Annotated in this window: 39 protein-coding genes, 1 tRNA gene, 2 rRNA genes and 2 pseudogenes (1 of these 44 only partly in view); 21 read left to right on the top strand and 23 right to left on the bottom strand. The window is 56.9% G+C overall.

Annotated features, from left to right (window positions below; genetic code table 11):
* The 5 genes from AD665_RS09665 to AD665_RS09645 all read left to right on the top strand — a co-directional run.
* Positions 1-2,097 (top strand): 23S ribosomal RNA (locus AD665_RS09665); the annotation flags it as partial.
* A 170-nt stretch (positions 2,098-2,267) separates the two neighbouring features.
* A 5S ribosomal RNA gene (gene rrf, locus AD665_RS09660) occupies positions 2,268-2,383 on the top strand.
* 148 nt (positions 2,384-2,531) lie between these two features.
* Positions 2,532-3,191 carry a paraquat-inducible protein A gene (locus AD665_RS09655; protein WP_024778198.1) on the top strand — a complete coding sequence of 220 codons (660 nt, stop codon included), beginning with the start codon at positions 2,532-2,534 and terminating at the stop codon, positions 3,189-3,191.
* Complete coding sequence (locus tag AD665_RS09650; protein ID WP_024778197.1) at positions 3,178-3,801, top strand: paraquat-inducible protein A; 624 nt, start codon at positions 3,178-3,180, stop codon at positions 3,799-3,801. Before AD665_RS09655 ends, AD665_RS09650 begins: the two co-directional genes overlap by 14 nt.
* Positions 3,794-6,097, top strand: a complete 2,304-nt coding sequence (locus tag AD665_RS09645; RefSeq protein ID WP_053191882.1) for a PqiB family protein — start codon at positions 3,794-3,796, stop codon at positions 6,095-6,097. Before AD665_RS09650 ends, AD665_RS09645 begins: the two co-directional genes overlap by 8 nt.
* A gap of 217 nt (positions 6,098-6,314) precedes the next feature.
* Here AD665_RS09645 and mksF read toward each other — a convergent pair whose 3' ends face one another.
* From mksF to mksB, 3 genes are read right to left on the bottom strand one after another with little or no spacing between them, the layout of a single operon-like run.
* Positions 6,315-9,155 carry an Mks condensin complex protein MksF gene (gene mksF / locus AD665_RS09640; RefSeq protein WP_024778195.1) on the bottom strand — a complete coding sequence of 947 codons (2,841 nt, stop codon included), beginning with the start codon at positions 9,153-9,155 and terminating at the stop codon, positions 6,315-6,317.
* Complete coding sequence (gene mksE / locus AD665_RS09635) at positions 9,152-9,853, bottom strand: Mks condensin complex protein MksE (protein ID WP_024778194.1); 702 nt, start codon at positions 9,851-9,853, stop codon at positions 9,152-9,154. The genes mksF and mksE overlap by 4 nt, the downstream gene beginning before the upstream one ends.
* Positions 9,843-11,120, bottom strand: a complete 1,278-nt coding sequence (gene mksB, locus AD665_RS09630; RefSeq protein ID WP_024778193.1) for an Mks condensin complex protein MksB — start codon at positions 11,118-11,120, stop codon at positions 9,843-9,845. Before mksB ends, mksE begins: the two co-directional genes overlap by 11 nt.
* 180 nt (positions 11,121-11,300) lie before the next feature.
* On the opposite strand from mksB, the gene AD665_RS09625 reads away from it, so the two are divergent.
* The gene (locus AD665_RS09625; RefSeq protein ID WP_080686212.1) at positions 11,301-12,086 is read left to right on the top strand and encodes an energy transducer TonB; all 786 of its coding nucleotides are present in this window, start codon (positions 11,301-11,303) and stop codon (positions 12,084-12,086) included.
* Positions 12,079-12,531, top strand: coding sequence for a ribosomal protein S18-alanine N-acetyltransferase (gene rimI, locus AD665_RS09620; protein ID WP_003205585.1), 453 nt, complete (start codon positions 12,079-12,081; stop codon positions 12,529-12,531). Before AD665_RS09625 ends, rimI begins: the two co-directional genes overlap by 8 nt.
* Positions 12,532-12,674: 143 nt before the next feature.
* Here rimI and AD665_RS09615 read toward each other — a convergent pair whose 3' ends face one another.
* The gene (locus AD665_RS09615; RefSeq protein ID WP_024778191.1) at positions 12,675-13,079 is read right to left on the bottom strand and encodes a hypothetical protein; all 405 of its coding nucleotides are present in this window, start codon (positions 13,077-13,079) and stop codon (positions 12,675-12,677) included.
* 131 nt (positions 13,080-13,210) lie between these two features.
* Here AD665_RS09615 and can point away from each other — a divergent pair, with 131 nt between their 5' ends.
* Positions 13,211-13,855 (top strand): carbonate dehydratase, encoded by a 645-nt coding sequence (gene can / locus AD665_RS09610; RefSeq protein WP_024778190.1) that lies wholly within the window; start codon positions 13,211-13,213, stop codon positions 13,853-13,855.
* A gap of 11 nt (positions 13,856-13,866) precedes the next feature.
* On the opposite strand, the gene AD665_RS09605 is transcribed toward can, so the two are convergent.
* From AD665_RS09605 to AD665_RS09595, 3 genes are all read right to left on the bottom strand, one after another.
* Positions 13,867-14,394, bottom strand: a complete 528-nt coding sequence (locus AD665_RS09605; protein WP_053191880.1) for an SET domain-containing protein — start codon at positions 14,392-14,394, stop codon at positions 13,867-13,869.
* 207 nt (positions 14,395-14,601) lie between these two features.
* The gene (locus AD665_RS09600; RefSeq protein ID WP_053191878.1) at positions 14,602-15,762 is read right to left on the bottom strand and encodes a hypothetical protein; all 1,161 of its coding nucleotides are present in this window, start codon (positions 15,760-15,762) and stop codon (positions 14,602-14,604) included.
* A gap of 111 nt (positions 15,763-15,873) precedes the next feature.
* On the bottom strand, positions 15,874-17,292 hold the full coding sequence (locus tag AD665_RS09595; RefSeq protein WP_024778187.1) for a short-chain fatty acid transporter: 1,419 nt from the start codon (positions 17,290-17,292) through the stop codon (positions 15,874-15,876).
* Positions 17,293-17,507: 215 nt separating this feature from the next.
* On the opposite strand from AD665_RS09595, the pseudogene AD665_RS28140 reads away from it, so the two are divergent.
* The 4 genes and pseudogenes from AD665_RS28140 to AD665_RS09580 form a co-directional block, all read left to right on the top strand.
* Positions 17,508-18,290, top strand: a pseudogene (locus AD665_RS28140) (PAS domain-containing protein); the annotation flags it as partial.
* A gap of 108 nt (positions 18,291-18,398) precedes the next feature.
* Positions 18,399-18,830, top strand: a complete 432-nt coding sequence (locus tag AD665_RS28135) for a methyl-accepting chemotaxis protein (protein ID WP_392397200.1) — start codon at positions 18,399-18,401, stop codon at positions 18,828-18,830.
* A 92-nt stretch (positions 18,831-18,922) separates the two neighbouring features.
* Entirely contained in the window at positions 18,923-19,477 is a 555-nt protein-coding gene (locus AD665_RS09585) for a DUF2975 domain-containing protein (RefSeq protein ID WP_024778185.1), read from the top strand.
* Between the two features lie 7 nt (positions 19,478-19,484).
* Positions 19,485-19,703, top strand: a complete 219-nt coding sequence (locus AD665_RS09580) for a helix-turn-helix domain-containing protein (RefSeq protein WP_024778184.1) — start codon at positions 19,485-19,487, stop codon at positions 19,701-19,703.
* A 17-nt stretch (positions 19,704-19,720) separates the two neighbouring features.
* Here the strand turns inward: AD665_RS09580 and ggt are convergent, their stop codons facing one another.
* Positions 19,721-21,574: a gamma-glutamyltransferase gene (gene ggt, locus AD665_RS09575; protein WP_050593840.1), complete on the bottom strand. Its 1,854-nt coding sequence runs from the start codon at positions 21,572-21,574 to the stop codon at positions 19,721-19,723.
* A gap of 125 nt (positions 21,575-21,699) precedes the next feature.
* On the opposite strand from ggt, the gene AD665_RS09570 reads away from it, so the two are divergent.
* On the top strand, positions 21,700-22,311 hold the full coding sequence (locus AD665_RS09570; RefSeq protein ID WP_053191876.1) for a glutathione S-transferase: 612 nt from the start codon (positions 21,700-21,702) through the stop codon (positions 22,309-22,311).
* A gap of 117 nt (positions 22,312-22,428) precedes the next feature.
* On the opposite strand, the gene AD665_RS09565 is transcribed toward AD665_RS09570, so the two are convergent.
* The 3 genes from AD665_RS09565 to AD665_RS09555 form a co-directional block, all read right to left on the bottom strand.
* Positions 22,429-23,430, bottom strand: coding sequence for an NADP-dependent oxidoreductase (locus tag AD665_RS09565; protein WP_053191894.1), 1,002 nt, complete (start codon positions 23,428-23,430; stop codon positions 22,429-22,431).
* A gap of 107 nt (positions 23,431-23,537) precedes the next feature.
* Positions 23,538-24,326, bottom strand: coding sequence for an SDR family NAD(P)-dependent oxidoreductase (locus tag AD665_RS09560; RefSeq protein WP_024778180.1), 789 nt, complete (start codon positions 24,324-24,326; stop codon positions 23,538-23,540).
* Between the two features lie 48 nt (positions 24,327-24,374).
* Positions 24,375-25,457 (bottom strand): alkene reductase, encoded by a 1,083-nt coding sequence (locus tag AD665_RS09555; RefSeq protein WP_024778179.1) that lies wholly within the window; start codon positions 25,455-25,457, stop codon positions 24,375-24,377.
* A gap of 124 nt (positions 25,458-25,581) precedes the next feature.
* On the opposite strand from AD665_RS09555, the gene AD665_RS09550 reads away from it, so the two are divergent.
* Positions 25,582-26,184 carry a TetR/AcrR family transcriptional regulator gene (locus AD665_RS09550; protein WP_053191874.1) on the top strand — a complete coding sequence of 201 codons (603 nt, stop codon included), beginning with the start codon at positions 25,582-25,584 and terminating at the stop codon, positions 26,182-26,184.
* A gap of 350 nt (positions 26,185-26,534) precedes the next feature.
* Here the strand turns inward: AD665_RS09550 and AD665_RS09545 are convergent, their stop codons facing one another.
* The gene (locus tag AD665_RS09545; protein WP_042956428.1) at positions 26,535-26,756 is read right to left on the bottom strand and encodes a hypothetical protein; all 222 of its coding nucleotides are present in this window, start codon (positions 26,754-26,756) and stop codon (positions 26,535-26,537) included.
* A gap of 1,004 nt (positions 26,757-27,760) precedes the next feature.
* Here AD665_RS09545 and AD665_RS09540 point away from each other — a divergent pair.
* From AD665_RS09540 to AD665_RS09525, 4 genes are all read left to right on the top strand, one after another.
* A complete protein-coding gene (locus AD665_RS09540) occupies positions 27,761-28,792 on the top strand; it encodes a S1 family peptidase (RefSeq protein WP_053191872.1) in 1,032 nt (343 codons plus the stop codon).
* Between the two features lie 526 nt (positions 28,793-29,318).
* Positions 29,319-30,977, top strand: coding sequence for an ApeA N-terminal domain 1-containing protein (locus AD665_RS27360; protein ID WP_147460399.1), 1,659 nt, complete (start codon positions 29,319-29,321; stop codon positions 30,975-30,977).
* Between the two features lie 202 nt (positions 30,978-31,179).
* Positions 31,180-32,835 carry an AAA family ATPase gene (locus AD665_RS26790; protein WP_080996579.1) on the top strand — a complete coding sequence of 552 codons (1,656 nt, stop codon included), beginning with the start codon at positions 31,180-31,182 and terminating at the stop codon, positions 32,833-32,835.
* Positions 32,836-32,837: 2 nt separating this feature from the next.
* The gene (locus AD665_RS09525) at positions 32,838-33,644 is read left to right on the top strand and encodes an HNH endonuclease (protein WP_053191866.1); all 807 of its coding nucleotides are present in this window, start codon (positions 32,838-32,840) and stop codon (positions 33,642-33,644) included.
* Between the two features lie 305 nt (positions 33,645-33,949).
* Here the strand turns inward: AD665_RS09525 and AD665_RS09520 are convergent, their stop codons facing one another.
* From AD665_RS09520 to AD665_RS09475, 11 genes are all read right to left on the bottom strand, one after another.
* Positions 33,950-34,138, bottom strand: a complete 189-nt coding sequence (locus tag AD665_RS09520; RefSeq protein ID WP_053191864.1) for a hypothetical protein — start codon at positions 34,136-34,138, stop codon at positions 33,950-33,952.
* A 66-nt stretch (positions 34,139-34,204) separates the two neighbouring features.
* Positions 34,205-35,047 (bottom strand): coiled-coil domain-containing protein, encoded by an 843-nt coding sequence (locus AD665_RS09515; protein ID WP_053191862.1) that lies wholly within the window; start codon positions 35,045-35,047, stop codon positions 34,205-34,207.
* 91 nt (positions 35,048-35,138) lie between these two features.
* A complete protein-coding gene (locus tag AD665_RS09510; protein WP_053191859.1) occupies positions 35,139-38,033 on the bottom strand; it encodes a DUF927 domain-containing protein in 2,895 nt (964 codons plus the stop codon).
* Positions 38,030-38,299 carry a DUF3077 domain-containing protein gene (locus tag AD665_RS09505; RefSeq protein ID WP_053191857.1) on the bottom strand — a complete coding sequence of 90 codons (270 nt, stop codon included), beginning with the start codon at positions 38,297-38,299 and terminating at the stop codon, positions 38,030-38,032. Before AD665_RS09505 ends, AD665_RS09510 begins: the two co-directional genes overlap by 4 nt.
* Complete coding sequence (locus AD665_RS09500; protein ID WP_010457912.1) at positions 38,296-38,586, bottom strand: hypothetical protein; 291 nt, start codon at positions 38,584-38,586, stop codon at positions 38,296-38,298. The genes AD665_RS09505 and AD665_RS09500 overlap by 4 nt, the downstream gene beginning before the upstream one ends.
* A 534-nt stretch (positions 38,587-39,120) precedes the next feature.
* The gene (locus tag AD665_RS09495; protein WP_053191855.1) at positions 39,121-39,426 is read right to left on the bottom strand and encodes a hypothetical protein; all 306 of its coding nucleotides are present in this window, start codon (positions 39,424-39,426) and stop codon (positions 39,121-39,123) included.
* Entirely contained in the window at positions 39,423-39,677 is a 255-nt protein-coding gene (locus AD665_RS26785; RefSeq protein ID WP_080996578.1) for a helix-turn-helix transcriptional regulator, read from the bottom strand. Before AD665_RS26785 ends, AD665_RS09495 begins: the two co-directional genes overlap by 4 nt.
* Positions 39,678-39,762: 85 nt before the next feature.
* On the bottom strand, positions 39,763-40,701 hold the full coding sequence (locus AD665_RS09490) for a hypothetical protein (protein WP_053191892.1): 939 nt from the start codon (positions 40,699-40,701) through the stop codon (positions 39,763-39,765).
* A gap of 246 nt (positions 40,702-40,947) precedes the next feature.
* Complete coding sequence (locus AD665_RS09485; protein WP_053191853.1) at positions 40,948-42,189, bottom strand: tyrosine-type recombinase/integrase; 1,242 nt, start codon at positions 42,187-42,189, stop codon at positions 40,948-40,950.
* A 166-nt stretch (positions 42,190-42,355) separates the two neighbouring features.
* A tRNA-Met gene (locus AD665_RS09480) sits at positions 42,356-42,432 on the bottom strand.
* Between the two features lie 103 nt (positions 42,433-42,535).
* Positions 42,536-44,593 carry a methyl-accepting chemotaxis protein gene (locus AD665_RS09475; RefSeq protein ID WP_024778177.1) on the bottom strand — a complete coding sequence of 686 codons (2,058 nt, stop codon included), beginning with the start codon at positions 44,591-44,593 and terminating at the stop codon, positions 42,536-42,538.
* A gap of 781 nt (positions 44,594-45,374) precedes the next feature.
* On the opposite strand from AD665_RS09475, the pseudogene AD665_RS28130 reads away from it, so the two are divergent.
* The 3 genes and pseudogenes from AD665_RS28130 to AD665_RS09465 all read left to right on the top strand — a co-directional run.
* Positions 45,375-46,637, top strand: a pseudogene (locus AD665_RS28130) (PDC sensor domain-containing protein); the annotation flags it as partial.
* Positions 46,632-47,537: a methyl-accepting chemotaxis protein gene (locus tag AD665_RS28125; RefSeq protein WP_392397198.1), complete on the top strand. Its 906-nt coding sequence runs from the start codon at positions 46,632-46,634 to the stop codon at positions 47,535-47,537. The pseudogene AD665_RS28130 and the gene AD665_RS28125, both read left to right, overlap by 6 nt.
* A 252-nt stretch (positions 47,538-47,789) precedes the next feature.
* Positions 47,790-48,870, top strand: the 5' portion of a protein-coding gene (locus tag AD665_RS09465) for a TerC family protein (RefSeq protein WP_053191851.1). 491 nt of this gene lie beyond the right edge of the window; the window shows 1,081 of its 1,572 coding nt (coding positions 1-1,081); the start codon lies at positions 47,790-47,792; its stop codon lies beyond the right edge, outside the window.

Raw genomic sequence — 48,870 nt, 5'->3', positions numbered from 1 at the left:
GCTGGTTCTCCTCGAAAGCTATTTAGGTAGCGCCTCATGTATCACTGTAGGGGGTAGAGCACTGTTTCGGCTAGGGGGTCATCCCGACTTACCAAACCGATGCAAACTCCGAATACCTACAAGTGCCGAGCATGGGAGACACACGGCGGGTGCTAACGTCCGTCGTGAAAAGGGAAACAACCCAGACCGTCAGCTAAGGTCCCAAAGTTATGGTTAAGTGGGAAACGATGTGGGAAGGCTTAGACAGCTAGGAGGTTGGCTTAGAAGCAGCCACCCTTTAAAGAAAGCGTAATAGCTCACTAGTCGAGTCGGCCTGCGCGGAAGATGTAACGGGGCTCAAACCATACACCGAAGCTACGGGTATCACGTAAGTGATGCGGTAGAGGAGCGTTCTGTAAGCCTGTGAAGGTGAGTTGAGAAGCTTGCTGGAGGTATCAGAAGTGCGAATGCTGACATGAGTAACGACAATGGGTGTGAAAAACACCCACGCCGAAAGACCAAGGTTTCCTGCGCAACGTTAATCGACGCAGGGTTAGTCGGTCCCTAAGGCGAGGCTGAAAAGCGTAGTCGATGGAAAACAGGTTAATATTCCTGTACTTCTGGTTATTGCGATGGAGGGACGGAGAAGGCTAGGCCAGCTTGGCGTTGGTTGTCCAAGTTTAAGGTGGTAGGCTGAGATCTTAGGTAAATCCGGGATCTTAAGGCCGAGAGCTGATGACGAGTTACCCTTTGGGTGACGAAGTGGTTGATGCCATGCTTCCAAGAAAAGCTTCTAAGCTTCAGGTAACCAGGAACCGTACCCCAAACCGACACAGGTGGTTGGGTAGAGAATACCAAGGCGCTTGAGAGAACTCGGGTGAAGGAACTAGGCAAAATGGCACCGTAACTTCGGGAGAAGGTGCGCCGGTGAGGGTGAAGCACTTGCTGCGTAAGCCCACGCCGGTCGAAGATACCAGGCCGCTGCGACTGTTTATTAAAAACACAGCACTCTGCAAACACGAAAGTGGACGTATAGGGTGTGACGCCTGCCCGGTGCCGGAAGGTTAATTGATGGGGTTAGCTAACGCGAAGCTCTTGATCGAAGCCCCGGTAAACGGCGGCCGTAACTATAACGGTCCTAAGGTAGCGAAATTCCTTGTCGGGTAAGTTCCGACCTGCACGAATGGCGTAACGATGGCGGCGCTGTCTCCACCCGAGACTCAGTGAAATTGAAATCGCTGTGAAGATGCAGTGTATCCGCGGCTAGACGGAAAGACCCCGTGAACCTTTACTATAGCTTTGCACTGGACTTTGAATTTGCTTGTGTAGGATAGGTGGGAGGCTTTGAAGCGTGGACGCCAGTCTGCGTGGAGCCATCCTTGAAATACCACCCTGGCAACTTTGAGGTTCTAACTCAGGTCCGTTATCCGGATCGAGGACAGTGTATGGTGGGTAGTTTGACTGGGGCGGTCTCCTCCTAAAGAGTAACGGAGGAGTACGAAGGTGCGCTCAGACCGGTCGGAAATCGGTCGTAGAGTATAAAGGCAAAAGCGCGCTTGACTGCGAGACAGACACGTCGAGCAGGTACGAAAGTAGGTCTTAGTGATCCGGTGGTTCTGTATGGAAGGGCCATCGCTCAACGGATAAAAGGTACTCCGGGGATAACAGGCTGATACCGCCCAAGAGTTCATATCGACGGCGGTGTTTGGCACCTCGATGTCGGCTCATCACATCCTGGGGCTGAAGCCGGTCCCAAGGGTATGGCTGTTCGCCATTTAAAGTGGTACGCGAGCTGGGTTTAGAACGTCGTGAGACAGTTCGGTCCCTATCTGCCGTGGACGTTTGAGATTTGAGAGGGGCTGCTCCTAGTACGAGAGGACCGGAGTGGACGAACCTCTGGTGTTCCGGTTGTCACGCCAGTGGCATTGCCGGGTAGCTATGTTCGGAAAAGATAACCGCTGAAAGCATCTAAGCGGGAAACTTGCCTCAAGATGAGATCTCACTGGAGCCTTGAGCTCCCTGAAGGGCCGTCGAAGACTACGACGTTGATAGGCAGGGTGTGTAAGCGCTGTGAGGCGTTGAGCTAACCTGTACTAATTGCCCGTGAGGCTTGACCATATAACACCCAAGCAATTTGCTTGCTCCGAGCTGAAAAGCACAGGGCACCAGATTGCGGTGTGTGAAGACGAAACGAACCGAAAGTTCGAACTGACTCAGCAGCAACACACAAACTATCGCATACCCATTCGCTGGAACGTTGCCCATGCAACGCGCTGGCTACCGAATTTCTTGACGACCATAGAGCGTTGGAACCACCTGATCCCATCCCGAACTCAGAAGTGAAACGATGCATCGCCGATGGTAGTGTGGGGTTTCCCCATGTGAGAGTAGGTCATCGTCAAGATTAAATTCCGAAACCCCTATCTGCTGACGCAGGTAGGGGTTTTGTTTTTGCCCGAAGGAAAGCCCGCGAAAGCTCGCAATAAATTTGCACAGTTATTTTTGAGCTGGAGCACTAGAATACCCCCACCTCAGTTGAGCCAGAGTTGTTTATGCCCGACCCGCTGGACACCCATCGGTTGTCAGAACTGCCTTTAGACAAACTGGTAGCATGCCATGAGTGCGACCTGTTGATGCGCAAGCCTCGATTGTCCCATGGCGAAAAAGCCGAATGCCCCCGTTGTGGATATGAGCTCTACGCCCACCGGCCCAATGTTGTCGAGCGCAGTCTCGCCTTGGTCATCGCAGCTCTGCTGCTGTACGTGCCCGCAAACTTTCTACCCATCATGCAGCTCAATCTGCTCGGTCAATCCTCCCAGGACACCGTATGGAGTGGCGTAGTCGGTCTGTTCGATAGCGGTATGCAAGGCATTGCGGTGGTGGTGTTTCTGTGCAGCATGGGTGTACCGCTGCTCAAGCTGCTTTGTCAGCTGGCTGTATTGTTGACCATTCGCTGGAAGGTCGGCCGTAGCTACGGCCTGCTGTTGTATCGCGTTTATCACCACCTGCGAGATTGGGGGATGCTTGAGGTCTATCTCATGGGCGTGTTGGTAGCTATCGTCAAGTTGGCGGACATGGCCGCCATCACCGTGGGCCTTGGGTTGGTGTGTTTCATCAGTTTGCTGCTGGTTCAGGTCTGGTTGGAGGTGGTGATGTCACCACATCAGATCTGGCAAGCGTTATCAGGAGAGGATGCCCATGCGGGCGATTGATGCAGGCATTCTGATCTGTACCGAATGCCATGAATTGAATCGGCTGGATGCCGACGCCGACGAACAAGCCTGTACCCGATGCGGAGCGCGGATTCATCCCCGTCGCCCCAACAGCTTGATGCGTACCTGGGCATTGCTGATCACCGCCGCCATTCTCTACATCCCGGCCAATATCCTACCGATCATGACGATCAACTCGCTGGGCCATGGTGCCCCCAGTACCATCATGGCCGGTGTCATCGAGCTTGTGCAGCACGGCATGATCCCGATTGCGGCCGTGGTGTTCATCGCCAGTATCCTGGTACCTACCTTCAAACTGGTGGGTATTGCCTTGCTGTTGTTTTCCGTTCAGCGGCACCAGCCCATGTCTGCAAGGCAGCGCATCCTTATGTATCGTTTCATCGAGTTCATTGGCCGCTGGTCGATGCTGGATATTTTCGTTATCGCGATTCTGGTGGCGGTAGTGAATTTCGGACGACTCGCCAGTGTCGAAGCCGGTCTCGGCGCGATTGCTTTTGCCAGCGTAGTGATTTTGACAATGATTGCCGCAGTAACCTTCGATCCCCGACTGATTTGGGATAACACGGAGTCGGATAACGACCATGACTGATTTGCCTACCGCTAAAACCCGACCGGCCTCGAACTGGTCGGCCATCTGGGTCTTGCCGCTGATTGCTTTGGTCATCGGGGGCTGGCTCGGCTGGCGGGCTTATAACGAGACCGGGATCGAGATCAGCGTACGCTTCGAGAGCGGCGAGGGTATTCAGGCCAACAAAACCGAGGTGGTCTATAAAGGCATGCCGGTCGGCAAAGTGAAGGCCCTCACCCTGGACGATGAAGGCAGTTCGAAAGGGGTGGTCGCGACCGTTGAGATGAACAAGGATGTGGAACAATACCTGAAGACCGGAACGCGTTTCTGGCTGGTCAAGCCGAGCGTGAGCCTGGCCGGGATCACTGGCCTGGAAACCCTGGTATCGGGTAACTACGTAGCTATCAGCCCGGGTGAAGGAGAGTCCAGCCGCAAGTTCAAGGCCTTGGCCCAAGAGCCGCCGCTGTCGGATGCCAAGCCAGGCTTGCACCTGACCATCAAGGCTGACCGGTTGGGTTCGCTGGATCGGGGCAGCCCGGTGTTCTACAAGCAGATCCAGGTTGGGCAGGTGAAGAGCTACCAGCTATCCGAAGATCAGAACACGGTGGAGATCAAGGTTTTCATCGAACCAACCTATGCCAGCCTGGTGCGTAAACACACGCGCTTCTGGAACGCCAGCGGCATCAGCATCGATGCCAATCTCTCGGGCGTCAAAGTCCGCAGCGAGTCCCTGGCGAGTATCGTTGCCGGTGGTATTGCGTTCGCCACGCCGGAGAGCCGTAAGGACAGTCCGCCCACGGATCCCAGCCTGCCGTTTCGTCTTTACGAGGACTTTGACGCCGCTGCTGCCGGTATTCGAGTGAAGGTCAAGCTCAGCGACTTTGAAGGTCTGCAGGCCGGCCGTACCCCGGTGATGTACAAAGGCATCCAGGTCGGCAGCCTGAAGAACCTCAAGATTGACTCTGACCTGTCCAGCGCTACGGCTGAACTGACCATGGACCCACTGGCCGAAGATTATCTGGTAACCGGCACTCAGTTCTGGGTCGTCAAGCCGTCGATTTCCCTGGCGGGGATCACCGGCCTGGAAGCGCTGGTCAAGGGCAACTACATTGCCGTGCGACCCGGCGACAAGGGCGCGGCCCCCCAGCGTGAGTTCGAAGCCAGGGCGAAGGCGCCGCCGCTGGACTTGCGTTCGCCCGGCCTGCATCTGGTGCTGTTGACTGAAAACCTCGGATCGCTGGAGGTCGGCAGCCCGATCCTCTACAAGCAGGTCAAGGTCGGCTCGGTACAGAGCTACCAATTCTCCCGCAAGAAAAAGCAGTTGATCGTAGGTGTGCACATCGAGAAGGAATACGAAGGGCTGGTCAACGGTTCGACGCGGTTCTGGAACGCCAGTGGCATTACCCTCACGGGAGGTCTGACGGGGGGAATCCAGGTCAAGAGTGAATCGCTGCAAAGCCTGATGGCTGGCGGTATCGCCTTCGAAACGCCGGTGCCCAATGTACCGTTGAAGAGACGTGTCCCCCGCTTCCGCCTGTTCGAGAACCGCGAAGCAGCGCAACAGAACGGCACCGTGGTGACAATCAAGGTCGATCGTGCCGACGGTTTGCGCAGCGGGACGCCGATTCGCTACAAAGGGTTGGATGTGGGCAAGGTCGAGGACGTTGATCTCAGCGCCGATCTACAGTCGGTGCTGCTCACTGCTCGCATCACTGAAGTACCGGAGCGTATCGCCCGGGTTGGCAGCCAGTTCTGGGTCGTCAAACCCGAACTGGGGCTGATCAAGACCTCGAACCTGGAAACACTGGTGACCGGCCAGTACCTCGAAGTGCAGCCCTCGGTGAAGAACCTCGGGCCACAGAAGAACTTCGTCGCCCTTGCCAGCCCACCGGAAAGTGCCGTGCCCGAAGCCGGTTTGAGCCTGGTGTTGAGTGCTGCCCGCCGCGGTTCGTTGAAGACGGGCGTGCCAGTGACCTATCGCGAGATCACCGTGGGCAAGGTCACCGGTTATGAACTGGGCCAGACGGCGGATCGGGTGCTGATCCACATCCTGATCGAACCCAAATACGCGCCGCTGGTACGCAGTGGTACGCGATTCTGGAACACCAGCGGTTTCGACATGGACTTTGGCCTGTTCAAGGGCGCCACGGTGCGGACCGAGTCGTTGGAGACGTTGATCCAGGGGGGCGTCGCTTTTGCGACACCGGATGGCGAGAGCATGGGCAGCCCGGCGCGGCCGGAGCAGACCTTCCCGTTGTTCGATAAATACGAGGCTGAGTGGCTGACCTGGGCACCCAAGATCAAGCTCGGTAAATAGCGGGTCAAGTGGTGGCCTGTTCCGACGTCATCGCGAGCAGGCTCGCTCCCACAGGGATTTTCTGCAGGCGTTGAATAGGTGATCAAACCCGACCCCTCTGTGGGAGCGAGCCTGCTCGCGATGACAGCGCTATGGTCGCCACAAGAGTTTCAGACATCCCAATGAAAAAGGCCGCGATCCAATGGATCGCGGCCTTTTTCATTCTTCGAGACTTACCTCACACCGGATCCAGTTCCGGCTCATCGGCCTCGACATTCACCGTGGCCTTCACTACATCGTGACGGCGGATGTACTTCCAGTCCGCTTCGTCGATGTAGATACCGTTCGGGCCGCTGCCGCCTTCCAGGTCGATGGCGACGCTGGCACAGACTTGCGGTTTTACGCTGGCCAGGATCGGTACGAAGCCCAGTTGCAGACTGGTTTCCAGCAGCGCTGCCTGGTTCTTTTCATCGATGTCCGCCGCTTCATCCAAGTAGTACGGCAGGCGCACGCGACCGGCCTGCTCGCGGTCCATCAAGTGCAGCAACAAGTACATGTTGGTCAGCGCCTTGATGGTCATGGTGGTGCCGTTTGACGCGGCGCCGTCGATGTCGGTGTGGATCACTGGCTGGCCGTTGACCTTGGTGATCTCGAAAGCCAGTTCGAACAGATCCTTGAGGCCGAGCTGGTTGTGGTTCGCCGCCACCAGGCGTGCCAGATATTCCTTGGCTTCTTCGTTCTTGTTGTCCTGCTCGGCGCTCTGGCTGAGGTCGAACACCGAGAGAGTCTCGCCTTCCTCATATTGACCGGCGCTGTGGATGATCTGGTCAATGTGCTTGAGCGCTTCTTTGTTCGGTGCGAGGACGATGCGGAAGCTCTGCAGGTTGGACACCTGGCGCTTGTTGATCTCACGGTTGAACAACGCCAGTTGATGTTCGAGGCTGTCGTAGTCGCTACGGATGTTGCGCAGGGTCCGGGCGATGTCGGTCACCGCCGCACGACGGGCCTTGCCCAGCGTCAGGGCTTCGTCGGTACGGTGGGCATAGGCGTTGATCAGCAGCTGTAGGCGGCGCTCCATGTCATCTTCGCTGTCGAACTTGGCAACGCCCTTGAGGCGCACCTGTGCATACAGCGCCTCAATCTGGCCGTCGACCCGCAGCAAGCCTTGCCAGCTGTCCTGATAGTCATTGAGCAGCGGCAACAGGTTATCCATGGAGTCGTCGACCGGGTCCATGAATGGCGTGCCGAACGGCAGGTCCGCCGGCAGCAATTGACGGCGACGCAAGGCGTCGTCGAGGGTGCGCTGCTTGGCTTCCATATCGGCGATCTGTCGGCCCACCAGTTGCAACTTGGCGGACAACTGCTGGACGCGCTCGGTGAACGCGTCGCTGGAGCGCTTGAGTTCGTCCTGGGCGGCTTCCATCTGTGCCAGTTGCTCAAGCTTTTCGCCTTCTTCGGCGCTCAGGGTCTGGCTGCGACGGAAGTCTTCCAGGGCCTTTTGCGCGTCCAGTACCTGCTGGTACAGCGCTTCGGTCTGGGTCTTGCTCGCCGCACGGTCGGCGGCCACGGCTTGCTGGGTCTTGAGTTGCTTGAGTTCTTTCTCCAGGCGCTCTTTCTGGTCCCGCAATGCGGCGCGGTCGGCCAGTGCTTGCAGGGCTGGCGGCTCGATGTGGGACAGGTCGATGGACAGGCCGGGTACTTCGAAGCGCTCGCCCTTGAAGCCGTCGAGGATCAGCTCCACGGATTTGACCCAGTCGCCGTTCTCATCCAGTGCTATGCCATGCTCGCCCAGCGGCAGGCTGAACAGTGCGCTATTGAACAGGCGCATCAGGCGCTCGACGTCCTGTTGCGAGAACTCCTCCCGCAGGCGGGCGTAGCTGTTGTTGTCGGCGTGATCGAGTTGCTGCTTGACCGATTTCAGACGTTTTTCCAGATCCCGCAGACGTTCCTCCAGGTCTTCGGCGCTGAACTGTCGGGACTGGGCCAGAGCGCCGGCCAGTTCGTCGTGGGCATCCTTGGCGGCGAGCAGCTGTTGCTCCAGGACTTTGACGTCATCCACCAGGGCGAAGCGATGCTTGAGCACTGACAGTTCACCGAGCCAGCGCTGGATGCCGGTGATTTCCCGCTCCAGGCGCATCAACTCCTGAGTGCTGCCGCGCTGGTCGTTCTGCAGCGAATCCTGCTCGTTGCGGTAGTGTTCGGCCTGGATGGTCAGCTCTTCCTTGCGTGCACCGGCGTAGTCCGACCAGGTGCCCAGCAACGAGTCGAGCAGTGGCGACAGGCGATGCAATTTGCCGCGCAGGATATCGCGCTGCTTCACGCCATTGGCCAGGGCTTCCACCAACGGGCCTGCGGCCACCAGGGAGTTGTAGTCCTGCTCCATGCGTCGTACGTCGCGGAAGGCTTCTTCGCACGCGGCGATGTAATCCACGCTACCGGAACGCAGGCTGTGCTCGAAGGCGTCGAGGAACAGCTGCTTGAGCTTGGCCGCGGTGATTTCGCGCATGTGCAGCAGGTTGATGAACAGCGCTCGGAAAGTCTTGAGGCTCTGCTCGCTGGTGGAGCGCAGCGGGATCAGCGTCAAGTCCAGGGGAATCGAGGTGTGGCCACCCACCAGCAGGCGCCGCAGTTCATCAGGCTTGAGTTCGTAAGCCTTGAGGCCTTCGCGCTCCAGGTTGGTGAAGAGTTCTTTCTGACGCAGGCAGGTGTCGTTTTTCTGATAATGGGCCAGGTCCAGTTTGCCGGCGTAGGCAAAGAACTGGTGGCCGAAACCGCCGCCGGGGCCGCGACCGACCACGCCGATCACGTGAGGACCGTGGGGCAGGGCGACTTCTACCAGGATGTAGCTGGTGTCCGACGCAAAGTAGAAGCGCCGGGATTGTTCCAGGCTGTACTTGCCAAAGCTCATGTCTGACATGCGCGCCAGGATCGGGAACTGCAAGGCGTTGATCGAGGCGGATTTACCGAGGTTGTTCGCGCCATACACCGACAGCGGTTCTTCCAGCGGGAACAGCCCGAGGCTGTAGCCGGCGGTGTTCAAAAGGGCGAAGCGGCGGATGCCGTAGCGTTCCTGGCTCATGCGTCGGTCTCCTGTTCTTCGGCAATGGCGCGGGCCAGTGCGTCTTCTTCGCTTTCGTCTTCAAACGGCGCCAGGTCGAGCGGGTCGTCGGTTTGCAGCAGCTTCTCGTCACTGTCTTCGTCGATCAGTACCGGTGCCGGCAACGGCAGTACGCTGTGTACACTGGCCGCCAGGTCGCGGTCCTGCTGGACCGACAGGCAGACGTCGAGGAAACGGTGCATCGGCGGCAGGAAGCGATACACGCCGTTGTCTTCGCTGGCGAAGCCCAGTTGGGTCATGCGGCGCATGATTTTTTCTTCCAGCTCTTCCTGGGTCTGCACTTCGGCCTGGATGAACAGGTCGCGGTATTTTTCCAGCAGTGAAGGCAGTTCATCGCGGCCCAGACTGCCGCCGTCGAGCACGGCAATCGGGTCGCGGCCCTGGTCGGCCAGGTGCTCGACGAGAATGAAGGTGAACAGCGCCAGGCGCTGGGCGGTCTTGTTCACTGCCGCAGCGGCCAGGTCCGGCACAAAGTAGTAGAAGCCACGGGTATCGCACACCAGCTCGAAGCCCAGGGCCTTGAACAGCGTGCGGTACTGGTCCTGGAAGTTCGACAGTTGCGCGTACAGCTCCGGGTCGCGGCGGCTGACGTGGTAACCCTTGAACAGCTCGCGAAAGATCGGCGCCAGCTGGGACAGTTCGGATAGATCAAGATGCATGGGGGATGCTCGCAGAATCCTCGGCAGCGTCGCGGGCCGAGAGCAGGGCGAAGGAGCGCAGGCTGACCTGATGCTCGTGAGTGTGGTATTCGCGGCGTTCCAGGCGCTCGCGCTTGAAGCGTTTTTCCCGCGACAGGCGCGAGAACCAGTACAACAATTCGTCGGTGGCGCCGTCTGGCTCTTGCTCCAGCAGCCAGACCATCAGGTCCGGCAGCGGCAGGGCGTCTTCGCAACGCTCGACCATCTCGCGCACGGTGCGCGGCGCCCGCGGGGCATCGCCGCCCTGGTGGGTTTTGTGGGACTTGGGGAAGCGCGCCGGTTTCGGCTCGAAACGGGCCAGGGCGTAGACATAGGCTTCAACCTGGCTGGCGCTGCCGAGGAAAGTGCTTTGCGGCCGGGTGAACAAAGGCATGGCCGCCTGCGGCACGGCATCGATGCCTTTACGACGGATGGCGGCCAGGGCCAGGGCTGCACCGCGGGTCACGGCGTTGTGACGGCGGGCCTCTTCGCGCAGTGGCAGGAGTAGTTCACGGGCATGGCGCAGGGTCAGTTGGGCGCTGGTCTGCATCTCGAGAATGCGGGCGTGGGTACGCAGCAGCATGTCGTCGTCCACCAGATGGCCGAGGCGCTGCTGCTCGGTGAGCATGCGCAACAGCACATTCTCGACCTTGCGCACGCCTTGCTCGAACGCACCGTCGGCGTTCACCAACTGGATCATCGGTTCGACATATTCGTCCCAGGTCGCCAGCACTTCAGCGTAGCGCTGGCGCAGCGGGATCTGCCGATCACTGGTCTTGGCCCGTTCGGCCACGGCCACCAGGGCCTGCTCGTCGTTGGCAAGTTTCTTCAGCACGTCCCGCACGCGCATGTCCAGCAGGCGCAACTGGCGCGCCAGGTCGTTGCCGTCGCGCACGTCGAAGGCGTCCTGGATGTAGCCGGCCAGACGTTCGAGGTGACGCAGGTAGGCTTCAATTTCCAGGCACAGGCCCAGGCGGTGTTCGCGTCGCAGGTAGGCGAGGAAGTCATGGATCTGGGCGTTCAGCTCGAAGCGGTTCGGGCTTTTCGCCACCGGCACCAGGATGTCCAGGCGGATCCACACGTCCAGCAGGTTGGTGATGTCCTGGGGCGTGCTGTCCAACTGTTGGGCGGCCAGTTGTGAACGCAATTCGTTGAGGCTCAGGGTGCCCTGGTCGAAGTGCTCGCACAAAGGTTCCAGCAATGCCCAGTGTTCAGCAAGGGCGCGCAAGACGCGCTTGGGTTCGATCATCGCAATGGCCGTCGGGTTGGCAATTAAAAGGGGCGATTGTACTGCATCGGGCCGGTTGCGATTCACCCCTGAGACGGACTGTCGTCTGTATTGCCCAACTATCGACTCATCAGGGAAGCGATCCGCGTCGAACGGCGGTAGAATCCCTCCCACCTTCAGTTATCCACAAGTGGCCGACCTTTGCTTATCGAGTCCCGCCGCCGCGCTTATCTGACCGCCATGCAGGTGGTCAATTGGCTGCCGCGCACCGAATTGCCGTTCGCCGCCCCGTCGCGGCCCGAACTGCTGGAAATGCCCCGTCCGGCAGAGCCCGCACCGGCTGCGGCGGCGCCTGTGGCCCGGACCGTGGCCGAGCCCGCAGCGCCTGTGGCCGAACGGCCGAAAATCGAAGTCCCACGGCCAAGCCTTGCCTCGACCCGCACCGGCGCCAAGCCGGTGGAGGACGCGCCAGAGGTACCGGCCCCGGCCAGGGTCGCCCCGGTCCCGCCACCGCGTTTCGCCCTGCAGTTGTTGCGTGCCGGACGATGCCTGTTGCTGGTAGAGCTGCCCACCGGCGAACCGTTCCAGAGCCGCGACCCCGCGTACCTGCTGCTCAAGGACATGTTGCGCGCCGCCGGCCTGCCGGACAGTCCGCAGATAGTGGGTGAACCGGTACGCTGGCCGCTGTTGTCCCGCGGGACGATGGACCAGGGGCCGGAAGCTGCACGGGATTTCGTCCAGGGTTTTGTATCGGCGCGGCTCGAAGATGCGCCCTGCGCGTGCCTGTGGTTGATCGGCCTGCCGGCGGTGAAGTTTGCCGGCGAAGCGGACGCGCAAGCGTTCAATCGTGAACTGCAGGTCGAAGGGCTGGGATCGGCCTGGGCATTACCGGGTCTGGAATTGTTAATGGAAACGCCACGGCACAAGGCTGAAGTCTGGCAAGCCATGCGCCGGCTGATGGCGCGCTGGAAAGAATCGAATGAGTGATGCTGTTTCGTTTCGCCCGATGACCGAGGCGGACCTCGATGCTGTGCTGAAGATCGAATATGCAGCCTACAGCCATCCCTGGACCCGGGGGATATTTCTCGATGGGCTGGGCAAGTACCAGATCTGGCTGATGTTCGAAGGCCAGCAGCAGGTGGGGCATGGCGTGGTGCAGATCATTCTTGACGAGGCGCACCTGCTCAACATTACCGTCAAGCCGGAAAACCAGGGGCGGGGGCTGGGTTTGCGCCTGCTGGAGCATCTCATGTCGATTGCGTACAAGGCCGAGGCCCGGGAATGTTTCCTGGAGGTGCGCGACAGTAACCGCACGGCGTTCCGGTTGTACGAGCGCTATGGCTTCAACGAGATCGGCCGGCGGCGGGATTACTATCCGGCCGTGGGTGGACGTGAAGACGCAGTGGTCATGGCTTGTACGCTGGTGGATTGAAGCCAGCATAGAAGTCTCCTGTGGGAGCAAGGCTTGCCCGCGATAGCGATGGGTCAGTGGTCGAGCTATCGACTGTCCTGGCCTCATCGCGGGCAAGCCATGCTCCCACAGGTATATAGGCAGCCTGGAGGGCTGCGATTCACTCAGCGCTTGCCGTCCAGTGGGTCGATATCCGCCATCTCGGCCTCGTCCAATCCATCGCCCCCGCCAATGTCATCTTCATCCACCACGCTCAGGTCCCAATCGGCCTGCTCGTCGCCGCCGGCCTCATGGGCATCCCGGGCGCCGTCTTCGCGGATGAGCGTCTCGGGGCTCATGTCATCCTCGGTGGGTTGATGATCATCCATTGAGGCGCCGGTCATGCCGGCCTCGCGAACGCGTTCACGAGGCATCAATTGTTCGCGTTCGTTTTCCGGCAGTTCGTCACCGATCTTCGCGCTGGGCTCATCTTCATCGAACTCCAGTTCATGCATCGAACCCATGCGGTCTTCGTTGTCATCAATGGGCTCCGGTTGCGCCGCATCGAAAGGACGTCGTGAATCATTCATGGCAACTCTCCTACTTTGGGCCTTACTGGATGGACCGGTAGCCGTGTCGAGAATTCCAACGGCATTATCGAAGTGACCTCGACAGCCGCTCCGATGTCAAAGTTTCGCACTGTTCTCGAGGGCAAGACAGCATGAACGAACTACAAGATCTGATTGATAACAACGCGCGCTGGGCCGATGCGATCAAGCAGGAGGATCCTGACTTCTTCTCCAAGCTGGCTCGTCAGCAAACCCCTGAATACCTGTGGATCGGTTGTTCCGATGCGCGGGTGCCGGCCAACGAGATCGTCGGCATGTTGCCGGGCGATCTGTTCGTGCACCGCAACGTGGCCAACGTGGTGCTGCACACCGACCTCAACTGCCTGTCGGTGATCCAGTACGCAGTAGACGTGCTCAAGGTCAAACACATCCTGGTCACCGGCCATTATGGCTGTGGTGGCGTGCGGGCCTCGATGCAGGATCGCCAGTTGGGTCTGATCGATGGCTGGCTGCGTTCCATTCGCGACCTGTATTACGAGCATCGCGAAGCGTTGGCGCAACTGCCGACCGAAGAAGAGCGCGTGGACCGTCTGTGCGAACTCAACGTGATTCAGCAGGTGGCCAACGTCGGCCACACCAGCATCGTGCAGAACGCCTGGCATCGCGGCCAGAAGCTGTCGATCCATGGTTGCATCTATGGCATCAAGGACGGGCGCTGGAAAAGCCTGGACACCACGATCAGCGGTTTCGAGCAGTTGCCGCCGCAGTATCGCTTGCGTCCGGTGGGCGCTCCCTGATCTGACTGGCGTCAGTCGCGGTGACAGCGGCGGCGCCAGTGTTTCAGGAACTTCATGCCCTGTTCGTTGGGCGGTTCGTCATAGCCGGTGATCCAGCCATGGCAATTGGACGAACCGCACCGACAGGCAAACTGCCGATAGAGTTTCTGTTCGGTACTGGCGTGGTCCATCGTCAGGCAGTCACCAGCGTGAATGGGCGTCAGTGCCCACAACCACAGTTCGCTCATGTCGAGAAAGACATTCGGGTTGCAGGAATGCAGCAGCAATCCGGCGAAGTGCGGGTCATACATATGTATGTCCGGCAGGATCTGCACCGTGTGCAGGCGTCGTCGGCCAACCAGCAGCCCCGATACCCTGCATATCCGCTCCATGGGGGCGAACCTTTTCCGGGCGATAACGGTATTGCCGCGTCCGTTGGGGGGGCGTAGCACTTCGAAATCACGGGCAGACGGATAACCCTGGCGGAGGCTGAGTACTTTTTCCGGGTATATGCAGTCCCGGTCCTGCGAAAAGGCTTTATCTGCAACGAAGATGGTCATGACGGTCCTTGTCGGTACAGGCCGACTTGCTGGCGTTGGCGTCCTGCCAACGGTCGTGATTGACCCGGGTAGCTTCCTCCAAGACCGGCGGGACATCTACTGTCAACTCTGACAGGCGCCAAAGGCGCTTTCCCGTGTGAGCGAGGGCTTACACAGGAAAGCGGCACTCATGGCGAGTGAGTACGCCTCGTCATCAGGCTTTGGAGGTCATACCGGCTCGGATGGCAACGGCGTGGGCACCTTCAATTGCGGCAGTTGCGACTTGATTTCAGGCGTCTCGCATTTTTTCGCCGCGTCTTCCGGCGACAGTTTGCGAATCGAGGTGTAGAACAACTCGCAGGTTTTTTCCTTTTGCGTGACTTGCCAAGTCTGCGTGCACTGGTTCAATTGGGTGGTTGGATCGCTGCTTGGCTTGCTGCCCATGCCGGCTTGCCAGCAGGCAGCGCTCAGGTCCTGGCCCATGACTTTCAAGCCTGCCGCGTCTGCCTTGGCTTCGTCGCCGCCGTAGCTTTCCGGGTCGGCGGCATACCAGATGTAGCTTGGGTGGTTGGAACCCAGGACCGGAACCTTGACGCCGGCGGCGGGGGAGATGGTCGCCAGGCCGAGCACCGCTACGGTCTGGCCGTACTGGGTCTTGATCCAGTTGCGCACGGGGGCGCCAAAGGCCACCATCGGCAGCGCGGTCCCGCCGGCGCTCTGGCTGACTTGCTTGACCATGGTGGTCTGGTAGTCGTTGAAGTAATCGTAGACTCCCTCCAGCGTCGCGCCAGCAGTGGACGGCGCCGCGATGGGGGCGATGTCGATGATGGTCTGGTAGGCCGGTGTCTGGTCGGCGGCGATGCCGTTGACCGTCAGCAGCGTGGCCCACCGATCGGTGGTGGCTGATTCCAGGTAGTCCTGGGCCTGGGTCAGGGAGTAATCCGGCGGGAAGTGCAACAGTTCGACACTCTTGCGGTTTTCCAGGGCCATGCCCAGCGGCAGGAACAAGTACCAGTTGTAGGCCCATTTCTTGTCATCGTTGAGCTTCGTGGCCCCCTTGTACGCCAGGTCGCCGGCATCGAGCAGTTTGCTCAGCGGTTGGCCATAGGCTTTCGGCACGCCGCTGATGTGGGCGTAGATTTTACCGTTGTCACGTTTGACACTGACCTTGGCGGTACTGTAGCCGTCACGTTGGACGCTTTGGGTCAGGTAATGCTCGACGGTCTGTTCCAGCGTCCAGTTGCGGAAGCAGATGACGTTGCAGTTGTTGGGGTAAGCGAAGAGGCGGGTGACGCGTTCGGTACTGCCAAGCTGTACATTGATGTCGGCCGCGTGGACAGTGGCACTGAGGGCCAGGGCGGCAAGGGGAAATACTGCAAGTCTAGACATGCTCAGATCCTTTTCAGCGTTTGAGCCCTTCGAACAGGGCGCCCCCATACTGAAACAGACCGAGCTGAAGAAAAAGTGGGCCGATGTAAATATCGGCCCTTTTTTATGGCTTTATGGCATCACTGGTGGCAAATAGACCAATGTCGTGCCCAGCGCCCATAGCAGCACCAGCACCAACGGTGTATGCACCAGCAGTTGCACGAAGGAAAAGCCGATCAAGTCCCTGGCCTTCAGCCCCAACACACCCAGCAGCGGCAGCATGTAGAAGGGATTGATGAGGTTCGGCAACGCTTCGGCGGCGTTATAGATCTGGACTGCCCAACCCAGGTGGTAATTCAGGTCATTGGCCACTTGCATTACGTAGGGGGCCTCGATGATCCACTTGCCCCCACCGGAAGGGATGAAGAAGCCCAAGACCGCCGAGTAGACCCCCATTAACAAGGCGTAAGTGTCGTGGGAGGCGATCTGTACGAAAAAGGTCGAGATGTGGTGGGCGAGCGTCTGGGCATCGCCGCCCTTGACGGTGGTCAACAGTGCGGCGATCGAGCCGTACAGCGGGAACTGGATCAGTACGCCGGTAGTGGTCGGTACCGCGCGGGCCACTGCATCGAGAAAGCTGCGCGGGCGCCAGTGCAGCAATGCGCCGAGCATCAGGAACAGGAAGTTGTAGGTATTGAGCCCCGAAATCGCGCTGATTGCCGGTTTGGTCGAAAACTCGTGGGACAGCCAGCCGGCGGCCAGCAACACCAGCGCAATAGTCAACAGCGGACTGTGTTCCAGCCATTCCCCGGGACGGGTTCGGGGCTGCAGGGCCGGCATGCTGAAGCTGGGGTCGATGCCACACGCGGCGGCGTCACGGGCGCTGTTCGGGCCTGGAGCGGTCGCGTAGGCAATCAGCAGCGAAATGACGATCAGTGCCAGCAACAACATGCCGGACTGCCAGAGGAAAATGGTTTGGGTGAATGGAATGACGCCGGTGATCGACAGGATCGACGGGGGCAGGCTTGCCGGGTTGGCCTGCAACTGCGCCGCCGACGACGATAACCCCAAGGCCCACACTGCGCCGAGGCCCAGGTAAGCGGCGGCACCGGCGGCGCGATAGTCCATCTTCAGATCGGTGCGGCGAGCGAGCGCGCGCACCAGCAGGCCGCCGAAGACCAGCGACAAGCCCCAGTTGAGCAGCGAGGCGACCATGGAAATCAGCGCCACCCAGGCCACCGCGGATCGCCCATTCTTTGGGATGCGTGCCAGGCGATCGATCAACCTGACGGCGGGTGGCGAACTGGCGACCACGTAGCCACCGATGACGACGAAGGCCATTTGCATGGTGAACGGGATCAGGCTCCAGAAACCATCGCCGAACGCCATGGCGGCGGCCGTAGGCGTTGCGCCGATGAGCTGCGTCGCCAGCGCGACCACCAGCACCGCCAACGCGGCAAAGACCCAGGAATCGGGAAACCAGCGCTCGGCAAAACTGGAGCAGCGCAAGGCGAAGCGGGCGGAGCGGCTGTCTTGGATGTCGGTGGTCACGGTGATTACCTCGATTCTTATGATTGATTTTATGGGTACGGGTATCTGGAGCGGCGAGGCCCCGACAACGGTAGAACAATTCACTGACCGTGAAAGATGGACCAGGGTTCGCCAGCGTCCTGGAAAACGCCGGGTCGACCAATGGCACTCTTCAGAAAAAAGTCGCCGCGCCGATGGCATGAGAACAGCTTGTCAATTCTCCTGCCAATCGGAGCATGTCTATGTTCAATCAACGCTTGAAGCAGGAGCTGACGGCCCTGCGCCAAGAACTGTCCAGCCTCATGCAAGTGAAGGAAAGCCTGGACCGCGAAATGCTGGCGCTGACCCTCGATGCCGACGGACGGGTGCAGACGGTCAATCAGAAATTTCTCGATGAAATGCACTACCAGAGCCAGGACCTCATTGGTCGGGCTGTAGAAGATCTGGTGCCGGCCTACTTGAAGTCCAATGAATTCCAGATTCGCTTCAAGTCGGGATTGACCCGTGGCGAGCATTTCTCTGGTGCCGTGCGCCTGCTTCGCGGCAACGGCAAGGAAGCCTGGTTGCGTTCGATCCTTCAGCCCGTGAAAGGGGCAGATGGACGAGTCCGTTATTTCTCGATGTACTCCAATGACCTGACCCGCACCATTGAAGGTTCTCGTGAGCATGAAAACCTCATTGGTGCGTTGGTGCGTTCAACGGCGGTGATCGAATTTGACCTGGATGGTCACGTACTGACAGCCAATGATCGGTTTCTCAACGCCATGGGCTATAGTCTGGCGCAGGTCAAGGGCAAGCATCACCGCACATTCTGTGAGCCGGAGGAATACAACAGCCCTGCCTACCAGCAGTTCTGGAAGCGCTTGAACAGTGGTGAGTTCGTCGCCGGCCGTTTCAAGCGCCTCGACAGCAGTGGCCGTGAAGTGTGGCTGGAGGCTTCCTACAACCCGGTGGTCGACGCCAATGACCGACTGTACAAAGTGGTGAAGTTCGCCACGAACATCACCGATCAGGTCAACCAGGAAAAGGCCGTCGCCGAGGCTGCCAACATCGCCTACAGCACCTCGTTGCAAACCGACAACAGTGCCCAGCGCGGCACCACTGTGGTGACCCAGGCCGTAGACGTGATGCGTGACCTGGCCCGACACATGCAAAATGCCGGCGAAGGTATCGAAGCGCTGAACGAGCAATCCATGGTGATTGGCACGATCGTCAAGACCATCAGCGGCATCGCTGAACAAACCAACCTGCTGGCACTCAACGCGGCTATCGAAGCCGCCCGGGCCGGCGAACAGGGCCGAGGCTTTGCAGTGGTGGCCGATGAAGTGCGGCAACTGGCGTCCCGTACCAGTCAGGCCACCGATGAAATCGTCGGCGTGGTTCGCCAGAACCAGGACATGGCGCGCAATGCCGTGTCGTTGATGACAGACGGCCAACACCAGGCCGAACAGGGCCTGGCCCTGGCTGCCGAGGCGGGGACAGTGATCGTCGAGATCCAGGATGGGGCGAGGAAGGTGGTCGATGCCGTGAGCCAGTTCGCCAATCAACTGTCGACTTGATTCTGCTGTTATTGTTTTTTACATATTAATTATTGTTTTGCGATAATTTCATATCTAAGGTTGGCGCTCCCATACTCTACTGGAGCCCTGACATGTGTTCGAATCGTCTTGCCCTGTACAGCCAGCGCATGGCTGTCATCACGCTGGTTTTCATTGTCGCGATGATGGCAGTCAACGCTGCTGCCTGGCTGCTTCCTGATATTGCGTCAAAATACGGCCTGGGCTTTTCCCTGACCGAGCGGCAGTTGTCCAGTTTGCCCGGCGGGGCAATGGCGTTGACTGGCTGGCAACGTCTAGGTGGGATTCTTTTGTCCAGCGTGCCTCTGTTGGCGCTGGCGGCCGGGTTGGTCAACCTGCGGCAGCTCTTCAGACGTTATGCCCAAGGGCAGTATTTCTCCAGAGAAGCAGCGGTTTACCTGGGAAACTCGGGTCGCGCAGTGGCGCTGTGGGTGTTGCTGGATTTTCTGTGCGAGCCGTTTCTCAGCTTGCTGGTCACGATCAACGCGCCGGTTGGCGAGCGACTACTGACTATAAGCATCACCGCCCCGTCCTTCGTCGCCTTGTTCCTGGCCGCCTGTATCGCGATCATCGCCCGGATATTGTCCCAGGCGAGTGAAGTCGACTCAGAAAACAGATCTTTCGTGTGAGGAACTCATGCCTATCGTTATCCAACTGGATGTGATGCTGGCGATGCGCAAGGTCAAATCCAAGGATCTTGCCGCCGCAATCGGCATCACGGAAGCCAACCTCTCCCTGTTGAAGCAGGGAAAGGTCAAGGGCATACGCCTGGCGACGCTCGAGGCCATATGCAGTCACCTGCAGTGTCAGCCCGCCGATCTGTTGATTTATCAGCCTGAGGGTGAACAGTCATGAGCGAGTCAGGTATCTGCTCAGTCCCCCAGCGCCTCGCCCTCACGCCGAGGGTCCGCCCCCCCGGCGAGTGAGGTTTTCCCTTGCGCGTCACGCACCCGGACAATCGCCTGGGTGCCGCTGGTCATGTCGATCTCGCTGACCGTGTGACCCTTATCTTTCAGCACCTGGATCAACGCGGGACTGAATTGCCCCTTTTCCAGCTCGGTGGGGCCATTGCGGCTGCCGAAGTTGGGCAGGTTGATGGCCGTTTGCGGGTCCAGGTTCCAGTCCAGCAGGCCAACCACCGATTTGACTACATATTCGATGATCTGCGACCCCCCCGGCGAGCCGACAGCGGCCAGCAGCTCACCGTTCTGACGGTCGAAAATCAGCGTCGGTGCCATGGATGAACGTGGGCGCTTGCCGGGTTCGACGCGATTGGCGACTTTTTGTCCATTCTCTTCGGGGATGAAAGAGAAGTCGGTCATCTGGTTGTTGAGCATGAAACCCTGGACCATCAGATGTGAGCCGAATGCCGATTCCACCGTGGTTGTCATGGACACGGCGCCGCCCTGGTCGTCCACCGCCACCACTTGCGAGGTGGAGATACGTAGCGGCGAACGGTCCGGTGCGTAGGCCACCTGGATGCCTGGTGGCGTACCGGGTTTAGCGACGCCCATGCTGCGCGGGCCGATCAGATTGGCGCGGCTGGCCAGGTACCCGGGGTCGACCAGACCCTTGACTGGCACAGGGACGAAGTCCGAATCGGCGACATACTGGGCGCGGTCGGCGTAGGCCAGGCGTTCGGCTTCTGCGATCAGGTGCACGGCTTCCGGCGCGGGCTCGAGGCCAGCGGGGTTGTCGCTCTTGATGGGTTTCAAAGGGGCGAGGGCGGTGTGGCTGTCGCGCTGCTCCAAAGCCTGCAAGGTCCCGAGAGTCTGCGCTACGGCGATTGCGCCAGAAGAGGGCGGGGCCATGCCGCAGAGCTGCCAACGCCTGTAGTCGGTGCACAACGGTGCACGCTCCTTGGCGGCGTAGCCTTTCAGGTCGTTCAGCGAAAGGCTGCCGGGGTTGGCGTGGCCCTGAACCTTGGCGACGATTTCCCGGGCCACCGGTCCTTCGTACAACGCATCGGGACCTTCGTTGGCGATGCGCTTGAGCACGCCGGCCAATGCCGGATTTTTCAGCAACGTGCCGACAGCTTTCGGACTGCCGTCGGTGTTCAGGAAGTAAGCGGCCATGTCTGGCGAGCCTGGCAGGGACGGGTCGCCGGCAATGATTGAGTGCAACCGGGGCGAGATTGGGAAACCTTGCTCCGCCAGCTTGATGGCCGGATCGAACAGCGTTGCCCATTTCAAGCGCCCGTGTTTTCGGTGGGCCAGTTCCAACGCACGCAATACACCGGGTGTGCCGACCGAGCGGCCACCGATCTGTGCGGCGGTAAACGGCATGGGTTTGCCATCGGCCTGTAGGAACAGTCGCTCAGTAGCGCCGGCCGGAGCGGTTTCACGTCCGTCGTACGTACGCACGGCCTTGCCATCCCACAGCACGATGAATGCTCCTCCGCCGATGCCGGATGACTGCGGTTCCACCAGGGTCAAAACCGCCTGCATCGCAATCGCCGCGTCAATGGCTGAGCCCCCACGGCGCAACATTTCCCGCCCGGCCTCGGCCGCCAACGGGTTGGCTGCGGCGGCCATGTGTTTGTCGGCATGGCGGACCTGCAGATCTGTACGGTAGCCGGAGGTGATTTCTGGTGCGGCGGGTAATGCGGGTGTGGAGGAGGAAGGTGGAGCCTTACAGGCAACGAGGGTGAGGGCGACAGCCAGCAACGAAACGGCTGACAGGCGATGAAGGTTCGGTCTGAGGTCTGTAAGCACGTGTTGCTCCATCCGTGGCATGGGATATAGAGTCGGACTGTAGCGATGCGAGACGCAGGGTGCAAACCGACGGGGAACCTGCTTCTGAGCAGTACCGCCCGAAAACAGGATCGACCCGCATCATGGAGGAATTACCGATGAAGCTGATTGGCATGCTGGATTCCCCCTATGTTCGCCGCGTGGCCATCTCGCTTGATCTGATGGGGGTCTCGTTCGAGCATGTCGCACTGTCGGTATTCGGTTCGTTCGAGGCGTTCCGTGCGATCAATCCGGTGGTAAAAGCCCCCAGCCTGGTGCTGGATGACGGTAACGTGTTGATGGATTCGACGCTGATCATCGACTACTTCGAGGCGCAGGCCTGCGCTGACAAGAAGTTGATGCCACAACAGGCCATGCCCCTGGTCGCTTCGCTGCAGGTGCTGGGATTGGCGCTGGCTGCTTGCGAAAAGACCGTGCAGATTGTCTATGAGCGCCAGTTACGCCCAGAGGAAAAACGTCATCAGCCTTGGCTGGACCGGGTTGTCGGGCAGTTGCTGGCGGCCTGCCGGGAATGGGAAACCCGGCTGGCGTGCATGCAGCCGGCTATGCGGGACAGGCCGGATCAGGCCGCCATTACCAGCGCAGTCGCCTGGTCCTTCATTCAACTGATGATTGCCGATGTCGTCAGGGCAGATGATTTTCCTGAGTTGCATGCTCATGCGGCACGGTTGGAAGAGACCAAATTGTTCAAGCGATACCCCCAGGCTTGAGGGGGCAATAACGCACTTGACGCCCCCCCAGGATGGGCCCCAGGGGCGCCGACGGCTTGGCTCGGAAGTGAGCCATGGCCACAATTGAAATGCACCTGCTCTGGCCTGCTTATCTACTCATTTGATCTTAACGACGACCTTACCTTTCGCTCGACCTTGGCCCAGATAATCAAGTGCTTCCTTCGCTTGCTCGAAAGCAAAGACCCGATCAATCACAGGCTTGATGCGCTCGGATTTGACCAGCCTGCCAATTTCATTGAGTTGAGTGCCGTCCGGGCGAACGAACAGGAACGAATAGGTCACGTGGTTTTTTTTCGCCAGAGCGATGATCTTGCGGCTCATCAGGCCGAAGACGAACGAGAGGAGAACGTTCAGCCGCCGGGCTTTGGCAAAGGCTTTGTCCAGGGGACCGACCAGTGAAACAATTTTGCCGCCCGGCTTGAGAATGCCAACAGACTTTTCAAGTGCGTCCCCTCGGGTGGTGCCGAGGACCACATCGCACCCACTGAGCACCTGCTCAAATGCCTGTTTCTTGTAATCGACCACTTCGTCTGCGCCCAGGCTACGTACCAGCTCGATGTTTGCGGTGCTGGTCGTGGTAGCTACCTTGGCCCCCAGATGTTTTGCCAGTTGGATCGCGAAGGTACCAATACCTCCTGACCCTGCCGGGACGAAGAGTTTCTGGCCGGCCTTGAGGTAGGCGCGCTCTTTCAACGCTTGCCAGGAGGTCAGCCCCACCATTGGCAGGGATGCGGCTTGCACGAAATCCAGGTTCTCGGGCTTCAATGCGGCAACCGCCGCGGGTACGACTGCAAACTCGGCGATTGAACCGGTGCCAAGGTCAAAGAGACTGGCAAATATCGCATCCCCCGCCTTGAAGCGAGTGACCGCGCTGCCGACTTCAATGACCACGCCCGCGAGATCGCTGCCCATGACGGCCGGCAATTCGAACTTCAGGACAGGCTTGAAAATCCCGGTTGGGATCATGTTGTCGATCGGGTTCACCCCGGCTGCGTAGACTTCGACCAGCAGCTCATCGGACGCGATCGTCGGGCGGGCAACTTGCTCAAACCCGATTTGCGGCGACTTGCCATAGCGTTTGAAGGTGAGTGCTTTCATATTGCGCTGATTCCGATGTGGATAGGCCGCTGCCATTTCGCTCCCCCACGGCATGGCCGCAGGGAAGCTTTGCGTTCATTGCGTCGGCTGAACGAGGGCCATGACATTCAGGCTTTCGGTTGATAGCGCTCAGCGGCGTGGGCCTGGCGAATCTCTGACAGCAACCCCTGTCGCGCTTGATCCAGAGCCGTCCAGCGAGCCTCGGTGTGTAACGGCGGGATGGTGACCAGCTCGCGGCGATCAAAACCGACCAGCGCTGCATCGACCAACTCTTCGACATCCATCACTTCGCTCAGTGAATTGACGTCGATCCCTGCGCGCTCCCAAATTTCGGTGCGGGTTGCTGCTGGTAATACTGCCTGGACATAGACTCCCATGGGCGACAGCTCCAGGTGCAGCCCTTGGGACAGGAACAGTACGAACGCCTTCGTAGCGCCATACACCGACATGCCGAATTCCGGCGCAAGACCCACCACCGATCCCAGGTTGACGATAGAACCCGCACCGGACTGTGCAAAGCGTGGAGCTACCGCAGCGGCGAGACGCGTCAGGGCAACGACGTTGAGTGAGACAAGGCGGTCGATCGCCCCGGCGTTCTGTTGAACGAAGGCACCGGATTGAGCCAGTCCTGCGTTGTTGATCAGTACGCCGATGCGCGAGTCATCACGCAGGCGGGTTTCGACTGCACTGAGATCGGCAGGGTCGGTCAAGTCAGCTTGCACAACATCAACTGCGATGCCGTGTTCTGCTTGGAGGCGGGCGGCCAGCGCATCCAGGCGTTCCTTGTCCCGGGCGACAAGGACAAGGTCATGGCCGCGTTCGGCAAGGCGTTTGGCATAGGTGGCGCCGATGCCGGTAGAGGCACCTGTGATCAGAACAGTCGCAAGCGTTGTCATGTCGGAATTCCTGAGGGCGTGTTGTGCAAGAAGATGAATTGGGAGGCTTCAACCAGCGATTGTCGGGTAGTCGGTGTAGCCTTCGGCACCGCCACCGTAGAGCGTGGTACCGTCGAGAGGTGTCAGCGGTGCAGCGGTTTTCAAGCGTTCAACCAGGTCTGGGTTACTGATGAACGGACGGCCGAAGGCAATCAGATCTGCCTTGTCCTCATTGAGTGCAGCGGTAGCCAATTGCAGGTCGTAGCCGTTATTGGCCAAGTAGGTCTGCTTGAATCGCTGACGCAATGCGTCGTAGTTGAACGGTGCTACATCGCGTGGGCCGCCAGTGGCGCCTTCCACTACGTGCAGCAAGACGATCCCCAGCGCATTGAGCTGCTCGACGATGTATTCGTACTGAGGTTGCGGGGCGCTGCTGGAGACGCCATTGGCCGGGGAGACCGGCGAAATCCGCACGCCGGTGCGCTCGGCACCGATTTCGTCGACCACTGCCGCGACGACCTCGAGCAGCAGACGCGCGCGGTTCTCTATCGAGCCGCCGTAGGCATCCGTGCGCTGGTTGGCATTGTCTTTGATGAACTGGTCAAGCAGATAGCCGTTGGCTCCGTGGATCTCGACGCCGTCGAAGCCCGCGGCAATGGCGTTCGCCGCCGCTTGGCGAAAGTCGTTGACGATGCCTGGCAGCTCGCTCGATTGCAGGGCGCGAGGCTCCGATACGTCGGTGAAACCGTTGTTGACGAATGTTTTCGTCTGCGCCCGGATTGCAGACGGCGCCACGGGTGCTGCGCCATCCGGTTGCAGATCGACATGCGAAACACGGCCAACATGCCAAAGCTGCACAAAGATACGTCCACCTGCAGCATGCACCGCGTCGGTCACCGTCCGCCAGCCGGTGATCTGCTCATGCGTGTACAGCCCCGGGGTGTCTTGGTATCCCTGTGCCTGCGCTGATATCTGGGTGGCTTCAGTGATGATCAGGCCGGCCGAGGCGCGTTGAGCGTAATAGGTCGCGCTCAAATCGCTCGGGACTAGGCCTGCGGCTGCGCGGTTACGGGTCAGCGGCGCCATCACGATGCGATTGGAGAGCGTCAAGTCACCCAGTAGATAGGGTTCGAAAAGCGATTTCTCAGACATGATTTCCGGCTTCTGGTGTGGGATTGGCCTCAATGATTGCGATCGAACTCTAAAATGTCAATGTTTTGATGTTGAATGACATCAATGTATACTGGCGGCTAGTTGGACAACGCTTGGATGGACAATGAAAGTCACGAAGAAACAGGCGCAGGCTAATCGCGCGCATATTGTTGAAACCGCCTCCGCGCTCTTTCGGGAGCGCGGCTATGATGGCGTTGGCATCGCGGATCTGATGGCCGCTGCCGGATTTACCCAAGGAGGCTTTTACAAGCACTTCCGCTCCAAGTCCGATCTGATGGCTGAATCGTCGGCTTGCGGTATTACGCAATCTGCGGAGCTCACTGCCGGCGCCTCGGTACAAGAGTTTGTGCGTGCCTATCTCTCACGCGAGCACCGCGATAACCGCGCCACAGGCTGCACGCTGGCGGCGTTGTGCGCGGATGCGGCTCGTAAGGACGAGGAGGTCCGCGCCATCTTTGCGGCAGGTATCGAGACCCAACTGGCGGTGTTGCGTGGAGAAGGTAACTTGAGTCCTGAGGCCGTTGAGAAGGCTCGTGCAACGCATCTGGCGACAATGGCCCAGGCACTCGGCGCCATTGTGATGTCCCGCGCCTGTCCCGACGGCTCTTCATTGGCTGATGAAATTCTCGAGGCCTGCCAGGTCGCGATTCTCAAATCTGTGACGTCGTCGGAAACCGTGGCAGACAAGCTGCAACATGAGAACTGAGGCGAGTTGAGCGCTACTCATCCATTCGGAGAAATGTGCTTCGGGGGCTGACAGAAAGGCCTTTCGAGCCAGGCAATCGTGGCGGTATCCGCCATGATGTTTTTTTCGCGCATAAAAAAACGGCTTATCTTTCGATAAGCCGTTTTTAGTACTTGGTGGCTACACAGTCATTTGAACTGGATGCTCAAGTAGCTGTATATAAAGGGTTTAATGTCGTTAAGTTCGGTTAGGCATACATGTAGGCATACACGCTGCCTTTTTCTGGCTACTGTTTTCCCATGTCCCCTCCGCCTGTCAAAGCGCTACCCGACATGGCGTACCTCGATCAAGCAGGGCCGATGCCAAGATAGTTATTCCTTGGCCCGTCCTTCTGCCGCCAGGGAGGCGAGGGCCAGGGTGAGAAAACCTGAGTTTCTATCCAGCGTTTCCAGTGCCCCCCTGATGTTCTGCGCGACCTCTGTAGATCCTCGTTGCTCAACCCAGTTTGAGAGCTCCTCGATAGCTGCTCCAAGGGCAAGCTGATTTTCATTCATTCGCTTGAGCACAGACGCAAGCAGAGATGGGTCTTCCATGCTGTTCTCCCTCCCGTGTTGACCATGGAGCCAATCTACATCGAGCCAGTGGCATTGCATATCAGTAGCCCTGTTTACCAGGTGGGCAAATTGCGCCGGGGACCCTGGGAGATTTCGCTGCACACGGGGTCGGAAACCCGCGGGATCTTGGTAGCGACAGAGATTGCAGCTTACTGAAATTTCAACGTTGAAATTGAAAGGATCCTGACGAAAAAAGGGGATCGTTACCGCAACGGTAAAGGTGAGCCATTGTGTTGTTGATAGCGAACGGTTGAACCCGGTCAACCTTGGGGATGGTGTCAACCACGTCAACCTGTCAACCGACGTAGAAAACTCAGTCGCTAACAAGATGCTGCGGGTTCTTTGCCCCGTACCCATTCGAAATGCCCAGGGTCCCCGGCAAAATTTGGTACGGCCCCTGACGTTCGCTGGTGGCATTGATGCTTCCGGGGAGCGGGGGAATACGCATCCTTCTGAAAGCAGTGTTACGAACGTTACTGGTGTAACGGTTGTCGATAACTAACTGTATTTATTGGATATTATCGGCGTAACACTGTGTATGAGCATGAGTTTTTAGGAGTGTTACTAAGCTAACTGGTGTAACGCTGTCTGAAGTAGACACATAAAATAGGAAAGAAACTCTCGTCGAACTCTTGCCTGCCCATCAGCAACGATTGGCAATTACGTATGAGGACTTTGCTAGGCGTCAGCAAGCTATCAGCGATTAGCCCGCTGGTGCGACAGGCCGCTACCGGCCAATAGCTGCCTTTGGTGCGATGCGTATGGTGCGTGAGGGTATTTATCCCGATAAGCATAGGGCTAGAGTTTAGGAGTGCTAAACGGATGTGTTCGTCCAAGGTGTCTTGCAGGAATAAAAATGGCCACCGCAGCCACAACTAGATACTTGCTTCACATCTGCGCTGCCGTTTACGCTTGATTCAAATTGACCGAGGACCCTGCGTAGAGCAGCAGAGGTGCTGGCAGAATCGTATTTAGGAGCGGCAATGGAACATTTCGTACCGTTTGAGATTGCCACCTGCGAAATGATCGACCCGTCACAAAGGGCCTACTCCCTTGACCCCGACCCCGAAAGACCTTTTCATCCGTTCAGAATTGAGGATCCCTTTGGGCTGAGGAATGCCGTAGTACCCGTATTCCGGCAAGATAAAAAGGGACAGCTTTTCGGGTTTGGCACTGCATTTAATATTAATCAGTTTGGCACTTTCCTTACAGCCCATCACGTCATCGACTTCTCTGGAGAAAGCGGCACGAGCCGGCCGGTCCTGTTTCTGAGCATGCATGCGATCGTGTTTGGCTCAGTCACCATTCCCAGTGACTGTTTCGTACCTATAACCGGGTATCAAATAGCCATGATGGATTCTGATGACCCGATGGGGGCTTTGCGAGGGAGGCAGGAGCGTAAAGTTGCCATGGACCTTGCAGTTATGCAGGCCTCTCCACTTGGACCACTAGTGCGTCCTCCCCAGACGGTGAGCGTCTGTATTCACGGATGGCGGCCTCAAGTCGGGGATATCTTGCTTGCCATCGGGTACCCAGAATTGGACCTTTCTGAGCTCTCGGCCGAGTCTCAAAAAATGCTTTTGTCGGAAGGGATGTATGGCGCATATGGACGCATTGTCGATGTGCACCTGAACGGGGTTGGCACGGCCAACCCTAGTCCGGTTATTGAGGTGGAGACTGACTGGCCTCCGGGCATGAGCGGAGGTCCGGTGTTCAATCGGGCAGGAGATGTTGTTGGTATCGTTAGCCGTTCGATTCGGGCCGAGGGCGATCTTCCCGGCAGGGGGTATGCGGTGGATCTTGGTAGGGCATACGACATCCAACCATTTGCGTCGAGCTTGGATGCACCGGGATGGCAGGTGTGTTGGGGGGTCTTCCTAGAAAACGAGACCGAACCGTTTAGCGTTCATGCTGCGGAGGAAGACGCCGTTTCAGCGGGAGATTTGCTCAGACAGCCTCACCGCATCGTGAAAGTCGCAAACAAAATCGGCACCAAAGATTGTATGTCGGTCTAGAGAATATGTGGGTTAGACCTCTGAGGTGCGAAGCGAGCTGGCAATCGACCACAGCCGATTGCTGCGCTTGACTTTTACTTCAGACTCCAAGTGAGTACAACTCGATATGGGTTTCTCCTATTGGTGTATGGATCGGCAGCAAGGCCGACGGTATCGAATGCATTCGGATTTACAGAGGAAGCGTCAAGGCAAGGGGAAGCATTGAACCAACTAGACGCTAGCCGGGTAGTTGCTCTTCACCTGACCACCCGCTTGCACTGCACTCCCCCAGTAATTTGCATCGACTTGACCAGCCGCGTGCATTGGATTTGACCAGCCAATTGGATGGCCTTGACCGGCAGAAATCGGCCAAAAGTATCCGTTCGCGTGTTGATGTTTACGACCTTTTGCAGTCAGTGGTGATTGGTAAAAATTGGACAGAAGCAAACCTTGGTATGCCGCTATTGCTTCACTATTACAGACAAAAATGAACAATTCCTTGCATATAGATATGCTGGATCCAAATTCTTTGGGAAAGGGTTGATCAATGATACAAGATTTCGACTTCTCTAACGAAATTGAGTGTGGCGTCGAAGTTTATTATGATGATTATATTATCTTAGGTGAGGGGCAATTGTCATTTGGTGGTGGCAATTTTATCTGTATACAGCTAGACCTTAACTCTAATTTCAGAGTACCACAAAGAAAGCTTCCGACCCTTAAGGCGAAAACAAAAGAAGGGCGACACTTTACTCTCTTCAATTGCGAAATTGAAGACCTATTATTATATGCAGGTTTTATTGCTTGCGGCAATGTTAAAGCTGGCATAAGTGAGTTTCATGTTAAGTATGAGGAATTGTCTGATTGGTTTTTACATGGTCAGTATATTGTTGGCGAGCTGGGCGAGAGTGTAAGCTGGAAAAATTCGGCGCCCCAGCTTTCTATAACTATAAAAATGGCTGACGAAAATTTTGCTCTTAAAACTGAAACATTTAGCAGCTTGACAAGACGTGGCGAAGATCATGTAATACACGAGCATACACGTTTTATTTTTGAGCGAGCTGGTGGCGTGTTTTCAGTTGAAGAGCTCAGAGAGAAATCTTTTGAGCTCTCCACCTTGTTATCTCTGCTGACTGCAACCCCTGTATCTATTGCAAATGTATGGGTTGGTTTTGGCGTGGGTTATCCTATCCCCATCTACTTTCCAGCCTTTAAAAAAATTGACAGAGGATCGTCCAGCGGAGCTTATTGGCTAAGTTGTTTAACCCAAAGACATTCGTTAGATGATAAATGGCAGTCAATATTTAACCGGTTTTATACTTCCAGCTATCGGAAAACTTCGTGGGTTCGTCTTGCAGGTATGCAACGTTATGAGGGGTTCTGGGAGTTCAAAGTTCTGGGATATGTGAGTTTACTTGACGAGTACGTTAGCACCTATGCAGAAATCGCAAATCAAAAATTGACAAAAACTGAAAGTAAAAAAGTTACAAAATTCAAAGAGCAAATTAAGCTTTTAAAAAAGCCTTTGAACAAATATCAGATTAAAGATATGGAGTCTCTTATTGAGTCGATTTTCGTGACGTCGCGTGAGTTGACGTTCAGAGAGAAATATTATTACGCAGAAAACTTGACGGACGAAAGCATCCGCAGAATTATCAATTTGTCGGATGATGACTTTTCGCTAATAAAGCGAATTAGGGATAAAATTGCACATGGGGCTGCGCCAGACTTATCAGATACATCATATCAGGAGCTTCATATTATCGTTGAAAAGATTGCGCTTCTGATGACTTATTGGGCGCATTCCGATCTCGGATTTTCACCGTCTGATTTTGCAGCCGCTTTGAAGTATACACACAACCGCCTTAAATTTAACCAGGGTCTAGACAAAATCCATCTCGACCGCATAACCAATTCAGCAGAATTCATTAAAGTTTCAGAAAGCCTTTTTGAAGGATTTGCCTCTGGTCAAGTCTCGATTATTAACGCCTGCTTTATTCAAAACTCAGAAGGAGAGCTGGTCTACTCTGAAAGGCATAAGGATATGTACAATGCATGGATTAATGATCGAGCTAGAACGAGCAATCAAGTTATCGATGCTTTTGGGTCTGAGTCTGAGCGAGCGACCGCGGTAGACAGCTTGTATTTGGAGTGCGGAGAAAAATCGATACGATTGCATATGGCATATATTATTAAGGGTGTGTAATTTCACAAAACAATTTTCCATGGGAGATGTAGTCAGGGAGACGTGCTCAATATTGTTCCATAACAGCCGGTCATGACTGACCGCTTAGGCCAGAAGCTGCTGTTCAGCGTTTATCCAATAGATGCATGAGCGTCACGACTAAACCATGGCAAAATGCTACCATGCATACTCTTAAATTGTTGTCTTCACAAAGGAACGGGAAATGACATGGAAAATTAAGCTAGAGGACCCACCTGATGGTTTTGATGACGGTATAAATATAAGCTCCTCAAAACCTAACTGGAATGATTTCGGTTTTAACTTTCATGCCTCAGTGAATTTTCTCTATAAAGGTGAGATGATATTTTTGAGTGCGTACGTATTGCCTCTGAATATTAAAGAGCAAAAACCGTATAGCTATCTCACCGGCGCCCCTTCAGGAGAGTTGAAATATTTTGTCAGTCTTCTGTCCAATCCTGAACAATACAGACATCTAGCAAGTAAGCTGCCAGATAGTGCTTTTATATATGTCTTAAAAGAACTGCATGAGGTGTCCTATGATCGTTATGCTGGCACTGGAAAGTACGAGCATGTAATTCAGATTGAACCTTTTAGGCTTGGGGTGCTTCGCGACCAAAAAGCCTATTTATCATTGATAAATGGATTTGCTGGCGCCTATGTTAAAGCACCCTTAGGTGACGCAAAAACTCCTTTTAGTTTCTCAACTTTGCTTCCTGGCACTGAAAATTTCGTGAAGCTTGATATTGGTTTTCGTCACCATGAGCATTTTGATGATAGGGTGCACTGCCTGATAGGTGTAAACGGCACAGGCAAAACTAACCTGCTTGCTCGTTTGGCGGTTGAAGCAGCGGCTCTAGCGAATAGAAAACAAGATGGTCCATCGACGCAGTTATATTCAGAGAACAAAAAGCTAATACAATATGATAGCTCCACTCTAGATTTTGCCGACGACTTTAGATTTAATCGTGTTGTCTCATATTTCTCTGATCCTTCTTCCGCCCTTCCACGCTTCAGCAGCGTTGGTGTTTTTGAGTATCACGCATTCAATACAACTGCAAGAAAAGAAACAAACGAATTCCATCAGAATCTTTCTTACTTGTTGGTGACCCTGCTGAGGGTTACTGATGACAGATTTAGTCAAGCCAAAAGCAAAATTTTTACCGACGCATTGTCTGGCATTATGCCTATGGACTTGTTAGCTATTCCTGTATCAAACGATTGTCCAGAGTATTGTTGCGTAGCGGATAGAGAAGGAAAAAAATGGAGCTTTATAAACCAGATGAATGGTGAGCAACGTTCGCTGGATATCCTGGGCACCATCGATATTACCAGAGAGCCTAGTTTCTTGAGTGCTGGCTCAAGGCGCGCTATAGACTTGAGTAGCGGACAACGCAGTATGTTTCACTTTGCACTGCATTTCCTGACACTCGCTGGCTACGGTACGTTACTGATAATAGATGAGCCCGAGACGTACCTTCATCCAAATCTTGTAAGTGATTACATGATGTTTCTCTATAGTATCCTGGAGTTGACATCGTCGATGGCTATCATAGCAACACATTCAGCCTACATCGTTCGAGAAGTTCCCACTCACTGTGTTCACATTTTGGAGCGAAAAGGCCCAGATGCGTCAATCAGTAGACCTTACCTTCAGACACTAGGTGCAAATGTAGCTGAAATATCTTTGGCAGTTTTTGGTGATAGCACCATTGATGCTTATCATCGTAAAATTAGCGAAATACTCGCCAAGACCAATATGAGCTTCGATCAGATACTTGAGGATTACAAAGACATTTTTAATATTGAAATGCTTTTGGAAATCAAGGATAGGATTTCCAATCCGGAGGAGTATGATTAATCATGCAGCATTTCAGTCATGCGCAAGCTATCGACGACTTGAAAACTCTCAAATCCTTAACGCTTGGTTACGTGTTTCTAAGCGGTACCTACAGTGCAATACATAAGGCATACTCTGACTACTTAAAAAGTTTCGGCTCACCTCAACTAAAAGCGATTGGTTTGTCTAAAGATCAAAAAATATGTTTGCATGCAGCATATGAGGGCGGCGCAAAAAAATATGGGCTAGATTGGATTCCTAAAGTGCGGGATGTACTCATCGGATCTTGCCCTATGTGCGGAAATTCAGCGGTTGGCACCGTAGAGCACTATCTGCCGAAGTCTCCATTTCCGGAGTTCTCCGTCTTTAGTTGGAACCTAGTACCCTCATGTAATTCTTGCAACCAAAAGCGGGGCAGCAAGCACGTGAACGGGGTGAAACACAAACTGCTACATCCGATTTTTGATAAAGACATTTTTTCCAGGCTAAAGCTCGTAACCAAATTCGATGTGTCCGGGATTGTCACAGAGTTTGAGCTTGGGTTTAATGAGCTTGATTTTGACCAAGTCGAGCAGTCTCGTATTCTGGCACACATGATGATCAGTATTGATCGCCGGGCCTTTAAGCTAGCCACCAATGTTCAAATTAGCACCATGGCGGCGAGAGTTGCACGTAAAAAAGAAGCGGCATGGGAGGCCGCCATAGAAGAGGAGCTGGCTATCATGCATGCTGCAAACTTGGGCTATGGCTGGGGGGCGGCATGCCTCAGAGGCCTTCTTGAAGTAAATCAAACACAACGCAGTGCCATTCTGATCCCAAAGCTTTTGTAATGGTTATAAGTTTCGCGTACCAAAACAGCTCCTTGGAACAGCTAACCGCGGCTGCTACAAGTCAGTGAGCTAAGTTTTCCTTCGGTCACACGTGAGAACCCAAATATATCTGACAGAGTTAGTTAACCGTTTGCTGCCCATTCTGAACGACTGTTTTTGGCGAAAGCAGACGTTCGTGGGTGGCAGCTATTGGCCCGAAAGCTGCCCTTTAAATTAATGTGAGGGTGGGACTGAACAGTTAAACCTGTCGGCTCAACCAACTACTATAGAGCAGGCAGCGGAAGCCGGATAGGCTTCCACGTGCGTTAACTCCGGCGCTTTAGTTTCTGATCAATGAGGCTCAGCTCTGCCTTGATCGCGTTTGCGGTGAGGTTCTGTATCGCTGTGCTTTTCCCCCAGCGAGAGCCCATAAGCTTGAGCAGGGCGCTCAGATGGGTTTTCCTGGCCTTCAGCGTTTCGGTACGACTGGAGTTGTTCTGCATGGCGGTGTTCATACTGCTGATCCTTGGGCATTATTTAAGCAGCCCACATGCGTGGGCTGTTTCAGGTAGAGCGGGTCGTTACAAGGCCAGCACGTCTTGTACGGCGTAGTGCGTTGAACGCTCCGAAAGATCACCCGAGGTCCAACTGCCAAAGTTCTCGCCTTGCTCTGGAACGTCCAGCTTTCGCAAGGCGACAGGATCTCGGTTAATCATGCGATGGGCCGCCCAAAGCTTTCCGCCGATATCAAGCAACGCTTGGGCTGCCTCATTCCATCTCTCCTCAAGAACCAAGGTCGCGAGGTACAGCGAATCATTCTGAATTTTTGTGTGCTCTTGTTGGGCTTCTGAGATGTGTTGGTCGACTGTGGTCAACTCTTGTTCCAGAGCCGTGATAATCAGCTGCTGACGACGGTTTTGCTCGGCTACAGTCGTAAGGTTTTTCGCGGCCTTTTGGGCGTCGACATTGGCAGTCTTCTCACCTTCGGCGTCGCCCCAAGCTACGGCTTGGGCATAGGCCGTCGCCGCTTCTGTCTCCGCCTGTCGAGCCTTTGCCATTTCATCTGTCGCTTGCTGGCGGATCTGACTCAGCCGGGTGCTAAGGCTCTGGCGCTTTTCGTTGAGTTCCTGCTCGTCGGCTTTCCAAGTCGCCATTGCATCAACGTAGCCCGCCATCAGGGTTTCGTGATTCGCGAGTTTTTCACGGCGATGGATTTTTTGATTCAACCTATAGATCTCAAAGTCCAGAGAATCAAACTTCCTTTTTCGCTCTTCATACTGATGCTGTACTTCTTGTTTCCCGCGTTGGTCAACGACCTCGGCGCTTTCCAGCGCAGTCTTGAGCGGAAGCATTTCGGTTTTGACATTTTCCATTTCGAGGATTAATTGTTCGCGGCGATCTGTCAGTTCTTTGAGTTCATTCATTGTCTTGTCTCTGTGCAATTTGTTTGGGTTGGGTTGAGCGGCTGGCGAGGCCGGGAATCAGCCGGCGCTACCTCGATCAGTAGGGATGCCTTCAGGCAGCCCGAGCCTCGCTCTCATCCGTTCCCGGAATCGTCTTCACGATGTAGCAGCGTTGCGGGCCGAGGCCGGGCAACCGGACCAAGCTCGATGCCTTGCCATCGCTACCAGGTTCCAACACCCCCCGGTGCAGCAGCTCCTTGTTCACGGCGTTGATGTTCATGCCCCGAAATATCTCGGATCGCCATGCCTCGGGCAGCACGTAGTAGGTGTGGGTGGTGTGCATGGTGTCGCCCATGCCGTGCTCCAGGGTTTTGCGAAAGCCCAGGCGGTCGATGGTGCGGGGCCCGTGCTCATCGATCTTCGCGGCGGCGGTCTCCCAGCGCGTAAAGCGGCTTTCGCCAAAGCGCTCGATGATCTGGCGAAGGCGGGCCAAGATCGCATCACCTTCAAGGTTTCCGGCGCCGCCACGCTCATTCAGCCACGCGCTAAGGCACACCCGTGCCGCTGTGGTCGCGGTGCCGTCAGGCCAACCGGTAATTCCGAGAGCGGTAGCGAGCTCTCCAGCTGCTGCGGCCAGCCCAAAGCGTGCAGCGGCTCGATGTGCCTGCCCGCTGGCCGAGGCGGGGAGGGCTTTGGCAACGAACCCTTCCAAAGTCCGTCGGAGGATGGTCGACCATCCGTGCATTTTCCCGGGCTCGCAAAGGGCCGCCAGGAACGCGGTGAGTGGCGTGCCGTAGTATTTGGCTACCCGAGCCTTGAGCGCGTCAGAGAGGGCCGCTGCGTCGTCGAAGCCACTCAACACGTCAAACATGCCGAGGCCTTTACTGGCGTCCGCCGGTACGGCGAGCATGCGCACTTCCATGCCGGCTTTCAGTTCCTTGTTTGCCTCGGCCATGTGCTGCGCCAACGTCTTCTCGCCCGTGGAGAGAAACAGCAAGCGCCACTCCTGTACCTGTCGGCCTGCTTGTCCTCGATCATTGGCGCGAGCCTTACCGGTGCCATTGCCAAGCATGTACACCGTTTCGCCGATGATGCGCGGGTCGCACATGCCGATTTCATCCAGCACCAGGAGGCCGTCCGAATGCGCGGCGGCGATGGATTCCAGAGCATTGTCTGTCGAGCGCCAGGAGCGCACCACACGTGGTCCGCCATAGATCGAGGCAGCGACTTGCAGGTGCGTGGTCTTGCCACCAGAGCTGTCACCGTAGAGGTGAAACCCGCCCGACTCGTGACCGAGTATGTTCAGCAATGGTCCAGCAAAAGCCACGCTGACGACGAACGCCAAACGATGGTTGCCAACGCACAGTGCGCCGATTTGCTCTTGCCACTGTTCCAGCGTGCCGGACTCGCTAATCGGTGGAAGTTGAGCACCGGCTTCATAGAAGTGCAGATGTTCGTCATGCGAGCCGATCTGCCGCTCGGGCAATAGGAAGGCATTCCCGTGCCAGCCCAGCCGAGTGACCAGACGAGCCCGTTGCGCGCTGTCAAAGCCCTGCAAATAGCTTTGCAGGTCGTTGCGTGCGTTACGTCCTGAGCGGCTGCCGGCTAGACGTAAACCCATGTCCACAAGGGGGCCAAGTACATCCTTGCCAAAGTCGCCCGTCATGGTGCGTGCTGGAATGTTCCAGCGTTTTTTCTGGCCGTCAGGGTCGTCGAACTCGACCAGTAAGCCCCAGTTGTGCCCCTTGTCGTCACGGGTACGTGCGAGGATCTCTAGAGGCGAGCACACAGGCCGCGCTTCGCCGTCGTCGCCGGAGTAAAACACGCCTTCTGACGTCAGGCGAAAACCACCGGGCAGCAGGTCATTTTTTGATTTGGCGGGCCGCTTGGTTTTCGGTGGTGCCTTTGTTTCGATTTCTCCGGCCGGAGCGGGGGTGGCTGCCGAGCCGAGCAGCTCACCAGTACGCTCCAGTTCGGCGAGGTGGGCCGATGTCCAGCCATTGGCGAGTGCGTCAGCTGCATCGTCGCCATCGTCCCATTGACCACCTTTGGCAAAGGTCGGTTTGCCATTCTTTAGCGTGGGCTTGCGTTTGAAGACGTCCAGGGCGATTGCTTGCACTGAGGCGGCGCCGATTTCACGCAGCTTTTCCGCGACGGCCTCCATGCAGCTCTGACCGCTGGAGTCGTTGTCCGGCCACAACAAGACAGACCGTCCTTTGAGCGGTGTCAGGTCGGCCTTGTGCCAAGAGTTGGAACCGTTCGGCCAGCAGGTCGCCACATGGCCCGGCATCAACTCGGCAGCGGCATCGGCGGCTTTCTCACCCTCGCACAGTACGACCGGGGCATCGAGCCGTTGCGATAGTTCGTCCAGGTGCAGAAGAGGGCGTGGATCGGGCAGACCTTGCCAACGCCATTGCGTGGTTTGGCCGTCGGCGCGTTGGCACCAGGTCAACGGTGCAAAGACCTTCCTTGGCTTACCGTCTTCGTCCGGCCCCAGGTCGAACCGATAAAGCGCCATGAGGGGCCGGCCTTGGGCATCGCGATAGATCCAGACCTTGGAGGGCACGCCGTGTTGTCGGTGCTTGGCAGGGCACTTATTCATGGCCTCGACCGGGATCGGCTGAATGGCAATCCATTCCGGCGCTTTGCCTTTGCTCGGTGCTGGCTTCGATTGCGCGGCGCCTGCCGATACGTGCAGCAGATCCGCCAGCTTGTTGCAGGCTTCCACGTCCGTGCCGCCGTCTAGGTAGCGCACCAGGTCGATCAGGTCGCCGCCCTTGTCACCGGTAGCAAAATCCGCCCAGGTGCCTTTGCTCAAGTTGACCTTGAGCGACCCGGCACGTTTGTCCGTGCGGGTCGGATTGGGGGCGGTGTATTCCTTGCCGCCATCGACCCGTTTGCCGTTGGGCAGCCAATGGGAAAGTACGCGATCAATGTCCTTGAGTGCGGCGCCTTTCACGTCGGCAAAGCTGGGGCGTTTTGTTGGATTGTTTGTGCGCTGGGTCATGTATCGGCCCCCGGCATAAACATCGCATCGTTCACATCATCAATCAGGGCCTTTGCCATTTCGCCCAGGTAAAGCGCGCACCAGCTGTAGCGCTCGCCTTTATCACTCATGGCGGCATCGAGCGTGAGTTGATTGGCATAATGCTGGAGGAGTGAAACCGTTTCGAGCGCGTCCTCAATAGGAATGCCCGCATTCACCCGAAACACGCCCTGGCCCGAGGTTTTATTGAAAAACGACGCTCGGCCTAGTGTGGTGTGAGCGCTCATACGGCACCGCCTTTCTGATCCATCGGCACAGACGTGGTGTCACCGTGCAGGGTCAGGGTTTTAATCAGTCCCAGGGTGCCCCGGACATCCCAAATAACAGCGGCCAGGACGTGATTGGCTAGGCGTGGTCTGTCGCTTTCGCTTTCGAAATGGTCCTCAAGCAACATCAGTACGGACTCTGCGCGGTTGATGGCACAGGTGATTGCATCAACCGGGACACCCTTCTCGATATCTTTGCTGACGCAGAGCAGGTCTTCGGGCAAGGCGAAGCTGAGGGAGGAGTTCATTGGGCACCGCCTGCGGCTTCGAGAGCGCGAGCTTTGACCATATGGGCGTTGTAACGGGCAAGACGAGTAGCGAGGCTGGAGTTGGCGTGTAGAGCGGCGAGAGCCATTGCACGGTGTGCAGCGGCGCGATTTTTGAACGGATTGAGGGCGTGTTGCATTTGTGAAGGCTCCTTGTACTGAGGAACCGCCACCGTCTGCCGCCAAGCAGATTAGGGTGACGGATTGCGCAGGATTGGCGGACCGGCGTACAAGGAGACCGGCGCACCCGAGGGTGCTCCTACGCAACCCGCCATAACACGGGAATGCAGACACAAAAAAAGCGCCTGCAATCGTAATGGGGGCGCTGTTGCGCCTTGTACTGTTTGGGCCGCCAAGCCCATTCGCTGAATTTGCAGCGACGACCAGAGAGTACCGCTCGTTTTTCGAAAGTGCAACTACGCGGGTGGCTTGCGGATTTTTTAGGTGTGGCATAAATTGTTCGGGCATGTAGATTTACCTCAACGCCTCCGGATCGCCCCCGGAGGCGTTTTCGTTTCAGGCATGAAAGTCGAAGCGCAGGGAAAGCAGGGGCAGGAAGCCGCCTTGGAGCATTGAGCGGGCGTCTTCATAGGCTTCCGCTTGCTGGCCCTCGTCGACGATCACCGCCCCGGTCTTTTCGCAGTGGAGAGAGAGCGCGCACCAGGTGCCGTCAGCCCAACTGAGCACACTGACCACGCGACCCTGTTTGTCCTGCTGGCTGCGGTAGCGCTCCAGGCGCTGCATGAGGCGGGGCGAAAAGCCGATCTGGCGAAGAATGGAGAACGGGTACATCAGGGCTTTGTTGGCGATCTTGCGGCTCATGCGGCCACCTGATCACGGGCAGCGATGCGTGCTCGTGTCCATGCTTGAACTTCTGCCAAAACCCATGCAACCGGAGCGCTTCGGGCGTTGCTGTTGCTGAGCTTCACCGGCATTGGGAATCCACTGTCCGGTTGGCGCATGAGCTTGTAGATGGTCGGGCGTGCAAGCCCTACGATTGAAATGACCTCAGGCATTCGAATGAGGGTCGATGCTGGGTCTTGAGACGCGATGGTTTTTGATACGGTATTCATAGCGAGCCTAACCTGAGTGAAATGAGACAACAGGCCATACGCTACGTAGGGGAGGGGGAACGGACAGTGTCCGCTCCCCTTTTTTTCATTTGAGGGGTCTAAGACCCAGAATGGTCAGATGGTCTCTGATGGTTTTTTTGGTTCCATGAACGTTCTGGTCAAAAAGCAGATTGGTTAGCTCTGCATCGCTCAGACTGCGCTTTTCAATCAAGCGGCCATTGATGATTTTTTCGGCCGCTGCCTTGATATTCGCGCGCCTATACATCGTGTCCGATTGTATTTTTGATTCAGGGTCTCGATTTCCCTTACCGGCTTCATGGCCCCGCTTCGATGCCTTTGCCGAGAAAGCCTCATTGAGCATTCGGTGCATCAGGCTGGATGCGTTGAAGCCAGTCTTGAATACGTCAATGTTCTCCGCTTGCCTATACAGTTCTGCCATCGATAGGGTCTGTTTGGCTTCACCCAGCAATTCAGCGAATCGCTCTCGCGCTTTGATTTCGGTTCCACTGCGGCGGTATCGTTCTTTTTCGACCAGGTCTAGATATTGGGGGGGCGAGTCATTTCTCAACTGCTCTAGCAGTTCTGCATCGATGTCGTAGGTCGCAAGTTCAAGTTCAAACAACCAGTTTCCGAGAGCCTCTACCGCTTCGGTGCCAAGCACGAGGGCAAAGGTCGCTGCCAGTTGCGAGTCTGTAGCTTGATGATTGAAGCCGGGGAGATGTCGAATGACATTTGGCAACGAGGCTGCTCCCGCGACGCTGGCATGGTCATCAATGACGTCACGTAGTTCAAAGACCGTTGTTGTGACTGGTTCAGCACACAGCGCGTAGGAGCCATCCTCAAGCCAGAATGAAGTGGCGTCGTCGATAAGGTCGAATGCTTGTCGGAAGTGCTCACTGAATTGGCGGTAGAGAGCCAATTCACGAATGGCTCGTTCGACGTCGTCCATGTCCTGGATTAAGCATTTTACGTCTATCCCTGCAATTTCCAGCTCCTCTATGCCAGTGCTCGGTTCAATGGGCATGTTGGGCACCCCGTCGCCCCGGAGCTGGGGGGCAGTTGCAGCGATGCGCATATGAAAATGGCACCGCCCGCAGGGCTGAGCGAGGCGGATTTTCGTTACACGACTTGGTGTCGTTACACTCGGTGTATCGTTGAGGTGGTCGCGGTGTAACGTGAAAAAAATACAATAAATTCAATTGGTTGATGTCGTTCGTTACACGTGTCACACGCGTTACACCCGTTTTAGAGGGGGGCTGGGTATGCGTACTCATACAGCCTTTCCGAATTGGCCTTGCACGACATTGCCTACCTCTAGGGCATCAAGGTGATCTGCATACCACTGCATCATTTTCACGCGTTGCTCGAGGTACTGAGCTTTGTTGTAAATACCTCGGACACCCTGTGCCTTGTGACTGAGTTGGGCCTCGATATGGTCAGCGGGGTAACCATGCTCATTGAGGATGGTGCTGGCGATGTGGCGGAAGCCATGACCGGTCTGGCGGCCTTCGTAACCAAGACGTCTGAGAGCCATGAGAAACACGGTGTCGCTTCGGGGTTTGGTGCGGTCGCTTCTACCTGGAAACAGGAGAGGGTATGCACCGGTAAGTTGCCGAAGCTCCAATAGGGCATCTACAGCTTGAGTGCATAGCGGCACCAGATGTTCGCGGCCTTTTTTACGTCCCTTACGTTCGACAGGCACTGTCCACAGTTTCTTATCGAAGTCGAACTCTACCCAATGAGCTTCGCGAAGTTCGCTGGGACGGACTGCCATCAGGGTCAGCAGCCGCAGGCCAAGCTGAACATCTTTGGCATGCGGATAGGAGCGTATAGCTCGAAGTAACCCAGGGAGCTCGTCAGGAGAAACATGAGCGTAGTTCTCTGCCTTTCCTGATGACAGAAACTTATGCACGCCCTCCAAGGGATTATTGACGGCTCTGCCAGTCACGCGAGCCAGGTCATAGATATCTTTGCAGTAAGCCCTCACGCGACTCATCTGTTCCAAAATCCCCTGGCGCTCAAGTCCTCTCAATAGCTCCATCCACTCCATAGACATGATCGACGTATAGGGACGTTTACCGAGCAAGGGGAACACGTGGCGTTCGAGTGCGCCGAGTATCCTTTTGGCAGTTCCAGCATCCCAGCCGCTGAGGCGAGACGTATGCCATTCCCTGGCTAGTGATTCGAAGGTGTCATTGGCTGCGTCAATGTCAGCCGCCTGACGAGCCTTCTTGGAGATGATTGGGTTCTTGCCCTCTGAGGCGTCAGCTCTCAGCTCTGCCGCTTTCTGTCGAGCGAAGGCGCCGCTTACCTCTGGATAGCCGCCGAGACCTAGCCAAGACCATTTGCCGTCCGGTTTCTTGTAGCGTAATTCCCAAGATTTTTGGCCGTTTGGTTTGACTCTGAAATACAGCCCAGGACTGTCTAGTTCGCGGTATGCCCCGGCCTCAGGCTCCAGGCTGGAAAGTGTTGTATCAGCGAGAGGACGTCGCTTGATATCGGCGCGCTTCATCCGTGTATGCCTCCAGTTCAATTAGTTCTGAAGCATACACGTGGGCATACACGGTGGGGAAGGATAGGGGTAGATAGAGGTGGACAGCCAGAAACAAGAAAGCCCGCACGAGGCGGGCTTCTTGAGGTGATTCATAGACTGCTGTAGACATCTATGGATCGGTACTTGGTGGCTACACAGGGACTTGAACCCCGGACCCCAGCATTATGAATGCTATGCTCTAACCAACTGAGCTATGTAGCCAAGTGGCGCGCATTATTCGCCGGTAACGAGGAAGTGTCAAGCGTAAATCTGAAATATTTCTCTGCGCTTTCAACCGCTTATCCATCCTCGCCACAAATGCCTGTCAACCGAGTTGAAATCTCCCTGTATTCGCACTCAGTGCCTGACTTCCCTGGCTCAGGGTATCGGCCGCCAGGTTCACCGCCCGAGCGCCATCCAGCAAGCGCATGGCGGCTTGATCGACCTGCTGGATATTGCCGCTGACCTCGTCGGCCGTGCTGGCCTGTTCGTCCACTGCGGTGGCGATCTGCGCCAGGGTATCGGTCACGCTTTGCACGGCGCTGGCGATTTCCCCCAGGCGCTCGCCCAGGCTGGTGACGGCTTGGGCATCGGTCTGTGCCTGCTCGCAGGCGGCTTCCATCAGGCTGACAGCTTCATTGACCGTCGCGCGCAGGCTGTCGACGGTGCCTGCAATCTGCTGGGTGGAGGACTGGGTACGCTGCGACAGGCTGCGGACCTCATCGGCAACCACCGCGAAACCGCGGCCCTGTTCCCCGGCGCGGGCCGCTTCGATGGCGGCGTTGAGCGCCAGCAGGTTGGTCTGCTCGGCCACGCCACGGATGGTGTCGACCACCAACTGGATCTGTTGCCCCTGTTCGCTTACCCGGCCCAGGGCGGCGGCTGTTTCGTTGAGGCGCTGGTTGAGCTGCTGGATGCTCGCGGTCGTGCGTTGGCTGTCGCGGCTGCTGTCGGCGGCGATGCGCCGGGTCTGCTGGGCGCTGTCAGAGGCCTGCTCACAACTTTTTGCCACGCCTTGAGAGGTTGCGGCCAGTTGCGTTGCGGCGGCAGCGATTTGGCTGATCTGCATCTGTTGGGCTTCGACTTCTCCCAGGGCGCCGCTGGAATGGGTGTTGAGGGTGCGCACGGCATTGCTTACCTGCGATGTCTCATGGTCGACTCCCAGCAAGCTGTTACGCAGTTGCACCACGGCGACGTTGAGGGCGGTGCTGATCGCCGCCAATTCATCGCGTCCTTGCACCGGCACTTGCAGGCTGAGGTTACCGTCACGCAGGGCTTCGGCCAGCAAGGTGATGCCGCTGGCGCTGAGGCGGATGGACGCTTGCAGGCAGACAAAAAGGTAAAGGGCCGCCAACAGCAGGCAGCCCAGCACCGTAGCCACCAGTGTGAACTGGCGGATCGCCGTAGCGTGATAATGGTTCAGCCGTGTATCCAGGGCCACCAGGGATTGCTGGCGCAAAGCGGCCAGATCGGACAGCAGGGCGTCCAGGTGTTTCTCGAAGTCTTCCGGTTTCAGGCTGATGGAGCCGCCGAACACGCCGTCGTCGAGCACTTTCAGTTCGGCATCCAGGCGCTTGAGGCTGCCTTGATATTGACCGGCCCAGGTTTGCAGGTCGCCAGGCAGGCGTGCTTCCAGGAGTCCACCGGTCTTGAGCAACTGATCCCGGGCGTCGCCGATGCGGCTGCGCAGGTCCCGCAATTGCAGGCGGCTCTGCAGTGTGAACTGGCCCGACACTACCGAGGCCTGTCCGACGCTGGCCAGGCGTCCGACCCGCTCGATCAGCTCGGGGGTCTGCTGGGTCGAGATCTGGGTCAGCAGATAGGTTTCGAGCCAGGAGGCGAGGGTCAGGCGATTGTCCATCACGATCTGCTCACGCAGGGATTGCAGTGCACTGAGGGCGGCGGTGAAGCGATCATAGCCGTCCGGCCACCAACCTACGGTGCCCAGGCTTTTCGAGTCCAGACCTTTGAGGCTGTTCTGCAAGGCTTGGTAGCGGGCGAGGATGTCGGCTTCGGCGCCTTCGGCCTGCAAAGTGGTGCTCAGGTCATCGGCGGCCTGGTTGAGGGCCGGTTGTACGGCATCGAAAGCCGCCATCGCGGCAAGCGTGGCAGGCGTAGGTTGCCGATTGGTTTCCGTGGCGCGCCAACGGGCAGCGCGGTTGCGCTGGGCGGTGAGCAGGTTGTCCAGGTTGTCCAGGGCCAGTAACTGGCGGACCCCGGCACGTTCCCCGGAAATCAGGCTGAGCTGATCGCGATAGTCCTGGCCGATGATCCACAGACTGCCCATGAGTGGCAGGATGAAGAGCAAGAACAACAATTGGAATTTACCGGCGAAGCCGAAACGTCCCAATAATCTGATGCCCGGTGATAGAAAAGCCTGCATGCCCATACTCCCCTGAACACCCTTGCACTCTTTTTGTGCGTTTCTACACAAATGCTGAAACAGGTGTTCTTTTAAAAGGCCTCGAAAATTCGCTCTGATCGCTCTGTACGCGGGCTCTGTAGCGAAACTTCCCATTCTCGGTTCCCTTTGTAAGGGACCGCGTTATAACGAAAAATAAGGCAAGATTCAGACCATGGCGTTGAGCTATCACCTTGGCGGCGGGGATTTTTTAGGTCGATAGCATGCTAATTAAAAACGTGCCGCACTAAAATGGCGCATTGCGGTGCCTGTCAGCGTGCGCTCCCCGTTCGCTGAGTTGAAACGATACGAACGTTGGGTCGCCGAGTGTGCTCTCGTTACGACTAAAATACTGATTTGTATAAGTCCTAAGTTGATGTTGTAGAAATATTGCCCGTGTTAATTTGCTGCTGTGGTTGTTGGTTTGAATGGATTCTGCGGCTTTATTCAAGGGTGATCCTGGGTGATAGCAGAAGCAGGCTTTACATTCTTTCCGCCTATCGCCCTTGCCTTCCTGGAAATAAGCCTCCGGTTTCTGATTCGAACGCCTCTTCCGCTACCGAGTGGATAGAGCGATGAATGCTTTCCACCCACTTGCCACGTTTCAATGCTGGTAAACAGCTGTATCGCCGTGTCCTTGAAGACGTTCGTCCGAGGCGGCGTAAGCAGCGGTGATCGATTGTTATTCGCCACGTCGTGCACACGTTGAAATGCCGCCGTCGTTGTTGACGGTAGCAATAAATAGAATCAGGCAGGGGTCAATATGAAGTTCAAGTCGTTGCAGGCACGTATTTGTGTCACGGCGGGCGTATGCCTGTTTGTTTCATCGGTCAGCCTGGTTGCCTATGGGCTCTTCAGTGCTCGCTCCAATGAGCACTATGTATCGACGGAAGTGACGGCGCTGGTTGAAAAGTCGACGATCCGGGAAATTCAGAACCTGGCCGAGTCCCGCGCCAACGCCATTCAAGCCAGGCTGCAAACCGCTCTGGATGCAGCTCGCACCATGGCCAACACCTTTGCTGCTGGTAAGGCCGCGCAAAGCCCACTGGCACTGGGCCGGGATCAAATCAACAGTGTATTGCTCAGTGTTCTCAAGGATAACCCTGAATTCAACGGTACGTATTCCTGCTGGGAACCGGACGCATTGGATGGACAGGATCACGCTTTTCGAAATGCCCAGGATGGCAACAATCCGCTGACAGGACGTTTCACACCCTATTGGACACGCAGCGCGGACGGCCATGTCGCGGTGCAACCGCTGGTGGAGTATGACTCCCCTGACCGTCACCCCAATGGTGTGCCGAAGGGCGGTTGGTACAGCGGCCCGCGCGACACCCTGAAGGAAAGTGTGTTGGACCCCATTCCTTATGTGGTTCAGGGCAAGAATGTCTGGCTGACCACCTTGTCGGTACCGATTGTGTCCGGCGGCAAGTTCTACGGGGTGGTCGGGGCTGACTTCGATATCGCCTTTATCCAGAAACTCAGCGAGCAGATGTCTGCCGATCTTTATGGTGGCAAGGGGTCTGTTTCGATCATGAGTAACCAAGGACTGGTGGTCGCGGACAGCAAGCGTACGGATCTGATCGGGCAACCCATCAAGGCCTTGCTGCCTGATACCTGGGAAAAGGTGCTGGGCGATATCCAGCGTGGTCATGGCGATGGCCTGCTCAATCCGCAGACGCAGGATATTGAAGTGCTGATGCCCATTGAACTGGGGCGCACGGGGAAGCCGTGGGCAGTGCTGATTCGCTTGCCCAAAGCGGTGGTCATGAGCCAAGCGATTGCCCTGGAGCAGGAGTTGCAATCGCGCAGTATCAGCAACAGCGTCTGGCAAGTGTCCGTAGGGCTGGGTATTTCATTGTTGGCCCTCGTTGGCCTTTGGCTGGCTGCGGCAAAAATCGTCGGGCCGATTCGCGAGGCCGCGGCCTTGGCGGCCCAGATCAGCCTGGGGGATTTCTCTCGTCGCCTGGTGCAGAAATCCGAGGATGAAGTCGGACAGTTGTCCATCGCGCTCAACGACATGTCCGAGAGCCTGCAACGACAGGTCAGGGTGGCTGAACGCATTTCCGAAGGCGATCTGGACCTGGAAGTCCGGCTGTCTTCACCCCACGATACCCTTGGCAAGTCGCTGGAGAAAATGGTCGGTAACTTGAACCAGTTGATTTCCGAAGTACAGGTCAGTGCCACCCGAATCAGCGGCAGCTCGGCGCAGGTCACCGATCTGAGTCAGTCCTTGTCCGACGGGGCGGCCAACTCTGCCTCGTCCATCACCGAGATCAGCGCGGTGATGACCCAGATGGCTGCCCAGACCCGGGACAACGCCGCCAACGCCAAGAAGGCCGACGAGCAATCCCAGGCATCACGGGCCGATGCGGGAGAGAGCGACAAGTTGATGAGCGAGCTGATTGCCGCGATGGCCGAAATCGACAGTTCGGGCAAGGACATCACCGCGATCATCACCACCATCGACAACATTGCCGCACAAACCAACCTTCTGGCGTTGAACGCTGCCATCGAGGCTGCCCGGGCCGGTGAGCTCGGGCGCGGTTTTGCCGTGGTCGCGGACGAGGTTCGCACCCTGGCGGCCCGCAGCGCCGAGGCCGCGCAGCAGACCGCCGCGCTGATTGCCGATTCCTCGAACAAGACACAACGCGGCATGATCATCGCGGGGCGAACCGCCGAGTCCCTCAAGAATATTGTCAGTGGCACCAGTGCGGTGTCCAGCCTGGTTTCGCTGATCTACCAGGCTTCCAGCGAGCAGGCTTCAGGCTTGCAACAGGCCAGTGTCGGGTTGGAACAGATCGATGAGGTGACGCAGAAAAACCAGTCGAGCTCGCAGGAATGCGCGGTGGCGGCCAAGGATCTGTCGGAGCGGGCGTCGCTGATGCAACGGGTGTTGAGCCGCTTTAAAGTCAAAGGGGGCTAGTACCCGTTCCCAGGCGTATGGCCAAGCATGTCAAATCAGCACAAGAAGCCCTGCACCGGTGATGGATGCAGGGTTTTTTGTCAGATCCTGTAATAATTCGCCTCGCATGAAGCGTCCTGAAACTCTGTAGGATTTTTATCCCCAATTACTTTCAGGTCGATATGAACACCTCCATGGAGCCCCCCAGTCGCTTTTCTCCTCTCGTTCGCTGCACCCCTCTGACAAACTCTTTCCGAGGGAGCGAATAATTCCATGGAATGGATCGTTGACCCCACGGCCTGGCTTGGCCTCTTGACGCTGATCGTGCTGGAGCTGGTGCTCGGCATCGATAACCTGGTCTTCATCGCCATCCTGGCCGACAAACTCCCTCCAGAGCAGCGGGATCGTGCCCGCATCATCGGCCTGTCCCTGGCGCTGCTGATGCGTCTTGGCTTGCTGGCCAGCATTTCCTGGATGGTGACCCTGACCGAACCGTTGTTCGAGGTCTTGGACAAGACGTTCTCGGGGCGAGACTTGATCATGCTGTTCGGGGGTGTGTTCCTGCTGTTCAAGGCAACCATGGAGTTGCATGAGCGGCTCGAAGGGCATGTGGCCCAGCGCTCGGGTAACGCGGCCTACGCGCTGTTCTGGCCAATCGTTGCGCAGATCGTGGTGCTGGATGCGGTCTTTTCGCTGGATGCCGTGATTACCGCCGTGGGCATGGTGGAGCATCTGTCGGTCATGATGATCGCGGTGATTTTCTCTATAGGCCTGATGATCGTCGCGAGCAAGCCGCTGACTAAATTCGTCAACGGGCATCCCACGGTCATCATGCTCTGCCTGGGCTTCCTGATGATGATCGGTTTCAGTCTCACCGCAGAGGGCCTGGGTTTCCACATTCCGAAAGGTTACCTCTACGCCGCGATAGGCTTCTCTATCCTGATCGAACTGTTCAACCAGTTGGCTCGCTCACGCCGCAAGAAGAGCCTGCAGGGGCGGCGCCCCATGCGCCAACGTACCGCTCATGCGGTGATGCGTTTGTTGGGTGGCCACCCATTGGATGCCGACGAGGTGGGTGAAGAGATTGCCGACATGCTCCCTGGCAATGAAGCCGGGCCGGCGTTCGACCGACGGGAACGAGTGATGATCAACGGCGTGCTTCAGTTGGCGGAACGCTCGATACGCGGGGTCATGACCCCGCGTGCGGAAATCGACCACCTCGATCTGGCCGACGCGCCAGACGTGATCCACACGAGGCTGATGCACTCGTCGTACTCCAGGCTGCCGTTGATTCGCGATGGTCAGGTCGATGAGCCATTGGGCTTCGTCCACAAGAAAGAGCTGCTCAAGGAAT

Origin of the sequence: Pseudomonas corrugata (assembly GCF_001269905.1) — a bacterium.
Lineage (GTDB): Bacteria > Pseudomonadota > Gammaproteobacteria > Pseudomonadales > Pseudomonadaceae > Aquipseudomonas > Aquipseudomonas corrugata.
The sequence above is the reverse complement of the archived record's forward strand: the minus strand, read 5'-3'. Positions and strand labels throughout refer to the sequence as shown.

Bases quoted from the DNA above. Each gene is read 5' to 3' on its own strand.
- AD665_RS09655 (WP_024778198.1), top strand. From the start codon at position 2,532: ATGCCCGACCCGCTGGACACCCATCGGTTGTCAGAACTGCCTTTAGAC.
- AD665_RS09650 (WP_024778197.1), top strand. From the start codon at position 3,178: ATGCGGGCGATTGATGCAGGCATTCTGATCTGTACCGAATGCCATGAA.
- AD665_RS09645 (WP_053191882.1), top strand. From the start codon at position 3,794: ATGACTGATTTGCCTACCGCTAAAACCCGACCGGCCTCGAACTGGTCG.
- mksF (WP_024778195.1), bottom strand. From the start codon at position 9,155: ATGAGCCAGGAACGCTACGGCATCCGCCGCTTCGCCCTTTTGAACACC.
- mksE (WP_024778194.1), bottom strand. From the start codon at position 9,853: ATGCATCTTGATCTATCCGAACTGTCCCAGCTGGCGCCGATCTTTCGC.
- mksB (WP_024778193.1), bottom strand. From the start codon at position 11,120: ATGATCGAACCCAAGCGCGTCTTGCGCGCCCTTGCTGAACACTGGGCA.
- rimI (WP_003205585.1), top strand. From the start codon at position 12,079: ATGAGTGATGCTGTTTCGTTTCGCCCGATGACCGAGGCGGACCTCGAT.
- AD665_RS09615 (WP_024778191.1), bottom strand. From the start codon at position 13,079: ATGAATGATTCACGACGTCCTTTCGATGCGGCGCAACCGGAGCCCATT.
- can (WP_024778190.1), top strand. From the start codon at position 13,211: ATGAACGAACTACAAGATCTGATTGATAACAACGCGCGCTGGGCCGAT.
- AD665_RS09605 (WP_053191880.1), bottom strand. From the start codon at position 14,394: ATGACCATCTTCGTTGCAGATAAAGCCTTTTCGCAGGACCGGGACTGC.
- AD665_RS09600 (WP_053191878.1), bottom strand. From the start codon at position 15,762: ATGTCTAGACTTGCAGTATTTCCCCTTGCCGCCCTGGCCCTCAGTGCC.
- AD665_RS28135 (WP_392397200.1), top strand. From the start codon at position 18,399: ATGCGTGACCTGGCCCGACACATGCAAAATGCCGGCGAAGGTATCGAA.
- AD665_RS09585 (WP_024778185.1), top strand. From the start codon at position 18,923: ATGTGTTCGAATCGTCTTGCCCTGTACAGCCAGCGCATGGCTGTCATC.
- AD665_RS09580 (WP_024778184.1), top strand. From the start codon at position 19,485: ATGCCTATCGTTATCCAACTGGATGTGATGCTGGCGATGCGCAAGGTC.
- ggt (WP_050593840.1), bottom strand. From the start codon at position 21,574: ATGGAGCAACACGTGCTTACAGACCTCAGACCGAACCTTCATCGCCTG.
- AD665_RS09570 (WP_053191876.1), top strand. From the start codon at position 21,700: ATGAAGCTGATTGGCATGCTGGATTCCCCCTATGTTCGCCGCGTGGCC.
- AD665_RS09565 (WP_053191894.1), bottom strand. From the start codon at position 23,430: ATGAAAGCACTCACCTTCAAACGCTATGGCAAGTCGCCGCAAATCGGG.
- AD665_RS09560 (WP_024778180.1), bottom strand. From the start codon at position 24,326: ATGACAACGCTTGCGACTGTTCTGATCACAGGTGCCTCTACCGGCATC.
- AD665_RS09555 (WP_024778179.1), bottom strand. From the start codon at position 25,457: ATGTCTGAGAAATCGCTTTTCGAACCCTATCTACTGGGTGACTTGACG.
- AD665_RS09550 (WP_053191874.1), top strand. From the start codon at position 25,582: ATGAAAGTCACGAAGAAACAGGCGCAGGCTAATCGCGCGCATATTGTT.
- AD665_RS09545 (WP_042956428.1), bottom strand. From the start codon at position 26,756: ATGGAAGACCCATCTCTGCTTGCGTCTGTGCTCAAGCGAATGAATGAA.
- AD665_RS09540 (WP_053191872.1), top strand. From the start codon at position 27,761: ATGGAACATTTCGTACCGTTTGAGATTGCCACCTGCGAAATGATCGAC.
- AD665_RS27360 (WP_147460399.1), top strand. From the start codon at position 29,319: ATGATACAAGATTTCGACTTCTCTAACGAAATTGAGTGTGGCGTCGAA.
- AD665_RS26790 (WP_080996579.1), top strand. From the start codon at position 31,180: ATGACATGGAAAATTAAGCTAGAGGACCCACCTGATGGTTTTGATGAC.
- AD665_RS09525 (WP_053191866.1), top strand. From the start codon at position 32,838: ATGCAGCATTTCAGTCATGCGCAAGCTATCGACGACTTGAAAACTCTC.
- AD665_RS09520 (WP_053191864.1), bottom strand. From the start codon at position 34,138: ATGAACACCGCCATGCAGAACAACTCCAGTCGTACCGAAACGCTGAAG.
- AD665_RS09515 (WP_053191862.1), bottom strand. From the start codon at position 35,047: ATGAATGAACTCAAAGAACTGACAGATCGCCGCGAACAATTAATCCTC.
- AD665_RS09510 (WP_053191859.1), bottom strand. From the start codon at position 38,033: ATGACCCAGCGCACAAACAATCCAACAAAACGCCCCAGCTTTGCCGAC.
- AD665_RS09505 (WP_053191857.1), bottom strand. From the start codon at position 38,299: ATGAGCGCTCACACCACACTAGGCCGAGCGTCGTTTTTCAATAAAACC.
- AD665_RS09500 (WP_010457912.1), bottom strand. From the start codon at position 38,586: ATGAACTCCTCCCTCAGCTTCGCCTTGCCCGAAGACCTGCTCTGCGTC.
- AD665_RS09495 (WP_053191855.1), bottom strand. From the start codon at position 39,426: ATGAGCCGCAAGATCGCCAACAAAGCCCTGATGTACCCGTTCTCCATT.
- AD665_RS26785 (WP_080996578.1), bottom strand. From the start codon at position 39,677: ATGAATACCGTATCAAAAACCATCGCGTCTCAAGACCCAGCATCGACC.
- AD665_RS09490 (WP_053191892.1), bottom strand. From the start codon at position 40,701: ATGCCCATTGAACCGAGCACTGGCATAGAGGAGCTGGAAATTGCAGGG.
- AD665_RS09485 (WP_053191853.1), bottom strand. From the start codon at position 42,189: ATGAAGCGCGCCGATATCAAGCGACGTCCTCTCGCTGATACAACACTT.
- AD665_RS09475 (WP_024778177.1), bottom strand. From the start codon at position 44,593: ATGCAGGCTTTTCTATCACCGGGCATCAGATTATTGGGACGTTTCGGC.
- AD665_RS28125 (WP_392397198.1), top strand. From the start codon at position 46,632: ATGTCCGAGAGCCTGCAACGACAGGTCAGGGTGGCTGAACGCATTTCC.